At 69.4% G+C, this 55883-nt stretch carries 59 protein-coding genes, 2 tRNA genes, 2 rRNA genes and 1 pseudogene (1 of these 64 running past the window's edge); 37 read left to right on the top strand and 27 right to left on the bottom strand.

All coding sequences use genetic code 11. From position 1 onward, the window contains the following. Positions 1–42, bottom strand: partial view of a helix-turn-helix domain-containing protein gene (locus PP359_RS00320; protein ID WP_499249633.1) — the beginning only. It extends 537 nt beyond the left edge of the window; 42 of the gene's 579 nt are visible here — the first part of the coding sequence; it begins with the start codon at positions 40–42; its stop codon lies beyond the left edge, outside the window. Positions 43–119: 77 nt separating this feature from the next. Between PP359_RS00320 and PP359_RS00315 the strand changes: the two genes are divergently transcribed. Then, positions 120–1511, top strand: a complete 1392-nt coding sequence (locus PP359_RS00315; protein WP_499249632.1) for an MFS transporter — start codon at positions 120–122, stop codon at positions 1509–1511. After that, entirely contained in the window at positions 1508–1909 is a 402-nt protein-coding gene (locus PP359_RS00310) for an Ohr family peroxiredoxin (RefSeq protein ID WP_499249631.1), read from the top strand. Before PP359_RS00315 ends, PP359_RS00310 begins: the two co-directional genes overlap by 4 nt. 43 nt (positions 1910–1952) lie before the next feature. Here the strand turns inward: PP359_RS00310 and PP359_RS00305 are convergent. After that, positions 1953–2560, bottom strand: a pseudogene (locus tag PP359_RS00305) (cysteine hydrolase family protein). 72 nt (positions 2561–2632) lie between these two features. Beyond that, on the bottom strand, positions 2633–3211 hold the full coding sequence (locus tag PP359_RS00300) for a TetR family transcriptional regulator (protein WP_499249630.1): 579 nt from the start codon (positions 3209–3211) through the stop codon (positions 2633–2635). Positions 3212–3374: 163 nt separating this feature from the next. Here PP359_RS00300 and PP359_RS00295 point away from each other — a divergent pair, with 163 nt between their 5' ends. Then, complete coding sequence (locus tag PP359_RS00295) at positions 3375–4154, top strand: SDR family NAD(P)-dependent oxidoreductase (RefSeq protein ID WP_499249629.1); 780 nt, start codon at positions 3375–3377, stop codon at positions 4152–4154. A gap of 48 nt (positions 4155–4202) precedes the next feature. Next, positions 4203–4601 carry an ester cyclase gene (locus PP359_RS00290; protein WP_499249628.1) on the top strand — a complete coding sequence of 133 codons (399 nt, stop codon included), beginning with the start codon at positions 4203–4205 and terminating at the stop codon, positions 4599–4601. 121 nt (positions 4602–4722) lie between these two features. Here PP359_RS00290 and PP359_RS00285 read toward each other — a convergent pair whose 3' ends face one another. Together PP359_RS00285 and PP359_RS00280 are read right to left on the bottom strand one after the other, a co-directional pair. Then, complete coding sequence (locus PP359_RS00285) at positions 4723–5919, bottom strand: MFS transporter (protein ID WP_499249627.1); 1197 nt, start codon at positions 5917–5919, stop codon at positions 4723–4725. Positions 5920–6025: 106 nt separating this feature from the next. Continuing rightward, positions 6026–7366 (bottom strand): MFS transporter, encoded by a 1341-nt coding sequence (locus tag PP359_RS00280; RefSeq protein WP_499250804.1) that lies wholly within the window; start codon positions 7364–7366, stop codon positions 6026–6028. Positions 7367–7529: 163 nt separating this feature from the next. Between PP359_RS00280 and PP359_RS00275 the strand changes: the two genes are divergently transcribed. From PP359_RS00275 to PP359_RS00135, 29 genes are all read left to right on the top strand, one after another. Then, positions 7530–8090 carry a TetR/AcrR family transcriptional regulator gene (locus PP359_RS00275; protein ID WP_499249626.1) on the top strand — a complete coding sequence of 187 codons (561 nt, stop codon included), beginning with the start codon at positions 7530–7532 and terminating at the stop codon, positions 8088–8090. A gap of 41 nt (positions 8091–8131) precedes the next feature. After that, positions 8132–9022, top strand: a complete 891-nt coding sequence (locus tag PP359_RS00270) for a LysR family transcriptional regulator (protein ID WP_499249625.1) — start codon at positions 8132–8134, stop codon at positions 9020–9022. A 119-nt stretch (positions 9023–9141) separates the two neighbouring features. Then, positions 9142–10224: a YncE family protein gene (locus tag PP359_RS00265; protein ID WP_499249624.1), complete on the top strand. Its 1083-nt coding sequence runs from the start codon at positions 9142–9144 to the stop codon at positions 10222–10224. Then, positions 10221–11183 (top strand): acetaldehyde dehydrogenase (acetylating), encoded by a 963-nt coding sequence (locus PP359_RS00260; protein ID WP_499249623.1) that lies wholly within the window; start codon positions 10221–10223, stop codon positions 11181–11183. Before PP359_RS00265 ends, PP359_RS00260 begins: the two co-directional genes overlap by 4 nt. Next, positions 11180–12208 carry a 4-hydroxy-2-oxovalerate aldolase gene (gene dmpG, locus PP359_RS00255; protein WP_499249622.1) on the top strand — a complete coding sequence of 343 codons (1029 nt, stop codon included), beginning with the start codon at positions 11180–11182 and terminating at the stop codon, positions 12206–12208. Before PP359_RS00260 ends, dmpG begins: the two co-directional genes overlap by 4 nt. Before the next feature lie 3 nt (positions 12209–12211). Continuing rightward, a complete protein-coding gene (locus tag PP359_RS00250; protein ID WP_499249621.1) occupies positions 12212–13045 on the top strand; it encodes a 2-keto-4-pentenoate hydratase in 834 nt (277 codons plus the stop codon). Beyond that, positions 13042–13821: a 2-keto-4-pentenoate hydratase gene (locus tag PP359_RS00245; RefSeq protein ID WP_499249620.1), complete on the top strand. Its 780-nt coding sequence runs from the start codon at positions 13042–13044 to the stop codon at positions 13819–13821. The genes PP359_RS00250 and PP359_RS00245 overlap by 4 nt, the downstream gene beginning before the upstream one ends. 23 nt (positions 13822–13844) lie before the next feature. Beyond that, entirely contained in the window at positions 13845–14057 is a 213-nt protein-coding gene (locus PP359_RS00240) for a tautomerase family protein (RefSeq protein ID WP_499249619.1), read from the top strand. Between the two features lie 426 nt (positions 14058–14483). After that, positions 14484–15296 (top strand): helix-turn-helix domain-containing protein, encoded by an 813-nt coding sequence (locus PP359_RS00235; protein WP_499249618.1) that lies wholly within the window; start codon positions 14484–14486, stop codon positions 15294–15296. A 261-nt stretch (positions 15297–15557) separates the two neighbouring features. Then, a complete protein-coding gene (locus PP359_RS00230) occupies positions 15558–16622 on the top strand; it encodes an ArdC-like ssDNA-binding domain-containing protein (RefSeq protein WP_499249617.1) in 1065 nt (354 codons plus the stop codon). Then, positions 16622–17527, top strand: coding sequence for a bifunctional DNA primase/polymerase (locus PP359_RS00225; protein WP_499249616.1), 906 nt, complete (start codon positions 16622–16624; stop codon positions 17525–17527). Before PP359_RS00230 ends, PP359_RS00225 begins: the two co-directional genes overlap by 1 nt. Then, a complete protein-coding gene (locus PP359_RS00220) occupies positions 17527–18201 on the top strand; it encodes a DUF2637 domain-containing protein (protein ID WP_499250803.1) in 675 nt (224 codons plus the stop codon). The genes PP359_RS00225 and PP359_RS00220 overlap by 1 nt, the downstream gene beginning before the upstream one ends. Beyond that, the gene (locus tag PP359_RS00215; protein ID WP_499249615.1) at positions 18198–18617 is read left to right on the top strand and encodes a hypothetical protein; all 420 of its coding nucleotides are present in this window, start codon (positions 18198–18200) and stop codon (positions 18615–18617) included. Before PP359_RS00220 ends, PP359_RS00215 begins: the two co-directional genes overlap by 4 nt. Positions 18618–18698: 81 nt before the next feature. Beyond that, positions 18699–19553 (top strand): hypothetical protein, encoded by an 855-nt coding sequence (locus PP359_RS00210; RefSeq protein ID WP_499249614.1) that lies wholly within the window; start codon positions 18699–18701, stop codon positions 19551–19553. Beyond that, complete coding sequence (locus tag PP359_RS00205; RefSeq protein ID WP_499249613.1) at positions 19550–20623, top strand: ParB/RepB/Spo0J family partition protein; 1074 nt, start codon at positions 19550–19552, stop codon at positions 20621–20623. The genes PP359_RS00210 and PP359_RS00205 overlap by 4 nt, the downstream gene beginning before the upstream one ends. Positions 20624–20639: 16 nt before the next feature. Next, positions 20640–21377, top strand: coding sequence for a hypothetical protein (locus tag PP359_RS00200; RefSeq protein ID WP_499249612.1), 738 nt, complete (start codon positions 20640–20642; stop codon positions 21375–21377). A gap of 17 nt (positions 21378–21394) precedes the next feature. Further along, positions 21395–22567: a M23 family metallopeptidase gene (locus tag PP359_RS00195; protein WP_499250802.1), complete on the top strand. Its 1173-nt coding sequence runs from the start codon at positions 21395–21397 to the stop codon at positions 22565–22567. After that, complete coding sequence (locus PP359_RS00190) at positions 22567–22833, top strand: DUF6112 family protein (protein WP_499249611.1); 267 nt, start codon at positions 22567–22569, stop codon at positions 22831–22833. The genes PP359_RS00195 and PP359_RS00190 overlap by 1 nt, the downstream gene beginning before the upstream one ends. 78 nt (positions 22834–22911) lie before the next feature. After that, the gene (locus PP359_RS00185) at positions 22912–23181 is read left to right on the top strand and encodes a DUF6112 family protein (RefSeq protein ID WP_020627604.1); all 270 of its coding nucleotides are present in this window, start codon (positions 22912–22914) and stop codon (positions 23179–23181) included. Positions 23182–23221: 40 nt separating this feature from the next. Next, positions 23222–24697 (top strand): TrbL/VirB6 family protein, encoded by a 1476-nt coding sequence (locus PP359_RS00180; protein ID WP_499249610.1) that lies wholly within the window; start codon positions 23222–23224, stop codon positions 24695–24697. 3 nt (positions 24698–24700) lie between these two features. Next, complete coding sequence (locus PP359_RS00175) at positions 24701–26161, top strand: SCO6880 family protein (RefSeq protein ID WP_499249609.1); 1461 nt, start codon at positions 24701–24703, stop codon at positions 26159–26161. Positions 26162–26213: 52 nt separating this feature from the next. After that, positions 26214–27050, top strand: a complete 837-nt coding sequence (locus PP359_RS00170) for a hypothetical protein (protein ID WP_499249608.1) — start codon at positions 26214–26216, stop codon at positions 27048–27050. Continuing rightward, complete coding sequence (locus PP359_RS00165; RefSeq protein WP_499249607.1) at positions 27047–28594, top strand: putative type IV secretion/conjugal transfer ATPase; 1548 nt, start codon at positions 27047–27049, stop codon at positions 28592–28594. The genes PP359_RS00170 and PP359_RS00165 overlap by 4 nt, the downstream gene beginning before the upstream one ends. Further along, entirely contained in the window at positions 28594–29151 is a 558-nt protein-coding gene (locus PP359_RS00160) for a hypothetical protein (protein ID WP_499249606.1), read from the top strand. Before PP359_RS00165 ends, PP359_RS00160 begins: the two co-directional genes overlap by 1 nt. Next, a complete protein-coding gene (locus tag PP359_RS00155; protein WP_499249605.1) occupies positions 29148–30944 on the top strand; it encodes a type IV secretory system conjugative DNA transfer family protein in 1797 nt (598 codons plus the stop codon). The genes PP359_RS00160 and PP359_RS00155 overlap by 4 nt, the downstream gene beginning before the upstream one ends. A gap of 53 nt (positions 30945–30997) precedes the next feature. Next, a complete protein-coding gene (locus tag PP359_RS00150) occupies positions 30998–31450 on the top strand; it encodes a single-stranded DNA-binding protein (RefSeq protein ID WP_499249604.1) in 453 nt (150 codons plus the stop codon). Positions 31451–31465: 15 nt separating this feature from the next. Next, entirely contained in the window at positions 31466–32029 is a 564-nt protein-coding gene (locus PP359_RS00145) for a hypothetical protein (RefSeq protein ID WP_499249603.1), read from the top strand. Then, positions 32026–32241: a helix-turn-helix transcriptional regulator gene (locus tag PP359_RS00140; protein ID WP_499249602.1), complete on the top strand. Its 216-nt coding sequence runs from the start codon at positions 32026–32028 to the stop codon at positions 32239–32241. The genes PP359_RS00145 and PP359_RS00140 overlap by 4 nt, the downstream gene beginning before the upstream one ends. Before the next feature lie 43 nt (positions 32242–32284). Further along, positions 32285–33451: a tyrosine-type recombinase/integrase gene (locus tag PP359_RS00135; RefSeq protein ID WP_499249601.1), complete on the top strand. Its 1167-nt coding sequence runs from the start codon at positions 32285–32287 to the stop codon at positions 33449–33451. Between the two features lie 209 nt (positions 33452–33660). On the opposite strand, the gene PP359_RS00130 is transcribed toward PP359_RS00135, so the two are convergent. Together PP359_RS00130 and PP359_RS00125 are read right to left on the bottom strand one after the other, a co-directional pair. Then, positions 33661–33734, bottom strand: a tRNA-Pro gene (locus tag PP359_RS00130). Between the two features lie 21 nt (positions 33735–33755). Then, a tRNA-Pro gene (locus PP359_RS00125) sits at positions 33756–33825 on the bottom strand. Positions 33826–33917: 92 nt separating this feature from the next. Between PP359_RS00125 and PP359_RS00120 the strand changes: the two genes are divergently transcribed. Together PP359_RS00120 and PP359_RS00115 are read left to right on the top strand one after the other, a co-directional pair. Next, entirely contained in the window at positions 33918–34496 is a 579-nt protein-coding gene (locus PP359_RS00120; RefSeq protein ID WP_499249600.1) for a GNAT family N-acetyltransferase, read from the top strand. 46 nt (positions 34497–34542) lie between these two features. Further along, complete coding sequence (locus tag PP359_RS00115; protein ID WP_499249599.1) at positions 34543–34935, top strand: RNA-binding S4 domain-containing protein; 393 nt, start codon at positions 34543–34545, stop codon at positions 34933–34935. A gap of 13 nt (positions 34936–34948) precedes the next feature. On the opposite strand, the gene PP359_RS00110 is transcribed toward PP359_RS00115, so the two are convergent. Then, positions 34949–35842: an NUDIX domain-containing protein gene (locus tag PP359_RS00110; RefSeq protein WP_499249598.1), complete on the bottom strand. Its 894-nt coding sequence runs from the start codon at positions 35840–35842 to the stop codon at positions 34949–34951. Positions 35843–36008: 166 nt separating this feature from the next. Here PP359_RS00110 and PP359_RS00105 point away from each other — a divergent pair, with 166 nt between their 5' ends. Together PP359_RS00105 and PP359_RS00100 are read left to right on the top strand one after the other, a co-directional pair. Next, positions 36009–37838 (top strand): ribonucleoside triphosphate reductase, encoded by a 1830-nt coding sequence (locus PP359_RS00105; protein WP_499249597.1) that lies wholly within the window; start codon positions 36009–36011, stop codon positions 37836–37838. After that, positions 37808–38548, top strand: a complete 741-nt coding sequence (locus PP359_RS00100; protein ID WP_499249596.1) for an anaerobic ribonucleoside-triphosphate reductase activating protein — start codon at positions 37808–37810, stop codon at positions 38546–38548. Before PP359_RS00105 ends, PP359_RS00100 begins: the two co-directional genes overlap by 31 nt. A 27-nt stretch (positions 38549–38575) precedes the next feature. Here the strand turns inward: PP359_RS00100 and der are convergent, their stop codons facing one another. The 19 genes from der to PP359_RS00005 form a co-directional block, all read right to left on the bottom strand. Next, entirely contained in the window at positions 38576–40099 is a 1524-nt protein-coding gene (gene der / locus PP359_RS00095) for a ribosome biogenesis GTPase Der (RefSeq protein ID WP_476151944.1), read from the bottom strand. Next, positions 40089–40790, bottom strand: a complete 702-nt coding sequence (gene cmk / locus PP359_RS00090) for a (d)CMP kinase (protein ID WP_039416357.1) — start codon at positions 40788–40790, stop codon at positions 40089–40091. Before cmk ends, der begins: the two co-directional genes overlap by 11 nt. Further along, positions 40787–41908, bottom strand: coding sequence for a prephenate dehydrogenase (locus tag PP359_RS00085; RefSeq protein WP_039416356.1), 1122 nt, complete (start codon positions 41906–41908; stop codon positions 40787–40789). Before PP359_RS00085 ends, cmk begins: the two co-directional genes overlap by 4 nt. A gap of 11 nt (positions 41909–41919) precedes the next feature. Next, positions 41920–42690 carry a pseudouridine synthase gene (locus PP359_RS00080; RefSeq protein WP_039416355.1) on the bottom strand — a complete coding sequence of 257 codons (771 nt, stop codon included), beginning with the start codon at positions 42688–42690 and terminating at the stop codon, positions 41920–41922. Then, a complete protein-coding gene (gene scpB / locus PP359_RS00075; RefSeq protein ID WP_294947461.1) occupies positions 42687–43295 on the bottom strand; it encodes an SMC-Scp complex subunit ScpB in 609 nt (202 codons plus the stop codon). The genes PP359_RS00080 and scpB overlap by 4 nt, the downstream gene beginning before the upstream one ends. Next, positions 43285–44133, bottom strand: a complete 849-nt coding sequence (locus PP359_RS00070; protein WP_499249595.1) for a segregation and condensation protein A — start codon at positions 44131–44133, stop codon at positions 43285–43287. The genes scpB and PP359_RS00070 overlap by 11 nt, the downstream gene beginning before the upstream one ends. Further along, positions 44117–45001 (bottom strand): ParA family protein, encoded by an 885-nt coding sequence (locus tag PP359_RS00065; RefSeq protein WP_036285194.1) that lies wholly within the window; start codon positions 44999–45001, stop codon positions 44117–44119. Before PP359_RS00065 ends, PP359_RS00070 begins: the two co-directional genes overlap by 17 nt. 87 nt (positions 45002–45088) lie before the next feature. Beyond that, entirely contained in the window at positions 45089–46186 is a 1098-nt protein-coding gene (locus tag PP359_RS00060) for a hypothetical protein (RefSeq protein WP_294979205.1), read from the bottom strand. 1 nt (position 46187) lies between these two features. After that, positions 46188–47444, bottom strand: coding sequence for an aminotransferase class V-fold PLP-dependent enzyme (locus PP359_RS00055; protein WP_295778959.1), 1257 nt, complete (start codon positions 47442–47444; stop codon positions 46188–46190). A 73-nt stretch (positions 47445–47517) separates the two neighbouring features. Further along, a complete protein-coding gene (locus PP359_RS00050) occupies positions 47518–48156 on the bottom strand; it encodes a vitamin K epoxide reductase family protein (protein ID WP_135950131.1) in 639 nt (212 codons plus the stop codon). Between the two features lie 92 nt (positions 48157–48248). Further along, on the bottom strand, positions 48249–49175 hold the full coding sequence (gene xerD / locus PP359_RS00045; protein WP_135950132.1) for a site-specific tyrosine recombinase XerD: 927 nt from the start codon (positions 49173–49175) through the stop codon (positions 48249–48251). Positions 49176–49212: 37 nt separating this feature from the next. After that, positions 49213–49878, bottom strand: coding sequence for an NUDIX domain-containing protein (locus PP359_RS00040; protein WP_135950133.1), 666 nt, complete (start codon positions 49876–49878; stop codon positions 49213–49215). Then, positions 49871–51580, bottom strand: a complete 1710-nt coding sequence (pyrG, locus tag PP359_RS00035) for a CTP synthase (RefSeq protein ID WP_039416346.1) — start codon at positions 51578–51580, stop codon at positions 49871–49873. The genes PP359_RS00040 and pyrG overlap by 8 nt, the downstream gene beginning before the upstream one ends. Positions 51581–51586: 6 nt before the next feature. Next, the gene (gene recN / locus PP359_RS00030; protein ID WP_294947482.1) at positions 51587–53290 is read right to left on the bottom strand and encodes a DNA repair protein RecN; all 1704 of its coding nucleotides are present in this window, start codon (positions 53288–53290) and stop codon (positions 51587–51589) included. Then, a complete protein-coding gene (locus PP359_RS00025) occupies positions 53287–54243 on the bottom strand; it encodes an NAD kinase (RefSeq protein ID WP_499249594.1) in 957 nt (318 codons plus the stop codon). The genes recN and PP359_RS00025 overlap by 4 nt, the downstream gene beginning before the upstream one ends. Further along, complete coding sequence (locus PP359_RS00020) at positions 54240–55076, bottom strand: TlyA family RNA methyltransferase (protein WP_499249593.1); 837 nt, start codon at positions 55074–55076, stop codon at positions 54240–54242. The genes PP359_RS00025 and PP359_RS00020 overlap by 4 nt, the downstream gene beginning before the upstream one ends. Beyond that, positions 55073–55231 carry a hypothetical protein gene (locus tag PP359_RS00015; RefSeq protein ID WP_294979191.1) on the bottom strand — a complete coding sequence of 53 codons (159 nt, stop codon included), beginning with the start codon at positions 55229–55231 and terminating at the stop codon, positions 55073–55075. The genes PP359_RS00020 and PP359_RS00015 overlap by 4 nt, the downstream gene beginning before the upstream one ends. A 140-nt stretch (positions 55232–55371) precedes the next feature. After that, positions 55372–55488 (bottom strand): 5S ribosomal RNA (gene rrf, locus PP359_RS00010). 107 nt (positions 55489–55595) lie between these two features. Continuing rightward, positions 55596–55883 (bottom strand): 23S ribosomal RNA (locus PP359_RS00005); the annotation flags it as partial.

Below are 55883 nucleotides of genomic sequence, written 5' to 3'. Positions count from 1 at the left end.
CTCCAAGACGGACAGGACGTCGATCTCTCCATGTTCTCCCACGTCACCAGGAGACACCCTCATCCCAGGTTTGGCAAGAGAAAATGCTCTGGGGCACCGGTCCGGTCGATGCTACCCCCATGCCGATCTCCGCACGCGCCGCCGGGGCGCTCACGCTCGCCGTGCTCACTGCCTCCGTCGGCACCAGCGCGGCGAACGTCGCCCTTCCCGCACTCGTCACCGCCTTTACGGCGACCCCTGGCCAGGTGCAATGGGTGGTCGTCGCCTACCTGCTGGCCATGACGGCGATGAGCGTCGTCGTCGGGTCGCTCGGCGACCTGTGGGGGCGACGACGGGTGCTCGTGATGGGCATCGCCGTGTTCACCCTCGGGGCGCTGGCCGGCGGCCTCGCTCCCTCCCTGACGGGACTCATCGCGGCACGTGCCGCCCAAGGGGCGGGGGCCGCCGTCATGACGGCACTGCCGCTCGCACTCGCCCGCGACCTGTCCGCGGGCGCGCGTACCGGCCGCGTCATGGGGGCGCTTGGAACTGGTTCGGCCGTCGGCACCGCACTGGGCCCCGCCCTGGGCGGGCTGCTCGTCGGGTGGGGCGGTTGGGCCGCTGCGTTCTGGATGATGGTGTCCCTCGGCCTGCTCGCACTGCTGTCCACCCGCGCCATCCCAGCGTCGGGCGGCACGGCGCGCACGCACGAGCGCGTCGACACCGCCGGTCACGTCCTGCTCACGTCCGCCATCGCTCTCTACGCGCTCGCACTAACGGCGCCTGCACCGGACTGGCCGACCGCTCCCCTTCTGTGCGGTGCGGTCGTCCTCTTCGGCGGCTTCCTCATCGCCGAACACCGTGCGGCGCATCCCGTGCTGCCGCTGTCGATGTTGCGCCACCGCCCCCTCGCGACCGGCATGGCCACGAACGTCCTCGTCGCGACGGTCATGATGACCACCCTCGTCGTCGGGCCTTACGCGCTGCACGACGGGCTCGGCCTCCCCCTCGCGCTGGTGGGACTCGTGATGGCGATCGGACCGGTGACCTCCGCCATCAGCGGCATTCTGGCCGGACGAATCGTCGATCACGCGTCGCCGGCCAGGCTCATCACGGTGAGCCTGGCCGTCCTGACCGCGGGTGCGACAGCTCTCGCGCTCCTGCCCTCGTGGTGGGGGGTGACCGGTTACATCGTCGCCCTTCTCGTTCTCACCCCCGGGTACCAGCTCTTCCTGGCCGCCAACAACACTTACGTGCTCGATACCGCCGCCCCTGCACAGCGCGGCACGATCGCCGGAACACTCGGACTCTCTCGCAATCTCGGCCTCATCACCGGCGCGTCGGCCATGAGTGCCCTCTACGCCACGCTCACCGCCGAAAGCGGCCTGGGGACGCACGCCTCCCTCAGCGCCACGCGCTTCACCTTCCTCACCGCAGCGCTGCTGGCCGCAACGGCCGCCACCCTCTCACTCATCCCCGCCCACCTCCCTACACCCCCGCCGACGGCAACCGCACGAAAGGAAAACCCATGAACACGCTCTACACCGCCGAGGCCACCGCCAGCGGAGACGGCCGCTCGGGCCACATCAGCACCCCCGACGGCGTGCTCGACACCGATATGCGCGTTCCCGCCGAGATGGGAGGACCTGGCGGCGCACCCAACCCCGAGATCCTCTTCGCCGCCGGCTACGCCGCATGCTTCCACGGCTCGCTCCAGCTCGCCGCGCGTATGCGGAAGATCTCCCTGCATGACAGCAGCGTCACCGCCCGCGTCAATCTCGGGGCTGACGACGACGGCTCGTATCGACTCGCTGCGAGCCTCGGGCGCGCCTTCCGGGCATCCCTATCGAACAGGCTCGCGAGCTCGTCGACGCCGCGCACCAGATCTGCCCCTATTCGAACGCGACGCGCAACAACATCGAGGTCGTGATCTCGCTGAGGTGAGAGGTCTCCTCGGCCGGCATTCACAGCGATCAGGGGTGATCCTCTGCGTGTGTCGCTCCGGATCGCCCGCGCGTCGCGCTCGTGACGATGTCGGAGCCTGTGAGGGTCGTCCCCGACCGCACCGCCTCGCCCCAGGCGTCCGTGGTCACAACGGCGGCGAACCGCGCCTGCAGGACGACGAGGACCGCCTCATGCAGGTCGCGGGCGCTCACATGGCCCACGTCGTTGGCGAGCGCGAGCGTTCCGGTCGCATCGGAGAGGAACTCCACGCGGAAGCCGCGGTGCGCGGCATCCCGCGTCGTGGACTCGTCGCAGTTCTGAGTCATATAGCCGACGGTCGCGATCGTGTCGACGTCGTGCGCTCGCAACCATGTCTCGAGCGGTGTGCCCCGAAGGCCGAGGGAAGGGTCTTCTCGACGAGCAGATCACGGCGCCGCGTCGCCACGGACGGGTGGAGCTCGGCACCCGCGCTGCCGGAGGCGAAGATGGCAGATGTCGCAGGCGCCAGCTGCTGAACGACCACGACCGGGATGCCGGCATCCTCCGCGACATCCATCGCCTGACCGATACGCGCCAAGCTGTCTCGCACGGGCGGGTCGGCGATCGGCAACTCGCCGGTGACGTATTCGTTCTGCACGTCGATCACGACCAGCGCTCTCCCATCAAGCCACCCTACGCAGTCGCCGCGGTGGCTCGCCGGAGAACTGGTTCACGTTGCGGCGAGGCCGAGAGTCTTGAAGAGCATCCCCTCGAGGAGGAGCCCTCCATCGGCCAGCATCCGCTCTGCGGCGGCGTGGTCGCCGGCCGCTACGACGTCGACGGTGAGCTTGAGCCCGTCGAAGGCGCCAACGATCACTGTGGCGAGAGCCTCCGCACCAGGCTCTGCCTCACTGTAGGCGCCGGTTCGTGCCTCGCCGATGAGGTCTGCGACGAGGTCGATCCACCGCCGCGTGACCTTCGCCGCCAGGTCGCGGGTGGACGCGACCGCCGCGAGGTTCTGCGTGAGGCGTGAAATCACCCACGCGTCGGGGTCGTCTCGGTGCAGGGTGAGCATCGCGGGCAGAAGCGACCGGAGCCGAGCGCTGCCCGCTGGAGTCTCTCGGAGGAGGCGCTCGATGTCGGTAATCCATCGATCGTGGCGATCTTCGAGAACCGCTACGGCGAGCGCTTCCTTGCTGTCGAAGTGGAAATACACCGACCCCTTCGACAGTCCGCTGGCCTCGATGATGTCAGCCATCCGGGCGCGGTCGTAGCCGAGACGCGCGAACACCCCGGCGGCCGCGTCCACGATCGCGTCGCGAGATGCGGCGCCCTGCGCAGTCGGCCCGGCCGGGCGACCGACTCGACGTCGAACGGTTTGGCCGGCTTCGGCTTCGGGTTGTGGACGCGATGACATGTTCGTACTATAGTCCCTTTTTATTAGACCGACTGGTTTGTTTATTAGGAGAATCGTGCGCACCATCACCACCGGAACCACCTCCCTCATCACCGGAGCATCATCCGGGATCGGGCGTTCCTTCGCCCACCGCCTCGCCACCGCCGGCAGCGACCTCGCCCTCGTGGCTCGGCGCGCCGGCGTGCTCGAAGACATCGCCACCGACCTCCGCTCGCGGCATGGAGTGCACGTGACCGTCATCGCGCACGACCTCGACACCCCCGATGCCGCCGAGACCCTCGTCGCCCGTCTGGACGAGGAGAAGATCACGGTCGACGCGCTCATCAACAATGCGGGGCTCGGGATCCATGGCGACCTCGCCACCGCGCCGCTGCGGTCGGCGACGACGCAGATCGCCGTCAACGTGAGGAGCCTGACGGCGCTCACGGCGCTCCTGCTGCCGCCGATGCTCGCCCGCGGACGCGGCGCCATCATCAACGTCGCGAGCACCGCCGGATTCCAGCCGGTGCCGCACATGGCCGTCTACTCCGCCTCGAAGGCCTACGTGCTCACGTTCACGCGAGCACTCTGGCGTGAGACGCGCGGGACCGGCGTCGATGTGCTGGCGCTGTGCCCCGGAGCCACCGACACGGCGTTCTTCGCCACCGCAGGGGATGCCGCGTCCGTCGGCAGCCGTCGCACGCCCGAGCAGGTCGTCGACACGGCCCTGCGTGCGCTGCGGCGCGGCAGGCCGTCCGTCGTCGACGGCCGCGGCAACGCGTTCGTGTCCTGGCTCGCGCCGCGCCTGCCCGAACGACTGGCGCTGAACATCGCGGAACGCTCCGTCCGCCCCTGACCGTCCGGGCATCCGGCATCCACCACAACCGATCGAAGGAGATCACCCATGCACATCCACGACTTCGCCCGCGCCGCGACCGCCGCCGTCAATTCGCACGACCCGAACGCCGTCGTCGCGCTCTGGGCAGAACCCGCCGCCTACGATTCCCCCCTCACCGGAGCACAGGCCGGACTTGACGCCCTCCGCGCCCGCGAAGAAGCCCTCTTCGCGGGATTCAGCGACCTCACGGCCACCATCACCCCGCTCGGCCAGGACGGCGACACCGGCGCGATGCTCGTCCGCTTCGACGGCACCCACGACGGTGCATACGGCGGGTTCCCGCCGACCGGCCGCACCATCGCCCTCGAAATGATCGCCGTCGTCACCTTCGACAACGACGGACACGTCGTCGGCGAACGCGTCTTCATCGACTCCGCCAGCGTCGCCGGGCAACTCGTCGGCTGAGCTCACCCTCCTCGTCCGCGAACACGTCTGCCCCGCGCCCCGCCTATGGGGACGCGGGGCAGATTGCGTGGTCGTGACGGTCGAGGCGAGCCCCGACGGACGGATTCCGGCGCAGTGCGGTTCAGCGCCGCGGAGTGCGCGCTGAGGCAACCTCGAGGACGGCGATGGCGATGGCGAGCAGGCCTACGACTCCGGTGAACACGAGTCCCGCCTCGCGCAGCCCGGCGACGTTGGCCAGCACCCCGACGCCGATCGCGGGCACCGCGAGCATCGCGTAAAGGCCCGCGAAGAACGACGACGAGACCTCGCCGCGGTGCGCAGGCTCCACTTTCTCGACCGTCGTGGCGATACCTGCGTTGAGGCAGAGTCCCGCCGCAATGCCGAGAACGATCGCCGCCGCGATGAGAAGGGGCAGCACCAGGAACGCCAGCGCGCCCGCGAGTGCGGTCGCGGCGGAGACGATTCCGAGGCATCCGACGACAAGGCTCACGCGCGGACGCATCCTTCGCGCGATGAGTTGTCCCACCGCCATGCCTGCGAAGGCGAGGAAGACGACGAAGCCGGAGAGCGCGTGACTGTCGAGGTGGAGGTAGCGCGCGAGGAGGATCGCCGACACCGCGGTGAGCACGCCGGTGACGGCGAAACCCGCACCGGCCGCGAGTACGCCACGCACGAATGCGGGGCGGATCTCACGGGGAACGTGCAGACGGTGGGCGCGGACGCGGAGCGGTCCGCGGCGAGTCGACTGCGGTGCGCATGTCCCGAGTCCCACGAGCGCGAGAGCGCAGAGAGCTGCATGCACGACGAACGGCGTGACCAACGGAAGCGGCGCGTTCGCGGCGAGGATCCCCGCGGTCAGCGTGCCGAGTGCCAGACCGCCCGTGTTCACCGCGACGGCAAGGGTGCCTGCTGCGGCCTTCCGGCCTGGCGCGTAGAGATCGAGAATCGCCGCCGTCCCCGTCCCGCTCATGAGACCCGCGGCGAGACCGGAGACGACACGTGCGACGACGAGCAGAGGCAGCGACGGAGGAAGGAGGAACAGTACGGCGCTCAGGAGCGCGAGCGTCAGCGAGGCCATCATGACCGGACGGCGCCCGAGGTCGTCCGACAGGCGTCCGAATAGCAGCAACGCGCCGACGACGCCGACCGCGTAGACAGCGAACAGGATCGTCACCGTGAGCGACGTGAAAGAGAGCTGATCCGAGTAGATCGAGTACAGGGGGGTCGGCAGCGTGGTGCCCATCATCGCGACGAGGAACGCGAACGCCGTCGCGAGGACGGCCCGACGGCGGGCGGCGGAGGTGGAAAGGTCTGGCATGGTGTCGTGTACTCGATTCTCGAATCGTGGTGTCGGCCAGGGTTGGCGACGACATCGTGTGTGCGGGTTGGGGCGACGCGGGCGACGCCGCGATGGGTGAAGTGGTTCAGGTCCGCCGTATCGGTGCGGCGTCGGCATCGGGGATCCGCAGCGCGAGCGCGGCGCCCGTTGCGGCAAGGAACCCCGCCGCCCACAGCGCCGCATGGTAGGGCTCGGGGCTGGAGCTGGAGTCGCCGAGGGCATCGGCCGACGCGCCGAGCACGGTAGCGAGCACGGCGATACCCGCGGCACTTCCCACCTGGCGGATCATGCTGAACAGCGCGCTTGCGTGCGGGCTCTCCGAAACCGGAAGAGAGGCGAACGCGGCCGTCTGCAACGACACCTGCACGAGGCCGAAAGAGACCCCCGCGACGATCATCCCGCCCGGAAGGAGCCACTGCGGCCCGCCCGGTACCACGGTTGACAGCAGGCACGCGCCCGCGGCAATGCCCGTCATCCCCGCCAGCACCAGTCGCCGCGGCCCGAACAGCCGATAGAGGACACGGCTGGCGAGTTGGATGCCGAACAGGACACCGAGCGCCTGAGGCACGAGAGCGAGTCCGGCGGTCAGCGGCGTGAGTCCCATCGATTCCTGCAGGAAGAGCGCACTCATGAACAGCATTCCCTGCAGGCCACCGGCAGCGCACAGCACGATGAGCGCCGTCGCGCCGAAGAGCGGATTCCGAAGCAGCGCAAGATGCAACAGCGGCGACCGCGCGCGTCCCTGCTGCCAGATGAGGAACCCGAGGACGACGATGCCAGCAACCAGGGCCACAGTCGGACCGGCCGACCAGTGCTGCGCAGGCCCGGAGCCCGCGCCAGCGACGAGGAGCCCGAGCGCGGCAGCCGAGAGAAGGGCTCCCGTCGCCTCCAGACGAGGCGGAGCCTCTGCAACAGGCGTACGCGGCAGCGCCAGGCACCCGAAGATGACCGCCGCAGCACCGATCGGAAGGTTGATGAGGAAGATCGGGGTCCATCCCCCGTTCTGAACGATCGCTCCCCCAGCTACCAGCGCGACGACGGGAGCCAGGGCCGTCGGGACGCTGATGATCGCGGCCATTCGCGTGCGCTGATCCTTCGGGTAGACCCGCAAAAGCCAGCCCATACCCACCGGAGTGAGGACCCCGCCCGCAAGACCCTGAACCGCTCGCGCTGCGATCAGCTCTCCGGATTGACGTGAGAGCGCGCAGGCCAGCGACGCGAGCGCGAAGACGACCAAGGCGAGGAGAAGCACACTCCGCGCACCCCAGCGGGACGCGAGCCACCCGGACAGCGGCATCGTCGCGGCGGCACCGACGAGATAGGCCAGCACCACAAGAGTCAGCGACGTTGACGAGGCATGCAGGTCGCGAGCGATGGAGGGAAGCGCCACGTTGACGATGCTGGAGTCCATCATGACGAGAAACATGCTCACAGCCGCCGTCAGGGTGACAGCAAGGCGTGCTGACCGATCGGTCATCACCCGAGTCCGACCCATGCAACCCTCCATATCGAGACACTCTGTCTCTTATTTCAAAGAGTAGCGCCTCTATTTCGAATCAGCAAGTCTCGGAATTGGGTAGACTGGCGCCATGACAGAGATCACGCGTGGTGCTGGTCGCCCCAGAAGCGAAAGCGCCCGTCTCGCGGTGCTGCGCGCGGTGGACGACATGCTGGTCGAGCAGGGCTACGCGTCGATGACCATGAAGGGCATCGCTGAACGCGCGAAGGTCGGACGCCAGACGGTGTACCGCTGGTGGTCATCGAAAGCCGAGATCCTGCTCGAGGCAAGCGCCGGCGACGCCGCCCGAGAACTCGAGGTTCCTGCGCATCATGATCCCGTGGTCGAGGTCACGGCCTTCCTCACCGCACTCGCCGCCTTCCTCACGACATCGGATGCCGGGCTCGCCTATCGCGCACTCTTGGGCGAAGCCCAGCACGACCCTGCAGTCGCCGAACTGCTCCAGAGTGCGGACATCCTGGGGGCAGCCGCGCGAGGCATCGTGGCACGGACGGCGGTGGACATGTCCGGCGCGGAAAGCCCAGGCCGTACCGCAGAGCTCGTCGGACCCCTGCTTTACGCCATCCTCGTCGAAGGACGCACTCTCACACCCTCAGCCCTGCGAGGGATGGCCGACCGCTTCCTTCGCTGATCGGGGCGCCTTCCCAGGCATCGCGCGATAGCCTTCCCCCCGTGGACCTGAATCTCCTACGCCCGTTGCAGGCACTTCTGGAGGAGACCAGTGTCACAAAAGCCGCGGAGCGACTGCGCACATCATCCGCTGCCATGAGTCGGACGCTGGCGCGGCTGAGGATCGAGCTCGATGATCCACTCCTCGTGAGGGCCGGCCGAACGCTCGTGCCAACACCGTTCGCGCTTCAGTTGCGCGCAGAGGTGGACGAGATCGTCCGGCGCACCGACAGCCTCTCCCGCACGGATTCGACGTTCGACCCCGCGACGACCGAGCGCGTGTTCACGGTGCAGATCGCCGACCTGTTCCTCGCCGGAGTCGCCGCGCGCCTTCTCGCCTTGCTGCGAGCGGAAGCGCCCGGCGTGGGGATCATCTTCCGGCCAGAGACCATCGAAGGCGGGCAAGGACTCCGGGACGGCTCGGTCGACGTCGAGATCGGCGTTCTCGACCACATCGATGTCGAGGTGATGACACTCAGCATGGCGACGGTGCCCCTTGCTGGTATCGCACGGGCTTCTCATCCGCTCTTCGATCGAACCATCGATGCCGAGACCTTCGCCGACGCCTCGCACATCAGCGTTTCAAGACGCGGCAAGCGACGCGGACCCATCGACGACGCACTCGCGGCCCGCGGGCTACGCAGGCGCGTCGCATCCGTCATCCCCAGCCACACAGGCGCAATGCTGACCGCAGCGGCGAGTGACCTCGTGAGCATCGTGCCCGCAGGATGGCTCGAGGACGTGGCAGCAAGCCTCGCTCTTCGCACCTTCGAGATACCTCTCGACCTACCGCCACTCGATATCGGAATGGCATGGCATCCGCGAATGAGCGCCGACGCCGGCCATCGGTGGTTGCGCTCACATTTGCGCGATGTGTTCGCCCACCACGCCTGACACCGTCATTCAGACGCATATCAGATCTGATAACTATAAGTTGCAAACCATTGCATTGACGGCAATGTGCGCTTCGTCGAGCCTGGATGAAGTCATCCACTCGACGAAGAGGAGCCCTGATGCCCGCCCCGTTCGCGTACCCCGCGAGAGACATACTCGCCGTCGTCAGTCAGAGCGGCCCAACGGTCTCTTTCCTGGACGCCTTCACCCTCGAAAGCACCGGTCAGCTTGCCCTGCCCGCCGAACCGCACGAACTCTGCTTCGATGAAAGTACTCGCATGCTCTGGTGCACGAGCACCTATTTCGGCGGGTACTACCACGCCAACGCGGGGCGGCGAACGCAGCTCACGGCGATCGATCCCGACTCCCAGACAGTTGTCGAAGTCGTCGACCTCGATGGGCACCTCGGCCCCCATGGACTCGCCCTCGATGCCGACCACCAGCGTCTCTACGTCAGCGTCGAGGGCGATGATGCGCGCACCGGCGGCGTCGTCGTCGTCGACACGCGCTCACGCAAGGTCCTGAAGCGCATCAATACGGGGGCGTTCGGACCGCATTGGTTCATCACCGACCCCGACGGACGCTACGGCTACGCCACGAACAAGGAAGCGCCCTTCGTGTCGGTCGTCGACCTCGCGACTGACGCTCTGATCGATCGGATCGCGGTTCCCGGAAGCGAGGGGCTGGCCGTCTCCGCCGACGGACGCGAGCTCTATGTTGCCGCACCGTACGGCTCTTTCGCGCCCAGCACAGCTGCCGAGCGCCCTGAGCGCGGCGTCCGCGTGATCGACACCGCATCACGCGAGGTCGTCTGCGTTCTGCCAACCGAGAACATCGTGTTCCCGGTACATCTGACATCAAAGGGGTCGCTCCTCGCCGGCGAGCTGCGGATGTCCCCCGACGCCAGCTCGAAGCTCGGCGCGCATGCCGCAGCCCGCATCAGCGTCTTCGACCCCCAGACGCGTTCGTTGCGTGGCGAAGTGGAGATCGAGGGGCGGTTCCCGCTCACCATGTCTTCCTCACCTGATGGATCTCGCGCCTACGTCTCGTGCGTCACCTCATCCACGGTCGAGATGATCGATGTCGAGGCGCTACAACGTACGGCAATTGCCGAGATCCCGAAGCTCGGGGAGCCTGGCGCGCACGGACTCGCCTACATCCCCTCAGCCAACGCGCCCGACACCGATCGGCAGCCGAAGTGACCAGGACAAAGGTCGCGATCATCGGATCCGGCAACATCGGCACTGACCTCATGTTCAAAGTGATCCGGCTGAGCAGGATCCTGGAGATGGCGGTGATGGTCGGCATCGATCCCGAGTCAGACGGACTCGCGCGCGCCTCACGTCTCGGGGTCGAGGTCACCTCAGACGGGGTGGACGGGCTGGTTCGCAGCAGACAGTTCGACGACATCGGCATCGTGTTCGACGCGACGAGCGCTGGCGCGCATATCGAAAACTCCGCGCGACTGGCCCCTTACCGTAAGCGCATCGTCGACCTCACGCCCGCGGCCCTCGGACCGTTCGTCGTACCGGCAGTGAACGCCGCTGAGCACGAGCGAGCCGACAACGTGAACATGGTGACCTGCGGCGGTCAGGCGACGATTCCCATCGTCGCCGCGATCTCCGCGGTCACTCCTGTCCACTACGCGGAGATCATCGCGTCGATCGCAGCGAACTCGGCCGGTCCGGGCACGCGCGCGAACATCGACGAGTTCACCGAGACGACCGCGACAGCACTGGAAAAGGTCGGAGGCGCCGCCCGGGGAAAGGCGATCATCATCCTCAACCCCGCTGACCCTCCGATGATCATGCGGGACACTGTCGAGGTACTCACCGATCGCCTCGACGACGCGGCACGAGCCTCCGTCGCCGAGGCTGTCCGCGGGCGCGCGGCGGCGGTGGCGGAGTACGTACCGGGCTACGGCTTGACCCGACCGGTCCAGTTCACCGATGTGGGTACAGAGTGCAGCCCTCTCTTGTCGCCGACGGAGGGCAGCGAGGGATCGGCGCGGTACACCCGCATCACGGTCTTCCTCCAGGTGAAGGGCGCGGCGATGTATCTGCCGGAGTACGCCGGGAACCTGGACATCATGACCTCCGCCGCCCTCCGCGCGGCGGAGCACCTCGCCGTCGCCGGCCCGGTGGAAGGAGCGCCGCAGTGAACGACACGGCGGGTAGGGACCTTTACCTTCAGGACGTCACGCTTCGCGATGGTATGCACGCCGTGCGACACCGTCTGGATCCGGCGAACGTGGTAGCGATAGCGAAAGCGCTCGACAACGCAGGCGTGGATGCGATCGAGGTCTGTCATGGTGACGGGTTGGGTGGGTCCACGCTGACATACGGAGCGGGCTCCCACACCGACCTCGAGTGGATCGAAGCTGTGGCATCCGCAGTGACGCGCGCGACAGTGACCGTTCTGCTGATCCCGGGTATCGGGACCGTACGTGACCTCAACAGTGCACACGCCCATGGCGCGCGGTCGGTGCGTGTCGCGACGCATTGCACCGAGGCCGATGTCGCGGCGCAGCACATCGCGTCGGCCCGAGCCCTGGGTATGGACGTCTCGGGGTTTCTCATGATGTCGCACCTTGCCAGCCCCGAGACGCTCGCCCGGCAAGCACAACTGATGGAGTCGTACGGCGCGCACTGCGTGTACGTCACCGACTCCGCGGGACACCTGACGCCGTCCGGAATTCATGAGCGAGTGAGCGCCGTTCGCGCCGCGCTCCAGCCGGAGACGCAGATCGGGATCCACGCGCACGAGAACCTCTCCCTCTCGGTCGCAAACTCGATGGCGGCCGTCGAAGCCGGCGCCGACCGCGTCGACGCCTCGCTGGCCGGCCAGGGCGCCGGCGCGGGCAACACACCGATCGAGGCGTTCGTCGCTGCTGCACTTGTCGAAGGCTGGTCGCTCGACGCTGACCTCTTTGCCCTGCAGGATGCCGCAGACCACCTCGTACGTCCCCTTCAGGACCGTCCCGTTCGCGTCGACAGGCAGACGCTGTCCCTCGGATTCAGCGGCGCATACTCGAGCATCCTGAGGCACGCGGAAACCGCCGCCGAGCGATACGGACTCGACGCAAGGGACATTCTCGTCGAGGTAGGCCGACGAGGACTGATCGGCGGCCAAGAGGACCTGATCGTCGACATCGCACTGGAGCTGCTCTCGAGAGGAGCGAGGTGACGTATGAACGCTGATCCGAGGACTCCCCTTGATCACATCGATGACCGGACGCGCGCGGCTCGAATGCTGCTGTCAGCCGCACAGAGCGGTCCCATCCCACCGCTCTCAGCGACATACCCCGACTTCGACCTCGATGACGCGTACGCGGTGCAGCGAATCACAGTTGAACACTGGCTCGGACACGGCCGGCGAGTCAGCGGACATAAGGTAGGTCTGACTTCGCTGGCCGTGCAGCAACAGCTGGGAGTCACCCAGCCCGACTTCGGGCACCTCTTCGACGACTCCTTCTTCGAAACCGGCGACGACCTGCCTGAGGGGAAGCTCTGGCAGCCGCGAGCGGAGCCCGAGATCGCCTTCGTCCTTGGACGTGACCTCGTTGGACCTGGGATTACCACAGCGCAGGTTGCGCGGTCAGTAGACCATGTTGTCGCAGCGCTCGAGATTGTCGACTCCCGCATTCGCGACTGGGAGATCACCCTCGTGGACACTGTGGCCGACAACGCCTCCTGCGGTGGAGTGGTCCTCGGAACTCGTCCAACACTTCTGGACGCCAGCGACCTGCGCCTCACCGGGACGGTGCTCTACCGGAACGGGGAGATCACCCATTCCGGCGCAGGAGCGGCCGTCATGGGATCTCCCCTATCCGCTGTCGCGTGGCTCGCCAACACCCTCGGCACGCGTGGAGTCACGCTGACAGCAGGCTCCGTGATCCTTCCCGGTGCGATGACACCGATGGTGCAGCTGAAGCCGGGGGACGTCGTCACCGCCTCATTCGGAGGACTCGGCACGGTCTCGACCCGGCTGCCTTCCGATCCAGACCAGGGGAATGCCTCATGAATACCGACGAAATCGCCCACATGTCAGGGGCACTGCTGGAGGCCGAAGCGCGGCTCCGCCCACGAGGGCGCCTCACCGCTGAGTGGACCGAGCTCGATGTCGAATCCGCATACCGAGTACAGGCTGAAGGCATACGCACAAAGCTGGAGCAGGGAGACGGCATTGTAGGCACCAAGCTCGGCCTCACGAGCCGAGCGAAGCAAGTGCGAATGGGAATCTCGTCACCGCTGACCGGGACTCTTCTCAGGAGTCACGTCCTCCCTGCCGACTCGCCTGTGCCCTTAGCAAGACTCATCCATCCGCGAGTCGAACCTGAGATCGTCTTCGTCCTCGGACGTGACCTTCGTGGACCGAACGTGACCTCCGCGCTGGCATTTGGCGCTGTGGAACGCGTCTATGCCGGCCTTGAGATCATCGACAGCCGATTCAACGACTACGACTTCGGTCTCGCGGACGTGGTGGCCGACAATGCATCCAGCGCATTCTTCTGCCTCGGCCCGATCAGCGCCAGCACCAACCGTCTCGATCTCCTCCATGAAGCGGTCGTCCTCAGCATCAATGGCTCGGTCGTCGCCACAGCCACGGGCGCCGCCGTACAAGGCCACCCCGCGGAGGCGTTGGCCCTTGCCGCCAACGAGCTCGCCGCCCGCGGACGATTCCTCGCCGCCGGCGACCTGGTACTGACCGGAGGGATGACCGACGCCATCCCCTTAAGGCTCGGCGACCATGTATCCGCTGAGTTCTCCACCCTTGGTTCCGTATTCGTGCGCGGCTAGACAGCGCGCCGGCAAAGGAGAAGATGATGCCATTTGTCCACATCACCCTGGTGGAAGGGCGCGAGCCAGCGAGCATCGGGGCTGCAATGCGCGGCGTCGCGCATGCCGTGGCTGACGCGCTCTCTACGCCCATTGAAACTGTGCGCGTCGTCGTGACGGAGGTCCCGGCGACCAACTGGATGTCCGGGGCTCAGACAATCGCTGAACGGCGGGTCGCTTCGGAGTCGAGCACGTGACCCTGGAGTCGCGACGTGTCAACCAAGCGAGTCCACGGGCGGAGCGATGTGTTGAGACTCATTCATCGGGATACGTCGTTGGCGCACCAGACCTTCAGGTCGCCGGTCACCACCCGGAACCAGCGCCTCGGGCCTTTGCGGTCGCGATCGGCCGAGATTCCCAGGGTTTCACACTATCTCGCCGTGGTGACTCCCGTCACGACTCGGAACACGGGACCGAGCATCGCCCCGCCCACCATCGCGGTCGTGTAGCTCGCTGCCAACTTCCTTCAGAACAAACCCGCCCCACGCACCCCACTTCAGACAGTCCCTCTGCTACGGCAGGCTTCGGTGCTGCCGTCGCGCACGGAGAATGATGCGCATCCACCTCTCGGAGCGTGGTCGCGCACGCATCGGACGCCATGGTGTGAGCCTGCGCGGCGCCGGGTGAGGTTCGTTCTGATCCGGAGCGGTTCGATCGTCTACGACGATTGTCATCATGTCTGCGCGGGCGATGTCGTCGTAGTGGCGCCCGATGCTCAGTGCCGTTTCGAACCAGAGGGCATGACGACAGTGACGACCATCGAGGCCGACATGGACCTCGTCGCCGATCTGGTTCGGTGGCGTTTCGCGGCGCGGCTTGCCGCGCGTGCGGATGCTGCCGACATGCTGACATGCCGCTACCCGGACCCGGTGTTCGCTGTCCGCATGGGCGAAGAGCGGATGGGCATGATCTCGTCCCAGCTGGACGAGCTTGTGTCGTTGACGATCGATGGGCACTTCGGGAGTCGGTTCTATCGATTCGTCTCGGACCTCACCGCCGTGCTCGACACGATCCTCCCCTCCCTTGTGTCGTTGGCACGAGGCGATCCAGCGGAAGCACGGGTAGGGCCTGCATTTGCGGGGCGCACGTGTGCCAGCAACGAGCCTCAACGTCACGAAGCAAGAACCATCGCGCTCGCCTTCCGGAAGAACCTCGCCAGACGATGGCCGTTGGCCGAACTCGCGGAGCTTGTGCATCTGTCACCTTCTCAGGTCCGCCGTGTGATGATCGCCTCCTACGGGCAAACACCGCTTGCGTACTTAAACAGGCTCAGAGCGGAAGAACTCGCGCGGCTTCTTCGGCAAACGGATATCGCCCTCGTGAGCGCGTACCGTGAGGTCGGCTGGATGAGCCGCAGCTACGCAGGCCGCGTGTTCACCGAGGTTGTCGGACTTAGGCCGTCCGAGTATGCGCGGCGGCACCGACGAAACAAGTAGGTGAAGCGCACGCCGGCCAACTCGACACGCGCACCGATCGCGCCATCGGTGTCATCGATCTGGTCGTTTTCGCGACCTGATCGGGCACGTCGTCGTTCGGAACGAGTACCTGGTAGGTGATCGTCGGGTTCACTGCTGCACCTGTCGGTCGTCGCGGTACCCAGCCGCGGTGATTGTCTCATCCTGCTCTGTGGTGTTCCTGACGTACCTGCCCTTCGGCATCCGCCGGTCCCGGGCCGGCGTGACGAAGGGGATGCGGCCATGGCGACCGAGACCAGCAGAGACGACAGAGACGCGAAGCTTGACGCGCTCCATGAGCGCCTGGCCGCTGCCGTCGCGCAGTTGGTATCCGGAGATGACTGGCGGCGGGCGCTGGTTTTCGCGGCGCGGTTTCGCTCGCGGTCGTTCGGGAACACGCTGCTGATCTGGTCTCAGCACCTGGACGCGTTCGAGAAGGGTCGGGTGCCGGACCCGGAGCCGTCGTATGTCGCCGGATACAAGCAGTGGCAGTCGCTCGGCCGCCAGGTCGCGAAGGGGCAGCCGGGTTACATGATCTTCGCCCCGGTGATGGGCCGGTTCGCGTCGACGACGCCGCAGGACGCCGGGTCGTGGCGGCAGCTCGGGAGGTTCGAGAAGCCCAAGCCTGGTGAGGCGGTGCGCTCCCAGATGATCTCCGCCCGCCCCGCCTACGTCTGGGATGTCTCCCAGACCACGGGTAATCCGATTCCGGAGCGTCCGGCACCGCGGCTGCTGGAGGGCGACGCGCCCGCAGGGCTGTGGGATGGGCTGGCGGCGCTGGTGGAGGCGGATGGCTACCGGGTGCTGCGGGTGGAGCACGAGGGCATGATCGGCGGGGCGAACGGCCTGACCGACTACCGGGCGCGGACAGTCGCGGTCAGGACGAACATGGACCCGGCCGCGCAGGCGAAGACCCTCGCGCACGAGCTCGGCCACGTCCGCCTGCACGGCCCCGACAACCCGGATTGGGCGAGGCACCGCGGGATCGGCGAGGTGGAGGCGGAGTCAGTGGCCTTGATGATCGGCGCCGCGCACGGCATGGACACCACCGCCTACACGATCCCGTACGTCTCCGGCTGGGCCGGCACGGTCACGGACAAGGACCCCGCCGAGGTGGTGCAGGTCACCGGGGAACGGGTGCGGAAGACCGTCGCCGTGATCCTCGACGCTCTCGACACGGTGCAACTCGGCGGCGGTGATCCGCCCGGTTTGACCCGCGAGGCGACGCCGCCGCGCGCCGAGCGGACACCGCCAGCCACTATCGAACCGGCGCGTCCGGTGCCGGGTGTCGCGGTGAGGAGCCTGTGATGGACGTCGCGCGCCTGTTCGGCGCGGTCGCGGGGATGTCGCTGCCGGATGCCGCGTCGCGGATCGCGATGACGGGGGTGCCGGTGTTCCCGTGTGTGCCGGGCGGGAAGCGGCCCCTGGTGGAGCATGGATTCCATGAGGCGACCACGGATGCCGGTCAGGTCGGGTCGTGGTGGCGGCGGTGGCCTGCCGCGAACATCGGCGTGCCGACGGGAGCCGCGTCGGGTCTGGATGTCGTCGACGTGGATCGGAAGGCTGCCGGGTCGGGGTTCGCGGCGTTCGACCGAGCCCGGCAGGCGGGGCTCGTGAGTGGGTGGGTGGCGTTGGTGCGCACGCCTTCGGGCGGGATGCACGCCTACTTCCCGGCCGATCCCGAGCGGCCAAAGTCGTCGTGGCAGGCCACAGGCGCGCGGGTGGATTTCCGCGGCACCGGCGGGTACATCATCGTCCCACCCTCAACCGTCATGACATCGGAGGGTCGTCCGTGCCGGTACGAGCTGATCAGCGGAGCACAGTCAGCCCCTGGGCCGGTGGATGCCGTCGCGCTGCGGGAGTTCCTTGATCCTCGCCCCGGACCGTCGGTCCGGGCGGGTGGGGTGTCGCGGGATCAGGATGCGCGGCGGCTGGCCGGGTGGGTCGCCGCTCTCGGGGAGGGCGAACGCAACCGTGGCCTGTTCTGGGCCGCGTGCCGACTCGCAGAAGCCGGCGCACCGCCGAACGCCGCGTTGGATGTGCTGGGGCCTGCGGCGGAGTATGCGGGACTGCCGTCGCGCGAGGTGTTCGCCACGATCCGCTCCGCGTACCGCGCCGTCGGCGCCGGTGCGGCCCCGACCGGCGCTGATGCGAGATCGCGCGACGATTCGGGGCGTCGAGCGATGGGGTCTCGAAGCCGGGTGCTGTCGTGATGGCCGAGGTGGGGGCGCGGGGCGGGCGGCTGGCGGTGGTGACGGCGGTCGCGGGGACGGTGTTCATCGCGGCGGGAGCGTTCTGGTTGTCGTTCACCGCTCTGGCTGATCTCGCCCATCGTTCCGGGGTCGCGGCGGGGCAGGCGTGGGCGTGGCCGGTGATCGTGGATGGTCTGATCGTCGTGGCGACGGTCGCGGTCGTTGCTCTCGCGGGGCAGCGCGCGGCGTGGTATCCGTGGGTGCTGTTGGCCGGTGGGGCGCTGATCTCGGTCACCGCGAACGCCCTGCATGCGATCGTCGCCGCTGACGCCGACGTGCCAGCCGTCCTCGCGGCATCCGTCGCCGCCGTGCCGCCGCTGGTGCTGCTTGCCTCCACACACCTCACCGTCGTGCTCGTCCGCTCACGAACCACCGAGCCCGCTCCCGCGACCGCAACCGCCACGGACGTCCTGTCGGGGCTCGATCCGGCCCCGGCCGCATCGGCTGACGTGTCGGCGTCAGTGCCGGTGCGGGTGGGGCGGCGGTTGGTGGCGGTGCGGTTGCGGGAGGAGGGGTGGTCGAACAAGGCGATCGCCCGGCACCTTCAGGTGGCGCCATCGACGGTGGGGCGCTGGTTCGCGGCGGCACCGGTCGCACCTGATGCGCAGGAGAGTCCGAAGGAGCTGACCGTATGACCGAGCCGACCATCACCCCGCGTTCCATGCTCCGCACCCCGGACACCCACCCGCACCGCGCTGTTGCGTTTGAGACGGCGGAGGTATCGGAACTGGCGCGGCACCGGGACCCGTCGCTGACCGCCACACGAACGGCGGCGCGACGAAGGTCCGGCGTGGAGTGGGTGCGTCCCAGCGAGCTGCTGGTGTCGCGATCGGCCCGGATCGCCGGGCGCGGAATCGACTTCCAGGCCGAGCTCGCCCGCCGCACCCGCTCTCTGCCGGTGCACGCCGCGGGAGCGACTCGTCGCGGCGTCCAGCGTCTCGGGGTGGGGGCTGGGGATCGTGCGCGGCGGTTGCCGCCGGTTGCCGCGTTCGGCCAGGGCGGTGGGGATCGGTTCTCGTGGGTGTCGCGTTCCGGGATCGGGCTGGGGTAACCGATGTATGCCCCCGGCGGGAGAGCGCGGAGCGCGCCGGCTGGGGAGTGTGTGCGCACCTCCTGGTCAGGAGGTGCCGGAATGCCCACAACAAGGACCCGCCCGGTGCGGGATCGTTTCGAGGACTCGGAGGCGCTACGCGCCCTGCTGAACCGACTGCACGACGCAGGCCGCGGCGCGTGGCGCACCGACCCGGAGGCGGCCGCGCTGATGCGCCACGCGGCGCAGAAGTACGCGGCGTTGGCGAAGAAACACGGCCTGGACCCGTGGGAAGCCGCCAGCGCGGCGTTCGAGGCGATGCGAGGCGCCGCCACACGACGCGCGGATGACCCGTGGGCGGTGGTAACCCGCGCGGTGAAGGTCACCTGCATCGGCGAGGAGCGCGGCAACGGGCTGCTGTGCTCCGTGCACCAGGCCCGCCGCCCCCGCTACTCGGTGTTCCATGACGCGGAGCGGTTCAGTGACCGGGAGAACCCGCTGACCGACTACCACCCCGCCTTCCACGTCGCCCCCTTCACCGACACCGACGAGGAAGACGCGGGGCCGGGGTCGGTGGTGGATGCGGGTTCGGCGGTCGAGGACACGATCGCGTTGCTCGGCCTGCTCGGCTGGCGGCCAGAGACGGCGCGCGCGGCGGTCGAGTATGTGACGGCCCGCCTCGCGCTGGCGCCGTCGCGGGCGTCGGCGTTCGAGGTGCTGCGCCGGGACCGGCAGGCTCGCGCCCTCCTCGACCTGCCCACCGCGTCCTGGATGGGGCTGCTGCGGGTCGTCCTCGGTGCCCCTGACCCGCAACTCGCGCACACGAACGCGGGCCGTGGTGTGCTGCTGCGGCTACTGATCGGCGAACCGCTGCGTGCGCTCCTGGCAGACGATGATCTCGTTCTGGCTGCGAGTCTCGCTGCCCCTGGGTTCGATCCGGGACCGGAGGGGCGATGAGCGCGCCGGCTGGGCACATCGAGCTGGAGCGCACCGTCGAGTCCATCGTCGTCGGGCTCCGGCACCGCCACGACCTCGGGGACCTTTCCCCGCTGGTCGAGTCGATCCGCCGCAGCGGGCTCTTGCAGCCGATCACCGTCACCCCGACCGGGCACCTGATCTGCGGCGCCCGGCGTCTGGCCGCGCTCCGGGTCCTCGGCATCAAGACCGTGAACGTGTGGGTCCGCAGCGGCGTCTCGGACCGGCTCGGACAACTCCTGGCGGAGCAGGACGACAACCTCCTCCACAAGCCCCTGACCCAGCTGGAGGCCGCCGGCCTGTACCGGGAGCTCAAGGCTCTGCTGGCAGAGGACGCCACCCGCCGCCAGGAAGCCACCCGCTTCCGTACCGCCGACGACGCCGAGGAGGACGGTGGTGGCAAGTTGCCACCACCGCAGTTCGCGCACGGCAAGTCCCGCTCGCAGGCGGCGATCATGGTGACCGGCCGGGACTCGCACACGTCGCTGGAACGTATCGGCCGGATCGAAGACCTCGCCGCCGACGAGTCCCAACCGGCGGCGGTGCGCCGTCAGGCCGCGGAGGAGCTCGCACGCCTCCACGCCGGCGGGAGCGTGCACCCTTCGCACCTGCGGATGAACGCGGAACTGTCCCTCGCCGAGCTTGACCGCCTCGCGGCCGACCCGGCCCAGCCCGAGGAAGTGCGCGGGCAGGCTCGCGCGGAGGCCGCGACGATCCGGGATGCCGAGCGGGCGGCGAAGGCCGCGGAGCTGGACGCGCTGGCGACGGCCGCGCTCGCCCGCGTCAAGGCAGCGAAAGCCACCGCCCGTAAAGGCAAACGGCCGGTATTGACGGCGGTCGAGGCGAGCGCGCCGGTGCCGTTCCCGCTGACCGTGTTCACGGCCACCTGGGACGACATGGGCTCCTGGTGGACCCACTACGACCCCACCGTGATCGGCACAGCGCTCACGGATGAGCAATGGGCCCGGTTCGAACAGACCCTCGCCGGCACGATCGCGTTTGCCGACGCCGCCCGCACCGCCAGGCAGGCCCAGGCCGAACGGACCGCCTGAACCGACGACGGTGCGGGTGCACCTTCCCAGCGACACCAACCCCGTTGCCTGGATGGGAGACCCGCGCATGGACCCTGCTGCCGACCGTCGCCGTCGTCGTCTGCTGATCGCCGTAACTGCCGGGGGTCTTGCCCTGCTGATCCTTGTCGGCCTCGGCATCTACGGACTCCTCCGCGGCCCCGCCACACCCGACCCCGAGACCACGGGCCGCCTGTCCCCGTCCGCAACCGCGATCCCGGGCCGACCGGACGCTCCTGCACCTGGGCCAGTGTCACATTTCGGTGACGCGGTGGTGTTCGCCCGCAATGCGGCGACCGCGCTGTTCACCTGGGATACCGCTTCTGGGTACAATCCTGCCGACTACGCGCAGGTGCTCGCTGATGTCGCGCACGGCTCGGAGGCGGATGCGTTGATCGCCGACGTGCGCGCCTACCTCCCCACCGCGGAGGCGTGGGCGCAGCTGCGGCAGTACCAGACCCGCCAGTGGATCACCATCGACGACGCGTTCGTCCCCGAGACGTGGGAGACCGCTCTGACGCAGGCCGCGCCCGGGCAGATCCCTGACGGGGCCACCGCGATCACGGTCACCGGCACGAGGCACCGCGACGGCATCTGGGACACCACCCCCCTCGAGGCATCCCGACCTGTGGCGTTCACGGTGTTCATGATCTGCACACCCCCGACCCCGGGTCACAGTGGGAGCGGGGCGTGTGAGCTGCTGCGGCTGTCCGAGCTCGACAACCCCCTCCGCTGAGAACCGGTGTCGTCGTGATGCGGAAGCTGGGTGTCCTGCTCGTCGCGCTGCTGTTCTTCGCCCCCGCGACAGTGCTCATCGGCGTCGCCACGCTCCTGAACCCCGCCGCGACCGCGACCTGCCTGCCCGGGTCGCTGCGGGTCGGACCGATCCCCGACTCGCTGGCCGCCACCACTCGCGACGGCGCCACGGTGACGCTGAACCGCACCCAGCTCACCCATGCCGCCACCATCATCACCACCGGTTCGCAGACCTCCGGGGTCGGCCGGCCCGGCGTGGTCATCGCGCTCACGGCCGCGCTCACCGAATCGCGTCTGCGGATGCTCGCCAACACCGGCGCGTATCCCGAGTCGGCGGACTACCCCCACGACGGTGACGGCACCGATCACGACAGTCTCGGGCTGTTCCAGATGCGACCCGCGTCCGGGTGGGGCACCGTCGCGGAACTCATGGACGCGGGCTACCAGGCCCGCGCGTTCTACGGCGGCCCGACCGGCCCGAACTACCCATCCCCTCGGGGCCTGCTCGACATCCCCGGCTGGCAGCAACTCGACCCGGGCGACGCGGCGCAGGCGGTCGAGGTGTCGGAATACCCGGGTCGGTACCAGAACTACCAGCCCGTCGCCGAGGCGATCCTCACCGCCCTCACCCGCCCCACCGGCACTGGGAACGGGTCAGGTGAGGTGCCGGTCGTGCCGGAGACCACCCGGCTGGTGTTCCCGCTGCCGGAGGGGACCTGGGTGCGCACCAGCGGGTTCGGGTGGCGTGAGGACCCGATGACCGGGGAACAGGCGTTCCACGCAGGGTCCGACTTCGCCGCCGCGGACGGCACACCGATCCTCGCCGTCGCCGACGGCCTCGTGGTGCACGCCGAGTACACCGGCAACTACGGCGGCCTCGTCATCATCGAACACACCGTGAACGGGGAACGAGTCGCGTCGTACTACGCCCACATGTGGGAGACCAGCATCCACGTCACCGAGGGGCAGACGGTCACTGCGGGACAGCACATCGGCGATGTCGGATCCTCGGGTAAGTCCACCGGCCCGCACCTGCACCTGGAAATCCACCCTGGCGGGAGGGGGCACGACCCCGTCGACGCGGACGCCTGGCTCACCGACCACGCCGCCGAAGGCATCACCGCAGGCGACACGACCCTCGCCACCTGCACGACGCACGGGGGTGCCTGATGGGCGTGTTCCCCGACTTCGACGGCGTCGGCGCCGCGGCCGAGCTGCAGTCCATCGTCGGCGCACTGCTGATGTTCGTGCTCATCACCGCCGTCCTGATGTTGCTCGTCTGCGCCATCGTCTGGGCCGTCGCCTCATCCAGCGGCAACTATCAAGCGGCGACCAAGGCCCGCACCGGCCTGTGGGTATCGGTCGGCGCCGCAGCCCTCGCCGGAGCCGGAGTCGCCTGGGTCAACTTCCTCCTTGACCTCGGCACCCAGCTGTAGGCCGACGGTTCGCCGCAGGGGCGGCGGTGTGCACCTGCTAGGCGAGAACCCCGTCTCGACCAGCCAAGGAGCCCAACCATGATCGACATCGACCCCAACAGCTCAGGTCTTCCCGGCATCGAGCAGCTGCGCATCATCGTCGGCGCCGTCATGACGGTGGGCCTGATCCTCTCCGTCCTCGCCCTGATCGTCTCCGCGATCGTCTGGGGTCTCGGATCGAACAGCAGCAACCCCCACCTCGCCAGCCGCGGCAAGGTCGGCGTCCTCGTCTCCTGCGGGGCGGCGATCATCTGCGGCGCCGCGGTCACGCTGGTGAACTTCTTCTGGGGCGTCGGGCAGGCCGTCTGATGGCCCCGGCCACGACAGCCCGCCTTCGGGGGTGGGCGCGGTGAGCGTCTGCGACGTCCCGGTCATCTCCTCCGTTTGCGACGCCGTCGGCGAAGGCACAGCCTCGCTGATCGCGGCCCCGTTCGACTGGCTCGCCCAGGCGATGGCCGGGGCCGCGGCGTGGCTGTTCGAGGCCGTCTGGTGGGTGTTCGACACCACGACCCTCGTCGACGTCACGAGCCCCGAGTACGTCGGCGTCTACAACGTCCTCTTCGGGGTCGCCGTGTTCGTGATGCTGATCTTCTTCTGCCTCCAGCTCATCACCGGCCTGATCCACCGCGACCCCACCTCCCTGTCCCGTGCCGCGCTCGGCCTCGCCAAGTCCGTCCTCGGCTCGTTTCTCGTCATCACGCTGACGGCGCTGCTGCTGGAGGTGACCGATCAGCTCGCGGTCGGGATCGTGCAGGCGACCGGCAACACGATGGAAGGGATGGGGACCCAGATCGGGCTCCTCGCCGTCGGCCTTGCCGCGATCAATCTGACTGCCCCTGGCACGGGGGCGATCATCACGATCTTCCTTGCCGGGCTTGCCATCTCGGCGGCGGCGATCGTGTGGTTCTCCCTGCTGATCCGCAAGGCGCTGCTGCTGGTGGCGGTCGTGTTCGGTCCGGTCGCCCTGGCCGGGGTGACGTGGGATGCGACGAAGGGCTGGTTCGCCAAGTGGGCGGCGTTCGTGATCGCCCTGATCTTCTCCAAGCTCGTCCTCGTCGTGATCTTCCTCGTCGCGATCGGGCAGGTCTCGGCCCCGATCGAGGCCGACCTGGCTTCCATCTCCGACCCGATCGCGGGCGTCGTGCTGATGTTCATTGCCGCGTTCGCGCCCTACATCACCTACAAGTTCCTGTCGTTCGTGGGCTTCGACATGTACCACGCGATGTCGTCCGAGCAGGAGGCGAAGTCCGCGCTGAACCGGCCCGTGCCGGTGCCGTCCGCCCCGCAGGCCGACACGGCCAGGAAGGTCCTGGACAGCGGCGCCGACCCCGGCAGCAAGCCGCCGAGCGGTGGAGGCGGCGCGGGCGCAGGCTCGACACCGCCTCCGCCTCCTCCCGGTCCGTCGGCTGCGGCCCCTGCCAGCGCGGGAGCCGGCACGGCAGGTACCGGCGCCGCTACATCCGGAGCCGGAGCCGGAGCCGGGGCTGGAGCGGGCGCCGGAGCTGCCGGCGCTGGCGCGGCTGGTGCCGGTGCGGCCGCGGGGCCGGTCGGTGCCGCGGCGGTCGTCGGAGCCGCCGTGGTCAAGGCCGCAGCGACCGCTGGCCCGAAGGCAGGCAAAGCGGTAGGCGGCGCGGCGGACAGCCAGGCCGGCGCGGCGGCGGAACAGGCATCCCCGCCTCCGTCGCCGGGCACACCGCCGCGTCCCGCACCGTCGGCACCGCCTCCGGCCACGCCGCCGTCTCCCGGGCCTGCAGAGTCCTCGCCTGCGCCTCGGCGCCGGCAGGACCCGCCACCGCCGTCGTCCACGCCGGCCGGGAAGGAGTAACCGATGGTCACGGACCCGACCAGCGACTACCCGCTGGCGCCGGTGCAGTTCTCCCGGCTCGCCAAGCGCGGCATCATGCTCGGCCTGTCCCTTCCGCAGCTCATCGTCCTCGGCATCGCGGTGCTCACGGTCGTCTTCTCCCTCTACGCCGCCGGCGGGATGGGCTTCGCCTGGACCGCACCCGTCTGGGGCACCTGCGCCCTGCTCGCGGCGATCCCTGCCGGGGGCCGGAAGGTTATCGAGTGGGTGCCGATCCTCGCCCGCTGGGCCGCCCGCACCTATCTCGGACAGCTCGTCTACCGGCGCCGCGTCATCAAGCTCCGCCCCGCCGGAACGCTCGCGCTCCCCGGGGATGCGGCGAGCCTGCGGGAGTGGGAAGACCCCGAGACCGGCGCGGCGATGATCCACGACCCGCACGCGCAGACCCTCACCGCGATCCTCGGTATCTCTCACCCTGCGTTCGTGCTCCTCGACCCGGGCGAGCAGCAGCGCCGCGTCTCCGGGTGGGGCCGCGTGCTGGCCGCCGCGTGCCGTTCCGGACGGATCGCGCGGATTCAGGTGTCCGAGCGGACTCTGCCGGACTCGGGCACGGGGCTGGCGGAGTGGTGGCGCACGCACGGCACTGATGACGGCTCCTGGTCCGCGACCACCTACGCCGAGCTCATCGACCGCGCCGGCCCCGCCGGAGAACGCCACGCGACGACCATCTCGCTCGCGCTCGACATGAAGGCCGCCGCCCGGCAGATCAGGACCAGCGGTGGCGGGATACGGGGTGCGGCCGCGGTGCTGCGGCAGGAGATGAGCACGCTGACGACGGCGTTGCGCGCGGCGGAGCTCAGTAGCACCGGATGGCTGACGCCGGGCGAGGTCGCCGTCGTCCTGCGCTCGGCCTACGACCCCGCCGCCGCCCCCGCGCTGGAGCGCCACGGGGACCTGGGCCGTGACCTGGCGGCCGCAGGCCCGGTCGCGGTTACCGAGACCTGGGACCGGCTGCGGTCGGACTCCGCGCACCATGCGGTGCTGTGGATCACCGAGTGGCCTCGCTCGCAGGTGTATCCCGGCTTCCTCGCGCCGCTCGTGCTGTCCAACGGCATCCTGCGTACCCTCGCCCTGCACTACACCCCGGTTCGCGCCGACCAGGCCGCCAGGGACCTGCGGAAGAAGAAGACCGAGCTCATCTCCGATGCCGCCCAGCGGCGCAAGATCGGGCAGATCGACGACGCGGCCAGCAGCGCCGAGCTGGACGACGTGCTCCAGCAGGAGGCGGACCTGACTGCCGGGCACGGCGTCCTGCGCGTCTCCGGCCTCGTCTCCGTCTCTGCGCCGACCGTGGACGAGCTCGACGCGGCGGTGGCCGCGGTCGAGCAGGCGGCGATCCAAGCGTCCTGCGAGAGCAGGCGGCTCGTCGGTCAGCAGGCGCAGGCATTCACCGCTGCCGCGCTGCCGTTGTGCCGGCCGGTCTGACCCGGCGCACCTGCTCACCAACCGTCACGCCTTCCTGTGAGGAGCCCCGATCATGCCGACCTTCGATGCCCCGCTCGCGGACGCCGCCGAGGCGTCCGCCGCGCTGCGGGGCGTGGCCCACGCGACCCGCACGTTCGAGAGCCCCGCCGACACCTACCCGGTGATCGGAGAGCTGCTCGCCGGCGTCAGGTCGCTGCGGCAAGTGCTTGACCAGCTCGCCGCCGCCCACATCAACGCCCGCGTCAGGGCGCACGACGACGCCGGGAACCAGGCCGCCGGCGCAACCTCGGCCCTCGCGGCTGCCGACGAACTGCACCAGGCCGGCACCCTGCTGGACACCGTGGAGTGGCGCATGGACGCCGCCTCCCAGCACTCCGGCCGCATCGCCTGGCACCCCGCACCTGCCGTCGAGGACGGCCCGGCGAGGCGGTGGGTCAGCGTCGTGTTCCTGGAAGGCTCCGAGGCCGACGAGCTGCTGGAGCTGCTCGACCGCGACGGGACGGACGCCGCGATCGAGCACCTGGCCGGGCACGACTACGGAGCGGAGACCACCCAGGCCGCGCTCGAGAACGGATACATCTACGACGAGCCCCCGACAGGTGTGCTCGACAAGGTGGCGACCCACGACGTCTACACGCTCACCTACAACCCCTTCCTCGGGCACGTCTCGCTCCTGCGCGAGCACGACACCGTGCCCGACCCTGCACTCCTCGGCATCGACACCCCGGCCTCCGCACCCGCATCGGAGTCGAGGCGGGAAGCGGAACGCGCCGCGCACAAGTCCACGCGTACAGTCGGCCCCACTGTCAGCCGGGCGCGAGACCGGGCCGACTGGTTCACCCGCCGCCCCGGGGCCGCCTCCGCACACGGCCGGGGGCTGGCGCTGTGACCGGGCAGGACGACAGCCGCCTGCACACCGCCGTGCTCGTCGGACCCGAAGGCGAGCGGCGCCGGGCACGCAAGGCCCGCCGTCAGGCGGCGACGAAGCTCGAGATCGATGCCCGCCAGCATCGCAAGGCACAAGCTCGGGCGAAGTGGGAGGCGGAGCAGGCTGAACGCCGCAACACGAGCTACCTGCCCGCCGCAGGCGAGGCGGGGCCTGCGGCGTTGCGGACGCCGGGCCGGTTCCGGCTCCCCAAGCACCAAGACACCTCCGCGACGCTCGCCGGCCAGTACCCCTTCCTGGCCGAGGCCGGCCTCGGCAGCCAGGGCGTCTTCGTGGGCCAAGACCTCTACAGCGGCGGATCGTTCGTCTACGACCCCTGGGTGCTCTATCAGCGGGGCCTCATCACCGCACCGAACGTGGTGCTCGCCGGGATCGTCGGCTCCGGCAAGTCATCCCTGGCGAAGTCGCTGTACACGCGCAGCCTGCCGTTCGGACGCAGGGTCTACGTCCCCGGCGACCCCAAGGGTGAACACACGGCGGTCGCGGAGGCGGTCGGCGGGCGGGCGATCATCCTCGGCCACGGCCTGCGCAATCGTCTGAACCCGCTCGATGAGGGCCACCGGCCATCTGCCGTGTCGGATACGGAGTGGGCGATGCAGGTCGCCTCCCGCCGCCGCGACCTCATCGGCGCCCTCGCAGAGACCGTGCTGGACCGTCCGTTGTCGCCGTTGGAGCACACCGCGATCGACCTCGCCCTCCGAGACGCCGTCCGCAGCGCCCAGGTGCCTATCCTGCCGATGGTCGTCTACCGCATCCTCAGCCCCAACACGGCGGACGACGAGGACGGTCGGCTCGCGGAAGACGGCCGTCTCGTCGGCCACGCGCTCCGTCGGCTCGTCGCCGGAGACCTCCAAGGCCTGTTCGATGGCCCCTCCACGGTCAGGTTCGACCCCTCACTGCCGATGGTGTCGCTGGATCTATCCCGGGTCGCGGAGAACAGCACGCTGATCTCGGTGCTGATGACCTGCTCATCCGCATGGATGGAGTCCGCCCTGTCCGACCCGGCGGGCGGACAGCGATGGGTAATCTACGACGAAGCGTGGCGGCTCATGCAGTACCCGGCGCTGCTTCGCCGCATGGATGCCCAGTGGAGGCTGGCGCGGCACTTCGGGATCGCGAACATGCTGATCTTCCACAAGCTCTCCGACCTGGACAACGTCGGCGATGCCGGGACCGCGATGCGCGCCCTCGCCTCGTCACTGCTGGCGAATGCGGAGACGCGGATCGTGTACCGGCAGGAGCCGGACCAGCTCGGCTCCACCGCCCTCGCGCTCGGGCTCACCGGCACCGAGCAGAAGCTGCTCCCCGGCCTCGGCACCGGGCAGGGGCTGTGGCGGATCAAGGACCGCAGCTTCGTCGTCCAGCATCAGCTTCATCCGGCCGAGCTCGCCGCGTTCGACACCACCGGCCGCATGACGAGCGACTCTCGCGAGTTCAAGAATCTCGACGTGCCTTCAGGAATCCCGAACGATCGGCAGGATTCGTGATGCCCCGGCCCCGCTACAAGCGATCCTGGGGCGAACCCGCATCCCGAGACGGGAGTGCCGAGGCGGTGCCGGTCGTGCTTCCGCTCGTCGCCATCGCCATCGCCGAGGACGGCCGCATGACCGTCACCGTCGACGGCGAGGCGTTCGAGCCGGAGCCGTTCGCGCCGCCGTGGCGGCGGGAGGACTTTGCCCGCGTCCTCGACCAGCTCACCGAGCTGCGCCGCTCGCCGGTGCGGGTCGAGGTGCGCGAAGCGGACGGAACCGTGTTCACCGACATCATCACCCCGAGCAGACGACGCCGCACCGAACCCGATCCAGAACAGGCATCGGAGGCGCCGGCTCGCCGACCGGCGGCGGAACTCGTCACGCTGCACGGGGAGGGGTTCGTGCCGGGCGAGGACGTGGCGATCGCCGTCATCATCGCCCACGGCGACGCCGCCCCGGACGGCACCATGCGCGGCCTCGTCGAATCCCGCCAGCTTGCCGGGAGCCCGACCCGCGAGGTCATCCTGCTCGGCCGGGTCTCCGGCACCCTCACGATCGGACACCCCGAATGAGCACGCCCCCGCCCACGGGGGCGCTCGGGGACGAGCTGAGCAACCTCGGCATCGGCCTGCTTATCGGCACCGCGGTCCTCGCCGCCATCCTCCGCGGCGCCGGGTCCGTCACCGCCTGGATCACCGGGACCGGTCAGCCCACCGGCGGGATCGAGGCGGGCCTGGGTGTGCTGCTGCACCCCGGCGACCCCGCTGCCGCGCTCGACGCTCCCGGCCTGAACGTCGTCGCGTACTGGATCACGGCCGGTCTGCTGGTCGTCGGCTCCGCGACGGCCGCCTGGTGGGCGTGGCGGTTCTTCCGCGAGCACGGCCGCCACGTCAAGACGGACCCATACCGCATCGCCGGAATCGCCACCCGATCCGAAGTCGCGAAAGCCGCGTCCGAGGCGGCGCTGCTGCGCCGGGCCGGGCACCTGCGGCCCTCCCTCAACAAGCCGCGTCCGCAGGATGTCGGCTACCGGATCGGCACTTCACGGGGCACGAGCGTGTGGGCGTCCGTCGAAGACAGCATCCTGCTGATCGGCCCGCCCCGCTCCGGGAAGGGCGCCCACATCGTCATCAACGCCATCTTGGACGCCCCTGGCGCGGTCGTCACCACATCGACGCGGCCGGACAACCTGACTGCGACGCTCCGTGCCCGGCAGCGGCTCGGCCCTGTCGCAGTGTTCGACCCCCAGCACCTCGCCGAAGGGGTCCCCACAGGCCTGCGGTGGTCGCCGATCCGCGGGTGTGAGGACCCGCTGACCGCGATGATCCGGGCGACCGGCCTTGCCGCCGGTACCGGTCTCTCGACCGGCGGGGTCGAGGGCGGCGGGTTCTGGGAGGGCAAGACGAGGACTGCGCTCCAAGCGCTGCTCCATGCTGCTGCCCTCGACCACCGGCCGCCCTCGGAGCTGTTCCGGTGGACCCTCGACCCCTCTGCCGCCGCGGACGCGGTGGCGATCCTCACCGCGAACCCGCGAGCGGCGACTGGGTGGGCGGACTCGTTGCAGGCGATGGTCGACTCCGACCCCCGCACGCGCGACTCCATCTGGCAAGGCGTCTCGCTCGCTCTTGCCGCGCTGGCAGACCCGCGCGTGCTCGACGCAGTATCGCCGCGCGAAGACGAGCACTTCAACCCCGAGGCGTTCCTCCGCGACCGAGGAACCCTCTACCTGCTCGCCACCGGAGCCGGCGCCAACAACAGTGCCGCGTTGGTGGCGGCGTTCGTGGAAGACGTCGCGGAAGCTGCCCGACGCCTCGCCGCCACGAGCCCCGGCGCCCGCCTCGATCCGCCACTGCTGCTCGCGCTCGATGAGGTCGGCAACCTCGCCCCGCTGCCGTCTCTGCCGACGCTCATGGCCGAAGGCGGCGGAACCGGGATCACGACGATGCCCGTCCTCCAAAGCCTCGCCCAGGCGCGGGAGAAGTGGTCGGACAACGCGGCCGGCGCGATCTGGGACGCCTCCATCGTCAAGATCGTCCTGGGCGGAGCGTCGAACTCCAAGGACCTGCACGACCTGACCACCCTCATCGGGGAGCGCGACGAGGTGACCGACTCCACCACGGTCGGAGACCACGGCTCCCGATCCGCGCAACGCTCCATCCGCCGCGTGCCGATCATGCCGCCCGACACGATCCGCACCCTCCAGTTCGGGACTGCACTGGTGCTGCTGCGCTCCGCGCCGCCCATCGTCACGAGGATGCGGACCTGGACCGACAGGCCCGACGCGAGAGAGCTGCGCGCGGGCCGGACAGACATCGAGGCGACGTTGCAGCACCGCTCGGAGGAGCCGCCAGGCGCACCTGCCTGACAGAGCGGCCCCATCGTGGGGTCGCCACCGATGTCAGAAAGAGGGGCAGTCCAATGGCTCTCCACACGCAGGAATCCGTCTCGGGGTTCATCGCCTCCGATCCGCAGCTCACCTACACGGAGCGGGGCGATGCCCGGTTCTACGCCAAGATCGGGCAGGAGCACTATCGCAAGGAGCCGGACGGGTCTTTCACGCAGACCGAGACGACCTTCCACGACCTCGTGGCGTTCAAGAAGACCGCCGAGCGCGCTCACGACCGGCTCGCAAAGGGAGACAAGTTCGTCGCCGAGGGCTACACCCGCGAGTACGACCGCGCCACGCCGGAAGGCGAGGTGGTCAAGGCCGAGGAGTTCGTCGCGAAGAAGCTCGGCCACGACCTCGCCCGCACGAGCTACGAGGTCGACCGCACCCGCCGCCAGCCCGCCACGTCGCAGGAGCTTGTGGGACAGGCGGCCGGCGCAGCTCGTCGCGAGAGCTCGGGCGCCGCCCCGGCGCTCGGGCTCTGAACGGCGGTGACCGTGATGAACGAGCACGAGACCGCCCCCGAGACCGACGAGCCGGACCTGGACGAGGAGTTCGACGGGCCGCTGATCCCGGAGCCTCCGCACCCGATCAACTGGAACCTCCTGACCAGCGAGGAGGCGGAGGCCGAGTGGCTGGAGTTGAACCGCTGGGTCGACTGGCTGCGCCGCACCTACGGGCTGCCTGCTTCGGTGGTTCCGCCGTTCTGGCACCGCCACCCGGAGCTGTTGTGGGAGCTGAGCGCGCTGCACCTGCATTGGCTGTCCGCCTACGACCCGGAGCAGAACGGCTCCGCGCCGCTGGGCTGGCATCGCGACTTCGCCGACGCCCGCCAGCGGCTCCGCGACTGGGTCGCCGCTTCCGGAACTCGTCTCGACCGAGACCGCCCGACCCGGCAGACCACCTGGCCCGGCGAGGACCCGGCAGGCCCGGTCGAGGACACGATCATCGCTCACCGGGATCAGGACTTCGTGCAGTTCGTCCTCGACGATGTCGTCGCGCGCCGCCAGGCTGAGGACGACTTCTATGCCGGGCTCAACCCGAACACCGGAGAAGTCGCATGAGCGATACCGGCGGCACGATCGTGGTCTCGCCTCTCATGGACAGTCGCGAGATCGCCGCCTATCTCAAGGTGTCCGAGTCGACCTTGTCGAGGTGGCGTTCCGCCGGTCAGGGGCCGCCGTTCCTGCGGCTGGGCGGGATCGCCCGGTACCGGATCGATGCGGTCGACGCCTGGCTGGCAGGCCTGGAGCACGGCCATGCCCCGGAAGGCTGAGCCACTCCCGCAAGCGCAGCCGAAGCCGGTGCCTCCGGTCGGCGTGAGGATCTCCACCGACCTGGAACGTCGCTCCTACGGCATCCGCGCCCGTGCCCGCTGGACGGACCCGATCAGCAGACGCCGCATCATCCGCTCCGAGATCGTCGCCGACGAGGCGGCAGCGCACGAGTTCTTCGACTCGCTGCGGCAGTCATCGGCCAAGGGCATGGACGTGTCCATGACACTCACCGAGTTCGTCACCACGATCGGCGACCGATGGGCGCGCGGCCTCGACCCCACCTCCACCGGGGAGACCTACGGGTACGGGCTCAAGCTCCGCGTGCTGCCTGCTCTCGGGCACCTGCCCGTCACGCAGATCACCGCCGGGATCATCGACCGCACCATCGACGCCTGGGAGAAGCGGCATGGGGCGTCAACGATCAAGAACTCCATCGCCCCGCTCGTGCGGGTCCTCGATGAAGCAGTGCGCGACGGGCTCATCCCGATCAACCCCGCGAAGAACCGTGCCAAGCGCAGCCTGAACCGCAATGCCTTCCGTCTCCAGTCTGCGGAGATTGCTTCCCCGCGCGCGCATGCGATCCCCGACATGGGAACGCTGACGAAGCTCGCTGAAGCCTGCGGGAAGGTCCACCAGTCGTACTCCGACTTCGTCATGCTCGCCGCCCTCCTCGCCGCGCGTTCTTCCGAGGTCTCGGGCCTTCAGGCCGGTGACGTCCGGTTCGACAAGAACATCGTGGTGATCGCCCGGCAGACCTACCCCGGCAAAGGCGGGCTCATCACGAAACAGACCAAAGGCCGGAGAGAGCGCCGCGTCCCGATCCTCGACCCGCTCCGACCGGTTCTTGAGCGGCTCACGGAGGGGAAGGAGCCCGAGGATCGGCTGCTGGTCGGCCCGAAGCGCGGCGCTCTCACGACCGCGACCGTGCGGGACGCGACGAACTGGGACCAGATCGTCAGCGATCTCGGCCTTCCCGACCTCACCCGGCACGGCCTCCGGCACACCGGCGCGACCTGGATGGCAGACGCCGGCATCCCGCTGCACGTCCTCCAGGACATCCTCGGCCACGCCTCCGTCGAGACCACCCGCGGATACCTGCACCCCGACGACCGCCACCTCGCCTCCGCTGCGGAGCAGGCCAACGCCTTCCTCGCTCGATCCGCCAAGGCCAGCAGACCGAGCCGGCGCGAGGCCTCGAGGTCACTGTGACGGGGAGCCGGGAGCCACGACCGGGGGCTCTGGTCCCCTTTTGGTCCCCTTATCCACAGGCGGCGTCTTCCAGAGAGCCAGATATGCCCTCCGACGTCTGTGATCCGGCATCGATGCCTGGGCGCGGGGACCAGAGGGGGACCAACAAAAACCCGTCGCCAGACATGACGAAGCCCCGATGAAAATGGCTTCTCATCGGGGCTTTTCTGTCGGGCTGACAGGATTTGAACCTGCGACCCCCTGACCCCCAGTCAGGTGCGCTACCAAGCTGCGCCACAGCCCGTGGCATCGATTTTCAGTTATCTCGGGCCGACCGGAGAGGGTGAACCCCTTGACCCCCAGTCAAGTGCGCTACCAAGCTGCGCCACATCCCGGTCTGCTGTCCGCTCGCGGACAACTCCCCTATCCTACCGGTTTCGTGGAGCGCTCGCGAACGCGTGTCGCAAGTCCGGAGTATGGTCTGGTCATGAGCCCGATCGAGATCCTGCCGGCATCGGCCGATCGCTTCGCCGATGCCGAGCACGCGCTCACCGGCGGAGGCGACGGCGCCTCGTGCTGGTGCCAGTGGTGGATGCTGCGCAACAAAGACTTCCAGGCCGCGACGACTGACGAGCGTCGCGAGCTGCTGCGCGGAGACCTCGCGGCCACCCCGGCATCCGCGCTCATCGCCTACGTCGACGGCATCGCCGCCGGTTGGGTGAAAGTCTCACCGCGACCCGACCAGCCTCGGCTGGCCGCCACCCGCGCCTTCCAGCAGTCACCCGAGCCGTTCGACGACGAATCCGTCTGGGCGATCACCTGCTTCGTCGTCCGCAAGGAGTTCCGCGGTCATGGGCTCGCCCGGCGCCTGCTCGACGCCGCCGTCGAGCACGCCCGCTCCCACGGCGCACGGGTCATCGAGGGCTACCCCGTCGACACCGACGCGGGAAAGACGTCGTCGAACGACCTCTACCATGGCGCGCTATCGAGCTTCGAGGATGCCGGATTCATCGAAGTCGCTCGTCCGGGCGCCCGGCGCCCGATCGTCTCCCTCACCGTGGCCTGATCTCCCGCTCACCACACCGAAGAATCCGACAGGGCAGAATCGAGGGATGAGCGAGCCGTCCGTCCGCATCGATGCGTGGCTCTGGGCGGTGCGCGTCTACAAGACCCGCTCCGCCGCGACCGCGGCGTGCCGCGCCGGGCATGTGCGCGTCGGCGGCGAGAAAGCGAAAGCCGCCCAGGCGGTGCGCATCGGCGACGAGATCCGCGTGCGCATCGCCGGGTTCGACCGCATCCTCGTCGTCCGCCAGCTGCTCACCAAACGCGTCGGCGCACCGGTCGCCGCCCTCGCCGCGGAGGACCGCACACCGCCGCGCGAGCCGGTCGCCCAACTCGCCGTCCGTGACCGCGGCGCCGGCCGGCCCACCAAGCGCGAGCGCCGCGACATCGACCGCCTGCGCGGACGCGACGCTGTCACCGGCTACGCGACCGACGACGACTGACCGCCGAGCGATCTCAGTCGAGGTCGAGCCACGACGGCCCGTGCGCCACGGCACCGAGCGCACCCACACGCGCCCGCAGTTCCCGGTCACTCGTCACCACGACCACACTCCGGCCCGCAGCAGCAAGCGCGGCGACCTCCGCGACGATCGCGTCGTCACCCTCGGCGTCGGCGCGCACCACCGTGAGTCCCGGAACCTCCTCGACCGCCCGCGCCTGGCCCTCGACCACGACACGCAGCTCGGGGAACCACACGTCCGCGGCAAGCCCCAGCCGCCCGGCATCCATTCCCTGCATCGACAGTGCGCGCAGCCGTTCCAGCAGCCGCGCGGTCGCGCCGGCCCGATCCTTCCACCAGCCGTCCGGCACCGATCCGACCACGTTCGCCGCGTCGACCACCACGGCGGGCCGCACCTCCAGCAGCGACCGCAGCAGCGGCCATGACGCGGCGAACCCCGGATGCAGCGGGAAGGAGTCGACGGCATCCACCGACACCCACGCGAGCTCACGGCTCTCAGGGTCGCTGATCACCGGCTCGAACGGCACGACGACATCCGCGACGACCGTCGCGTACGTCCACACGCCCACGTCGTACACACTGATCAGGCGCGGCTGCACGGCGGATGCCGGCACTCCCGCCTCTTCCGCCGACTCGCGCAACGCCCCCTCGCATGCGGACTCGTCCTGATGGCGCGCACCACCCGGCAACCCCCACGTGTCGCCGAAGTGGCTCCAGGCCACGCGGTGCTGCAAGAGCACGCCGCGCTGCGAATCGACGGCGAGCAGGCCCGCGGCACCGAAGCGCCCCCAGTAGCGCGTGCCATCGTCGGCCACGACCCACGCGTCACCCGGATCACGCGGCCCGTCGGGGCGGCGCGGCTCGCCGGGGGCGGGAGGCACGATCGTCACCCGCCCAGCCTGTCACACCGCTCGGGCAGCGACCGCCCTGCGGCGAAGTTTTTGCACGGCGCATGACTCCCCGACACGCCCACATCTGGACGCGACAGCGACTCGCACCCCCACATATTGTGGTCAGACCAAGCTCGCCTCCCTAGATATCGAAGGCAGGATCATCATGACCTCCCCCCGCACCGTCCCCGTCGCCGGAACCATCGACGAGTACCTCGCCCGCGCCGACTGGCGGGTCAACGCGAACGCGAACCAGGGGTACTCGCTGGGCGGCATGATCCTGAACGCGGCGGGAAAGCTCATCGCCAACTACTGGCTCGACGAGGTCTACGCACCCGAGGCGGGCACCGCACACCGCGAGGGCGACCTCCACATCCACGACCTCGACGTCTTCGCCGGCTACTGCGCCGGGTGGTCGCTGCGGATGGTGCTCGAACAGGGCTTCAACGGCGTGCCCGGGAAGATCGCCTCGGCACCTCCCCGCCACTTCTCCAGCGCCCTCGGCCAACTGGTCAACTTCCTCGGGACGCTGCAGAACGAGTGGGCCGGTGCGCAGGCGTTCAGCTCGTTCGACACGTATCTGGCCCCCTACGTGCGCATCGACGACCTGAGCTACAACGAAGTGCGCCAGGCGATGCAGGAGTTCATCTTCAACCTCAACGTGCCGTCCCGCTGGGGCACGCAGACACCGTTCACCAACCTGACCTTCGACTGGGTCTGCCCCGACGATCTCGCCGATCAGCATCCCCTCGTCGGCGGCCAGGTGCAGGCCTTCGCCTACGGCGACCTGTCCGAGGAGATGGCCGTCATCAACCGCGCCTTCATCGATGTGATGACCGAGGGCGACCAGGACGGCCGCGCGTTCACGTTCCCGATCCCGACGTACAACATCACGAAGGACTTCGACTGGCACGGCCCCAACACCGACGCCCTCTTCGCGATGACGGCCAAGTACGGCCTGCCCTACTTCCAGAACTTCGTGACCTCCGACCTCGACCCGCACATGATCCGCTCGATGTGCTGCCGGCTGCAACTCGACCTCACCGAGCTGCTCAAGCGCGGAAACGGACTGTTCGGCTCGGCGGAGCAGACCGGCTCGATCGGCGTCGTGACCATCAACTGCGCGCGCCTCGGGTTCGTGCACTCGGGCGACGAGGATGCCGCCATCGCCCGCCTCGACGAACTGCTCGAGATCGCCCGCGACAGCCTCGTCGCCAAGCGCGCCGTCATCGCCCGCCACCTCGACGGCGGCCTCTTCCCCTACACGCAGCGCTACCTCGGCACGCTCGACAACCACTTCTCCACGATCGGCGTCAACGGTCTCAACGAGTACGTCCGCAACTTCACGCGCGATGCCGACGACATCACCACCGCACGCGGCATGAGCCTGGCGACACGCGTGCTCGACCACGTCCGCGCGCGCATGGTCGAGTTCCAAGAGCAGACCGGGCACATGTTCAACCTCGAGGCCACGCCCGCCGAAGGAACGACCTACCGGTTCGCGAAGGAAGACATCGCGCGCCTTCCCGGCATCCGCCATGCGGGCACCGTCGACAACCCCTACTACACGAACTCGTCGCAGCTGCCCGTCGGCTACACGAGCGACCCCTTCCTGGCCATGCAGATGCAGGAGGCGCTGCAGGCGAAGTACACCGGCGGAACGGTGCTGCACCTCTACATGGGAGAAGCGATGCCGTCGGCCGAGGCCTGCCGCGAACTCGTCCGCCGGTCGCTGTCGCGCTTCCGACTGCCGTACATCACGGTGACACCCACCTTCTCGATCTGTCCCCGTCACGGCTACCGGTCCGGCCACCACGAGCAGTGCCCCGACTGCGGCGCCGCGTGCGAGGTGTGGACGCGCGTGATGGGTTACTTCCGGCCGATCGCCAGCTTCAACATCGGGAAGAAGGGCGAAGCTGAGGAGCGGGAGTACTTCTCCGCTGCCCTTCCCGCCGAGGAGGCGACATGGTCCGCACCGCTGCAGCCAGTGAACTGAACATCGCGGGGGTCACGGCGTTCTCGACCGTGGACTGGCCCGACATGATGACCGCGACGGTCTTCCTGCAGGGCTGCCCGTGGAACTGCTTCTATTGCCACAACCCGGCGCTCATCGATCCGCGGGCGGAGGGCGCCGTCACGTGGGCCGACGTCACCGACCTGCTCTGCGAACGGATGGGACTGCTCGACGGCGTCGTCTTCTCCGGCGGCGAGCCCACCCTGCAGCACGCGCTGGTTCCCGCAATGCAGATGGTGCGCACGCTCGGCTTCCGCGTGGGCCTGCACACCGCGGGGGCCTACCCGGGACTGCTCGCCCGCGCGCTCCCCTACGTCGATTGGGTGGGGCTGGACATCAAAGCCGCTCCCGACGACTACGCGACCGTCACCGGACGCGCCCCGAGCGGCGGACACGCGTGGCGTTCGCTCGAACTCGTGCTCGGCAACCGTCTGCTGCGTGCCGGATCGGATCACCCGCTCGACTACGAGGTGCGCACCACCGTGCACCCGGCGGCGATCGACGACGCGGGACTGCGCGAACTCGGATGCCGCCTCGCCGACGCGGGCGTCGACACCTGGGCCGTGCAGCGGTTCCGCGAGACGGGGGCGCGCCAGCCGCTGCCCCGTGTGAGCACGGCGGATGCCGAGGCTGCTCCCCTGCGCTTGGACGACCTGCCAGTCGAGCGGTTCCGCTCGCTGGTCATCCGCTGAGGGCGGGGCAGGAGCGCAGACGCGCGCTCAGCGCTGGCGACGCTCGCGCACCCGCATGTTGACGACGATCGGCGTGCCCTCGAAGCCGAAGATCTCGCGCAGACGCCGCTGGATGAACCGGCGGTAGCCCGGGTCGAGGAACCCGGTGGTGAACAGCACGAACGTGGGCGGGCGGGTGCCCGCCTGCGTGCCGAACAGGATGCGGGGCTGCTTGCCGCCACGCAGCGGATGCGGGTGCTCCGCGATGAGCTCGGCGAGGAACGCGTTGAACTTGCCGGTCGGAATGCGCTGATCCCATGACTCGAGAGCCGTCTCCAGCGCCGGAACGAGCTTGTCGAGGTGGCGACCCGTGCGCGCGGAGATGTTCACGCGCGGAGCCCACGCGACGTGCGCGAGGTCCTGTTCGATCTCGCGCTCCAGGTACCGGCGCCGGTCGGCGTTCTCCATGTCGTCGTCGTTGAGGCGATCCCACTTGTTGAACGCCAGCACGAGCGCGCGCCCCGACTCGAGCACGAGGTCGATGATGTTCAGATCCTGCACGCTGATCGACTGCGAGACGTCGAGCACGACGACGGCCACTTCGGCCTTCTCGAGCGCGGCCGAGGTGCGCAGCGACGCGTAGAAGTCGGCGCCCTGCTGCAGGTGCACCCGACGGCGGATGCCGGCGGTGTCGACGAAGCGCCAGAGCTTGCCGCCGAGTTCGACGACCTCGTCCACCGGGTCGCGCGTGGTGCCGGCGAGCTCGTTGACGACGACGCGCTCCTCACCTGCGGCCTTGTTCAGCAGCGAGGACTTGCCGACGTTGGGGCGGCCGAGGATCGCGACGCGACGCGGTCCGCCGAGCTCGCCCTTGGCGACCGCCGAGACCTCCGGCAGCACCTTCATGACCTCGTCGAGCAGGTCGGCGACCCCGCGACCGTGGATGGCCGACACGGGGTGCGGCTCACCGAGGCCCAGGTTCCACAGCGCCGCGGCCTCGGGCTCCTGGCGGGCGTCGTCGATCTTGTTCGCGACGAGGAATACCGGCTTCTTCGTCGTGCGCAGCAGCTTCACGACGGCCTCGTCGGTCGCGGTGGCGCCAACCATGGCGTCGACGACGAACAGCACGACATCGCACAGGTCGATGGCAACCTCTGCCTGCGCGGCGACCGAGCGGTCGATGCCACGCGCGTCGGGCTCCCAACCGCCGGTGTCGACGAGTGAGAAGCGACGGTCCATCCACTCGGCCTTGTACGTGACGCGGTCGCGCGTGACGCCGGGCGTGTCCTCGACGACCGCCTCGCGCCGGCCGAGGATGCGGTTCACGAGCGCCGACTTGCCGACGTTCGGACGGCCGACGATCGCGACGACCGGCAGCGCGGGCAGCATCTCGACGACCTCGCCGCCGGCGGTGAAGCCGGCGAGCAGGTCGTCGTCCTCCTCGTCCAGGTCGTAGTCGGCGAGCGACGCGCGCAGCGCGGCGGCCCGCTGTTCGGCGAGCTCCTCGTCGAGGTTCGCGAGCTTCTCTTCGATCTGGTCGGGACCGGCCTCGTACTCGTCTTCAGCGGCCATCGTGGTTCTCCTGTGGGGTGGGGACAGTCGCAGAGATCACGTCGAGGACGGCCTCCACGGTCTGAGCGAAATCGAGATCGGTCGAATCGACGACCGTCACGCCGTCGGCGGCGGTGAGGAAGTCGACGACGGCGCTGTCGGCCGCATCCCGGCGGTGCAGCGCCGCAGCGACGGCGCCGGCGTCTTCGCCGGACAGCTCCGCGCTGCGCCGGGCGGCGCGCACGTCGGGTGCAGCGGTGAGGAGGATCCGCACCGGCGCGTCGGGGGCGACGACGGTGGTGATGTCGCGGCCTTCGACAACGACACCGGGACGGCCCGACTCGCGGACGAGCCGGCGGAACAGCTCGTTGACCTGCGCGCGCACGGCGGGAACGCGCGCGACGCCGCTGACGGCGGCGGTCACCCGCGGCTCACGGATCGCGGCGGTGACGTCGGTCTCTCCCACCCGCACCCAGTAGTCGTCGGGGTCGAGCGAGATGGCATAGGGGAAGTCGGATGCCGCAGCCACCACGACGGCTTCGTCCGCCGTGTCGGAGGCAGCGCCCGTCCCCCGCGCCAGCACGTGCCATGCGAGGGCACGGTAGGCGGCGCCGGTGTCGAGGTAGCCGTAGCCGCGTGCGCGCGCGACCTGTTTGGACACGCTGGACTTGCCCGAACCGGCGGGCCCGTCGATGGCGATGGTGAGGGTCATGAGGGCAGGCTCGCGATCTTCCAGCCGCGTGCGAGAAGGCCCTCCTCGGCGTGACGGACGATGGTCGGGTCGACACTGATCTCGGCCAGACCGAACTGCGCTCCGGGCGAATGCTCCAGGCGCAGGTCTTCGACGTTGACCCCGAGCTCGCCGAGCTCGCCGAACAGGCGTCCGAGCTGCCCCGGCGTGTCGTCGACCATGACGACGAGACTCTCGTATCGCCGGTTCTGCCCGTGCTTGCCGGGAAGACGCTCCACCCCGTCATTGCCGCGACGGATGGTGTCGGCGACGGCGCGACGTGCGCCGGGGGCGTCGGGGGCGCGGAGGGCGTCGGCCACGGCGCGCAGGTCATCGGAGAGTGCGTCGAGCACGTCGACGACCGGGGCGGAGTTGGCACCCAGGATCTGCACCCACAGCTCGGGCGCCGAGGCCGCGATACGCGTGGTGTCGCGCACGCCCTGCCCGGCCAGACGCAGCGAGCCGTCGGGGGCGTCGACGAACCGCCCGGCCAGCAGCGATGCCACCAGCTGCGGCACGTGCGACACGAGCGCGACGGCGCGGTCGTGCTCTTCCGGCGTCATCTCGATGGGAGTCGCGCCGAGGTCGAGGGCGAGTCCCTCGACGAGGGCCAGATCGGATGCCGGCGTCTCGGCATCGCGGCAGACGACCCACGGACGGCCCACGAAGATGTCCGCGCGCGCCGAGATGGCCCCGCCGCGTTCACGACCCGCCATCGGGTGCGAGCCGATGTAGTGCGTGAGGTCGACGCCGCGCTCCCGGAGCTCGTGCAGAGGGTCGAGCTTGACGCTAGCGACATCGGTCACGACGGCATCCGGGAATGCGGCCAGCTCGTCGGCGACGACGTCGGCCGTCACGTCCGGCGGAACGGCGACGACGACCAGCAGCGGGCGGTCGTCGTCACGTGCCGCACGACCGGCACCGTAGTCGATTGCGAGCCGCAACTGCGCGGGCGACGCGTCGGCGAGGGCGACGTCGACGCCGAGCGCGCGCAACGCATGGCCGATGCTGGCACCGAGCAGCCCGGCACCGACGATCCGGACCGTGCCGGAGGTGCGGGCCGCGCGGGTGCGCAGATCGGCAACGGCCTGTTCGGTCACTGTTCTCCGCCTCAGCTGTCCCCGGGCGGCGTGGGCGCCGCCTGGCGCGCCACGGTGAGCAGCGCGCCGCGTTCCACTGTAGTCAACTCGCGGGCACGCCCCGCCGGGAGGGTTCCCAGGTGGAGCGGCCCGAACTGACGCCGTACGAGGTCGAGCACGGGGTGACCGACGGCGGCCATCATGCGCCGGACGATGCGGTTGCGTCCGGAGTGCAGCGTGAGCTCGACCAGGGAAGTGCCCCCGGACGTGTCGAGCAGGCGCGCCTTGTCGGCGGCGATCGGACCGTCCTCCAGGTCGACGCCCGCGGTCAGCTGTGCGATCGTCTGGGCGGTCACGCGACCTGTGACCTTGGCGATGTAGACCTTCGTGACCCCGAAGGAGGGGTGGGCCAGCACATGGGCGAGCTCGCCGTCGTTGGTCAGCACGAGCAGTCCCGAGGTCTCGGCATCCAGCCGGCCGACGTTGTAGAGCCGCTCGTCCCAGTCCTTCGTGAAACGGCGGAGGTCGGGGCGGCCCTGCTCGTCCTTCATCGACGAGACGACGCCGGTCGGCTTGTTGAGCATGACGTAGCGCTTGGTGGTGTCGAGCTGGATCGCGGTGCCGTCCACATCGACGAGGTCGGATGCCGGGTCGATGCGGCGTCCGAGCTCGGTGACGACCTCTCCGTTCACGCGGATCCGGCCCTCCACGATGTACTGCTCGCAGACCCGACGCGAGGCGACTCCGGCATTGGCGAGCACCTTCTGCAGGCGCACGCCCTCGGCATCCGCTGTGTTCGTCATCGCAGCACCTCCGCGTCGAAACCGTCCGAGCCGTCGTCGAGCAGCGGCGAGATGTGCGGTAGCTCGTCGAGGGAGTTGATGCCCAGGTTCACCAGTAGCGCGTCGGTCGTGCCGTAGTTGATCGCGCCGGTCTCGGGGTCGGTGAACAGCTCGGTGATGAGGCCTCGCGCCAGCAGCGTACGCACCACCGAGTCGACGTTGACGGCGCGGATCGAGGCGACTTGGCTGCGCGTGACGGGCTGCTTGTACGCGATGACGGCGAGCGTCTCCAGCGCCGCCTGCGACAGGCGCGACGGGGCCTGGCCGCCGACGTACTCGGCGATGAGGTCGTCGTGCTCATCTCGCACGTACAGCCGCCAGCCGCCACCCACTTCGCGAAGCTCGAAACCACGGCGAGGGCCGCCCGTCTCGCCGTCGTAGTCGGCGACGAGCGTTTCGACGGCCTGACGAACGGTCGGCACGGGGGCACCGACGGCGGCGGCGAGGGCGACGAGGCTCTGCGGCTCGTCGACGATCAGCAGGATGGCCTCGATGCGGCGCGCGACGTCAGCGGGCTCCTGTGAGCGCACCGGCGGGGCGGTGTCGTTGTCGGTCTCAGTGGTCATAGTCGGCTCCCAGGGTGGCGAGGTTCTCTTCGGACCACCGCTCGGCGGTCCAGCGCAGGGTCAGCTCGCCGAGTGGCTCGAGCTGCTCGAACGAGAGGGCGGCGTGACGGTAGAGCTCGAGCACCGCGAGGAAGCGCGCGACGACGACACCGGTCTGCGCGACCCCGGCGACGAGCTCTCGGAAGTTGAGGGTTCCGGCGTCACGCAGCAGCGTCACGACGATCGCGGCCTGCTCGCGGATGGATACGAGCGGCGCGTGCAGGTGGTCGAGCCCGACGTGCGGAATCTCCTTGGGGGCGAAGGCGAGCATCGCGAGGGCGGCGAAGTCCTCTTTCGACAGCGTCCAGACGAGCTCGGGAACGGCGCGACGGTACTTCTCGTCGAGGCGCACCGCGCGCACGTGCCGCCGGTCTTCGCGGCGGAGGCTCCGTTCGAACCAGGCCGACACCTCCTTGAACGCGCGGTACTGCAGCAGCCGCGCGAACAGCAGGTCGCGCGCTTCGAGCAGGGCGACGGACTCGGCATCCACGAGCTCGCCCTGCGGCAGCAGGCCCGCGACCTTCATGTCGAGCAGCGTCGCCGCCACGACGAGGAACTCGGAGGCCTGATCCAGTTCGTCGTCGGACTCGAGACCCTTCAGATACGCGATGAACTCGTCGGTGACCCGGCTGAGGGAGATCTCGGTGATGTCGAGCTCATGCTTGCCGAGCAGCGTCAGCAGAAGGTCGAACGGGCCGTCGAAGTTGGCGAGGGAGACCCGGAACCCGGTCGACTCGCTCTCCGGGGCGGTCGAACTCTCCGCGGTGACGACCTCGGGGTCGTCAGGCGACGGCGCCACGAGCCACCAGCTCCCGCGCGAGGCGCAGGTAGGCCTGGGCGGCGGCGTGCTCCGGGGCGAACGTCGTGATGGGAACGCCCGACACCGACGCGTCCGGGAACTTCACCGTGCGCCCGATCACCGTCTCGAGGACGTCGTCGCCGAACGCCTCCACGACGCGCTCGAGCACCTCGCGCGAGTGGAGCGTGCGCGGGTCGTACATCGTCGCGAGCACGCCGTCCAGCTCGATCGCCGGGTTGAGCCGGTCGCGCACCTTGTCGATCGTCTCGATGAGCAGGGCGACCCCGCGCAGGGCGAAGAACTCGCACTCCAGCGGGATGAGCACGCCGTGGCTCGCCGTGAGCGCGTTGACCGTCAGCAGACCCAGGGAGGGCTGGCAGTCGATGAGGATGACGTCGTACTCCCCCGCGACCTTGCGCAGCACGCGGGCGAGGATCGTCTCACGGGCGACCTCGTTGACGAGGTGCACCTCCGCCGCCGACAGGTCGATGTTCGCCGGAATGACGTCGAGGCCTTCGACCGAGGTGTGCACGATCGTCTCGTGCGGATCGCGCTTCGTGTCCAGCAGCAGGTCGTAGATCGTCGGGATGTCGTGGGTCTGGATGCCCAGGCCCGCCGACAGCGCACCCTGGGGGTCGAAATCGATGGCGAGCACGCGACGCCCGTACTGGGCGAGCGAGGCGGCCAGGTTGATCGTGGTCGTCGTCTTGCCGACGCCGCCCTTCTGGTTGCAGAGGGCGATGATGCGCGCGGGGCCGTGCGCCGACAGCGGCGGCGGTGTCGGGAAGCCCTGGTACGGCCGACCGGTGGGACCGATGGGCACGTCCTCCGAGAGGGCCTTCTTCGTCCCCCGCGTCTTATCCGCCACCGACACTCCTGCTTCCTGATGCCCTTCCCAGGGCCGGACGGACCTGCGCCGCCGTGTCCCTCGATTCTCGCACAGGGTGGCGGCGGCTCAGCCGAGGCCCCGCAGGGTGTCGACGTCGACGAGCCCGGCGTGAAGCCCTCCACCGGCGATCAGCGACGGGATCGATACGGTCCGGATCTCGTTCTCGACGACGTCGCGTGCGTGCTGGAGGGATGCCGCGACCTCCGGCGATCCGGTGAGGGCGACGATCCGCGCGACATCGTCCGCGGTGTAGCCGTCGTCGGTCAGCCACTGCTGCAGTCGCTGGGTCGCGTCGGCGGCGCTCGCGGCGTTCATCCATTCCTGGGTCGTGGTGCCGTCGGACGCCTGCGTCGTGAACAGCTGCTCGAGGATGTACCAGTCCCCGGTCTGTGCGGCAGCGGCGTTCGACGCGCCCGCGGCCGCGCGTTCGGCCTCGAACGCGCGGGTCGCGGCGAGATAGGTGGCGACCAGCTGCGAGTTGGCGAACTTGTCACCGAAGCCGCCGCGGATCGGATACGCGAGGTAGGTCACGTTGTGTGTGCCGTCGAAGCCGGCGTCGCGCATGTTGCGGAACAACTGCGCGCAGTAGCGGCATCCGGGATCGAGAACCTCCAGCGCCGTGGGACGCCCGGCGGTGTACCCGCCGAGATAGGTGGCGTCGGCGGAGGCGAAGTCCGCGGCATCCCAGGTGCGCAGTCGACTCGGGATCGTCGCGATCGTGTCGCCCACCGACGCGAACTCGCGTCCGAAAGCGCCGAAGACGTCGCCCTCTCCGATCGACTCCCAGAAGCCGGGCTGGCCGGCGTCGATCGAGCACGCCTGTGCGGCCAGCGAGCAGGCCTGCGCGTTCTGCTTGTCGCAGGTGCCGTAGACGAAGAGGTTCAGGCCGCTGCGCCCGACGAGATAGAGGCTGACGACGAGGCTCAGCACCATGAGCCACGCGACCACCTCGATCGCGATGCTGGCCGGACGCACCAGTCGCGGCGCCCGCAGCGCCAGAGGCGCCAGCAGCGAGTTCTTGACGTCGTCGCGGAACGTCGTGTCGCACGGACGCATGGTCACCCGACGCCACGCGCAGCTCCACGCCGTGCCGAGAAGCCTGCGGTATTTCGCCGATACCGCCGAGAGCACCAGCACGACGATGAACGCGACGATGCAGACCATGTCACAGTCCCTTCATCATCGCGGTCATGACCTCGAGCGTGCGGTCGATGTCCGCGTCGGTGTTGTGGGCGCCGACGCTGAAGCGCACGAGCGGCCCGAGGGCGCGGCGCTCGAGAATCCAGTAGTGCGCGCAGAACGCGCCGCTGCGGACGGCGATGCCGGCGCGCGCGAGGAAGGCGGCGAGCCGGTGCCCGTCGACGCGCTCGGGCAGCACCGAGATCACCGGCGACGCCGCACCGATCATCTGCAGACGCGGCAGCGCGGCGAGGCCGTCGTGAAGTCGCGCGCCCAGTCGGGCTTCGTACGCGGACAGTGTCTCGCCGCCGGCGCCGCGGACGTCGCCGAGCCAGTCCAATGCAGCGCCGAACCCGATGATCTCCGCCCATGCCTGCAGACCCGGTTCGAGCCGCGTGTGGGGGTCGGGCAGCAGGGCGAAGTCGTCGGCCGTGACGGCACTGACCTGGCCGCCGCCCACCAGGACGGGATCGAGTGAGAGCAGCAGCTCACGGGTGGCGACGACCACACCGAGCGAGGGGCCGTACATCTTGTGCGCCGAGAAGCAGATCGCGTCGGCGTCGAGACCGCGAAGAGCGTCCAACGCGTGACCCGCCGCCTGAGCCGCGTCGACGATCACGATGCCGCCCCCGCGGTGCACGCTCGCGATGAGCTCGCGAAGGTCCGGCGTCACGGCGCCGATCACGTTGTCCATCGCCGACACGACCACGACGGCGTCCCGCACCGCCTCGGGATCGACGAGCACGCGGGCGTCGTCGTCTCGCTCCACGACGACGCGCGGGATGCCGGCGCGCCGCGCGGCCGCGATCGTCGAGAGGAACACGGCGTTGTGCTCGGTGACGGTCGTGACGATGCGCGCGAAGCGCCCGGGCGGCAGTGCCGACAGCAGCAGGTTGAGTCCGTACGTCGTGTTCAGTGTGAAGGCGCACGAGTAGTGGCGAGGAGACACCCCCAGGGTGGCCAGGACCCGCTCTCGGACCCGTGCCACCTCGGCATCCACCCGGCGCCCCGCGTCGTAGCGCACACGCCCTCCGCAGGCGTAGAGGCGCTGGTAGTAGTCCTGGACGGCGTCGATCACCGGCTGCGGTCGCAGCGTCTGGCAGGCGGAGTCGAGGTAGACCTCGTCGGCGCTCAGATACTCGAAGCCCGGTCGGCCGCCCGCTGCGGCCGTCGGCGCGCCGGACGCGCGGTCGGCATGCCGGCCGAACAGCCCTCGTCGGGTCGGTCGGCGCGCGGCATCCATTCCGCCATTGTGGTCGGACCTCTCGGGTCCGCGTCGGGGCTCCGGCCGTGAAAGATCCGGACGCCGCCGAGGTTCAGATGAGACTGCCGATGACGTCCAGTCGCACCTGGGCCGCCACCGCGATCACGAGGTAGTCCAGCACGACGACGAGGGGAAGCCACGACAGCACGGCGACGCCGATGCGCCGCACGCCGGCCGCACTGCCCCAGACGCCGTCGGCCAGGGTCCACCCCAGCACCGTCCAGAACAGCGGGATCGTCACGAGCCAGATGACCATGCACCAGGGGCACAGCGAGCCGTACTCGAAGACACTGCGGTAGGCGAGCACGTGCACGAACACGAACGCGCCGGCGACGAAGATCGCGTACACGCGCCAGAACCACGTACGCAGCCCTCCGGGCGCGGCGAGGGCCGAGACACCGGCGTAGACCGGCCCGAAGAACAGCATGATGCCGATGATCGCGTTGCTGAATCCCAGCAGGTTGCCACCCGGCGACAGCAGGTTCGGCCCGCACGTCACGATCGGGCTGATGCTGCAGCTGATCAGCGGCGTGCCACCGGTCAGCTGGCCGATGTACTCCAGGTACAGCAGAAACGCGACGATGCCGCCGAGCGCCCCGGCGACGATCCACCAGATCGCAAGACCGCGCCCCGGAAGGTGAAGGCGAGGCGTCGCGGCGGTGGTCGCGGGGGCGGAAGGCGCAACGATCATGGCGCCATCGTCTCTCGCCGTCGGTCGTCGCGTCGTCTCGATGCGCCGTATTTATACCGCCGCGGCGGCGGGAGCCGACATCCGCGCGCGGCTCAGCGTGCCCGCGGGTGCGACGTGAGGTACACGTCGCGCAGGGCGTCGACGGTCACGTGCGTGTAGATCTGCGTCGTCGCCACCGATGCGTGACCGAGCAGTTCCTGCACGACGCGCACGTCGGCCCCGCCCTGCAGGAGGTGCGTCGCGAAGGAGTGCCGGAAGGTGTGCGGCGACACGTGCGCGCGCAGGCCCGCCCGCTCGGCCGCCGCCTGAATGATCAGCCACGCACTCTGGCGCGACAGAGGCGCCCCACGCGCGCCGAGGAACAATCGCGGGGTCGCGTGCCCGCGACGTGAAAGTTCCGGGCGCGAGCGCGCCAGATAGGCGTCGACGGCGGCCCGAGCGTACGAGCCGACCGGCACGATGCGCTCCTTCTGTCCCTTTCCGCGTACGCGAAGCAGATCGGCGTCGCCGGCGATGTCATCGACGTCGAGCTGCATCACTTCCGAGACGCGCGCGCCGGTGGCGTAGAGCAGTTCGAGCAGGGCGCGGTCGCGAAGTCGGATCACATCGGTCTCGGTCGCGGCGCCGGGTGCGGGGCCCGCGGCATCCAGGAGCGCGCCGATCTGATCGATCGTCAACGCCTTCGGCAGGCGCTGGGGGGTCTTCGGCGGGGTCAGGCGATCGCTCGCGTCCGACGTCTCGATGCCCTCCCGCACGAGGAAGCGGTGCAGGCCGCGCACCGATGACTGCAACCGCGCCAGAGACGTCGCCGCGGGCGGCGGATCAGCAGCGGCGCGATCGGCGGCGAACTGCGCGACGAGCGCCGGAGTGATCGCCGACGTGTCCTCGACGCCTGCTACCGCAAGCCACTCGCGATAGCCTTCGAGGTCACGGCGGTAGGCCGCGATCGTGTGCTCGGAGAGCCCGCGCTCGATCGTGATGTGACGCAGGTACGCGTCGACCGCACGCTCGAGCCTCACCGCGTCACCGGCCGCGGGGAACGCTCACCGACACGCGTCATCGCGCGAAGCCGGATCCGTCCTCGCCGATGCGCCGCGACCGCCGCGGCCAGGGAGCGTCGCCCGGAGCCAGCGTCACCCAGTCCCGCGCACGCGACGCGTGGGCGGCGAGCGTGCCGACGACCAGAGACGGATTCTGCACGCGGCGCGCGAGCACGGCGTCGACGACCTCGTCCAGAGGCACCCACCGCACCTCGATGTCGGCTTCCTCCGCCTCCCGCGCGAACGTCTCGTCCGCCGCACGCAGGTCGCGCGCGAGGTAGATGCGGATGGTCTCGTCGCTGCCGCCGGGCGAGGTCATGAACTCCCCCAGCACGTGCCAGGATGCTGCGACCAGGTCCGCCTCCTCGGCGAGCTCACGCTGGGCCGCCACGAGCGGCGACTCCCCTCCGATGTCGAGCAGCCCCGCCGGGATCTCCCAGTCGCGCAGTCGCACGGGGTGACGGTACTGCTTGATGAGCAGCACCCGATCGTTCTCGTCGAGCGCGAACACCGCCACCGCGCCGGTGTGATCCATGTACTCGCGAACGATGGACGTCCCGTTGTAGGCGAGTTCGTCGCGACGGATGTTCCATACCCGACCGACGAACGGCGTCTCACTGCGGACGACCTCGACGTCCACTGCCTCGTCGGCCAGCGGCTCCGCACCGCTCGGATCAGTCACCCTCCACCTCGAAGAGCTCGCTCGAGCGGTGCCGCTCCAGTGCCGCCGCGATGAGACCGCGGAACAGCGGGTTCGCCTCGGTCGGCCGCGAACGCAGTTCGGGGTGGGCCTGCGTGGCGATGTAGTACGGGTGCACCTCGCGCGGCAGCTCGACGTACTCGACGAGCCCATGGTCGGGCGACAGCCCCGAGAACCACATGCCGGCGTCGGCGATCTGATCGCGGTAGCGGTTGTTGACCTCGTAGCGGTGGCGGTGACGCTCGCTGGCACGCTCGGCGCCATACACCTCCGCCGCCAGCGACCCCTCGGCCAGCTCGGCCTCGTAGAGCCCGAGCCGCATCGTGCCGCCCATGTCGCCGTGGTCGATGATGTCGACCTGCTCGGCCATCGTCGCGATCACCGGGTGGGTGGTGTCGGGATCGAACTCACTGGACGACGCCCCCTCGATGCCGGCGACGTTGCGCGCGTACTCGATGACCATGCACTGCAGTCCCAGGCAGATGCCGAGCGTGGGAATGCCCTGCTCGCGGGCGAAGCGCAGCGCGCCGAGCTTGCCCTCGATACCGCGGATGCCGAAGCCACCGGGAACGACGATGCCGTCGAGCGCGCCGAGCGCCTTCTCGGCACCCTCGGGCGTCTCGCAGAGGTCGGAGGCGATCCACTGCACCTGGACCTTCGTCTCCTGCGCGAATCCTCCGGCTTTGAGGGCCTCGGTGACCGACAGGTACGCGTCCGGAAGATCGATGTACTTGCCGACGAGCCCGATCGTCACCTCGTGCTTGGGGTTGTGGACCGCGTTGAGCACCTTGCTCCAGCGCGTCCAATCGACCTCGGCGGCCTTGTTCGTAAGGCCCAGCGCGTCGACGATGTAGCCGTCGAGGCCCTGCTCGTTGAGCATGGTCGGAATGTCGTAGATCGACGGCACGTCCACCGCGTTGACCACGGCATCCTCGTCCACGTCGCACATCAGCGCGATCTTGCGCTTGTTCGATTCGGTGACGGGGCGGTCGCTGCGCAGCACGAGGGCGTCAGGCTGGATGCCGATGGAGCGCAGGGCCGCAACGGAGTGCTGCGTGGGCTTGGTCTTCTGCTCGCCGGACGCGCCCATGAACGGCACGAGCGAGACGTGCACGAAGAAGACGTTCTTGCGTCCGAGCTCATGGCGGATCTGACGCGCCGACTCGATGAACGGCTGCGACTCGATGTCGCCGACGGTGCCGCCGATCTCGGTGATGATGACATCGGGCTTGGGCGTCTCGTCGGCCTGCAGGCGCATGCGGCGCTTGATCTCGTCGGTGATGTGCGGGATGACCTGCACCGTGTCGCCGAGGTACTCGCCGCGGCGCTCGCGGGCGATCACCTGGGAGTAGATCTGCCCCGTGGTCACGTTGGCGGCCTGACTCAGCTCGATGTCGAGGAAGCGCTCGTAGTGGCCGATGTCGAGGTCGGTCTCCGCGCCGTCGTCGGTGACGAACACCTCGCCGTGCTGGAACGGGTTCATCGTGCCCGGGTCGACGTTCAGGTACGGGTCGAGCTTCTGCATCACCACGCGCAGTCCGCGCGCTGTCAGCAGATTACCCAAAGACGCGGCGGTCAGACCCTTCCCCAAAGACGAAACGACACCGCCCGTCACGAAGATGTGCTTGGTGGTGTCGCTTGAAGTCTTGCCCGCCGTCTTACCTGCTGAATGAGTGTCCGTCACGGGCTTTCATCCTATCAGTCCGGAGTGGCCGAGGCTCAGAAGCTCCCGGGCGTGCTCGAGCGCGGTCGTCGAATCGGCCAGGCCGGACAGCAGCCGCGCCATCTCGGCCTCGCGGTCGGCGCCGGTGAGCGCGCGCACGCTCGAGGCGGTGACCGAGCCGTCGCCGGCCTTGACGACGCTGAGATGGTTCGAGGCGAAAGCGGCGACCTGGGCGAGGTGCGTGACCACGATGACCTGGCTCGTCTCGGCGAGGCGGGCGAGGCGGCGCCCCACCTCGATCGCCGCGGCACCGCCGATCCCGGCATCCACCTCGTCGAACACGAACGTGGGCACCCCGCCGGTGCCCGCGATGACGACCTCGATCGCGAGCATGACGCGGCTGAGCTCACCGCCGGACGCGCTCTTGGCGACCGGGCGGGGCTCGGCGCCGGGATGCGGCGCCAGCAGAATCGTGACCTCGTCCCGACCGGATGCCGAGGCGACTGCCTCCTCGACGGCGACGACCACCCGCGCGTCGGGCAGCGCCAGGGCGTGCAGCTCCTCGGTCACGGCGGCAGCCAGACGCTCCGCCGCCGCACGCCGGGCGGCGGTGAGCCGCGCTGCGGCCGCGTCCAGCGCGGCCGCAGCGTCGCGCTCGTCGCCCTGCAGACGCGCGATCCGCTCGCCGTCGTCATCGAGCTCGGCCAGTCGGAACGCGCCCGAGCGGGCCAGTTCGAGTGCGGCCTCCAGGCTGCCGTGGGCTCGCACGATGCTCGTCACGGCGGCGCGGCGCTCTTCGACCGCGGCGAGTTCGTGGGGGCCGGCATCGTCCAGATCGGCGAGGTACGCGCTCAGCTCGGTGGCGAGATCGGCGACCCGATATGAGATGTCGTCGAGGGTCGCGGCGTGGGCGGCCAGCACGGTGTCGGCGCGCACCACCCGTTCCAGAGCACGACGCGCCTCGGCGATGAGCAGGCCCACGTCGGGCACGTCACCGCCGCCCGACAGTGCGTCGTGCGCAATGGCTGCCGCCTGACGCAGCGCCTCGACGTTCGCCAGTCTCTCGGCGCGGTGCGCGAGCTCGACGTCTTCGCCCGGTTGGGGATCGACCTGCTCGATCTCGGCGAGGGCGATGCGCAGCTGCTCGGCTTCGGCCGCGCGCGCCTGCGCGTTGCCGGTGATCTCCGCGATGTGAGCGGCGAGCTCACGCTGCGCAGCGTAGGCCTGGCGGTACTCCTCCGCGACGGGCGCGATCTCGGCGGCGCCGAAGCGGTCCAGCGCATCACGCTGGGCCGCACTCGAACGCAACCGCAGTTGATCGGACTGGCCGTGGACGACCACGAGCTGCTCAGCGAGATCGGCGAGCACGCCCGCGGGCGCGGCGCGGCCACCAACGCTCGCACGACTGCGCCCCTCGGCGGTGACCGTGCGACCCAGATAGAGCTCGGCACGTCCCCCGCCGATCGGCTCGACCTCTCCCCCGGCATCCGTCACGCGATCGGCCACCGGGCCCGACTCGGGAACCAGCCAGACGCCCTCGACGGCGGCCTGGGCCGCGCCCGCGCGGACGACGCCCGAGTCCGCGCGCGCTCCGAGCAGAAGACCGAGACCGGTGACGACCATCGTCTTGCCGGCGCCGGTCTCTCCGGTGATGGCGGTGAAGCCGGCACCCATCGGGAGGGTCGCGTCAGCGATGACACCGAGGTCGCGGAGCGTCATCTGCTCGATCACGCCCGGCCCTCCGCACTCGTCGGTCGCGTCGCGGAGGTCTCATCGGGACCCCGCCACCCGGTGACGGGCAGCTGGAACTTCCGGACGAGCCGGTCGGTGAAGGGTGCCGGATGCAGGCGAGCGAGGCGTACGGGGCGCGCGGACTTGCCCACGACGACGCGGGCGCCGGGCGGCAGGTCGTGCGAGCGTCGCCCGTCGCACCACATGATCCCGGTGCCGTCCGTGCGCGCCAGCACCTCGATCGCGACCGTCGCCTCCGGCCCCACCACGAGAGGGCGCGCGAACAGTGCGTGGGCCGACAGCGGAACCACGGCGATCGCTTCGACGGTCGGCCAGATCACCGGCCCGCCGGCGGAGAAGTTGTACGCCGTGGAGCCTGTCGGTGTGGCGATGACGACACCGTCGCAGCCGAAGCTCGAGAGAGGACGGCGGTCGATCTCCATGACGACCTCCATCATCCGCTCGCGCGCCGCCTTCTCGACCGTCGCCTCGTTGAGCGCCCACGTCTCGTAGATGACGTCGCCGCCGGCGTCTTTGACACGCACCGAAAGCGTCATCCGTTCCTCGACCTGGTAGTCGCAGGCGATGATCCGACGCATCGCGTCATCGATGTCGTCCGGATCGATCTCGGCGAGGAAGCCGACATGTCCCATATTGATACCGAGGATCGGGGCGGCGCCGTCGCGCACGAGTTCGGCGGCGCGCAGAATCGTGCCGTCGCCGCCCAGCACCACCGCCAGCTCGATGTCGGTGACGGGCACGTCCGTTCCGAGGGCGGCGAGCGGGCCGAGATCCGACAGTGCGTCAACGAGCTCCGGGTCGTCGACGGCGAGAACGGGACGCGCATCGGCGGCGATGAGCGCAGCGATCACACGCCGAGCCGCTGCCACCGTGTCGTCGCGGCGCGCGTGCGCCACGACGAGGATGGAGCGCGGCACCGTCGAATCTGTCATACCGTTCCCGTCGCTTCGTCGATCGTCCTCAGCCATTCTGTCGGATTGCCGCTGGCGGCCGGACCGTCACCGTGGCCGAGTGGAGGCTGATCGCGCCGACGCAGGTGGACCAGGTATTCGTGGTTGCCGTGCGTGCCGGCGAGGGGTGAGGCGATGAATCCCGCCGTCGCCAGCCCCGCGTCCCACGCGGCCCACAGCACGCCGGCGGCAGCGTCGGAACGGGCCGCGGCATCCGTGACCAGTCCCTCACGAACGCCGGTCCGCCCCACCTCGAACTGCGGCTTGATCAGCAGAACGATGTCGCTCTCCGTCCTCGCCACGGCTGCGACAGCCGGCACCACGAGAGTGAGCGAGATGAACGACAGATCAGCGACGATCACCTCGGGATCGACCGCGAACCCGGCAGCCTCCGACAGCGACGCCCCCGTCATGTAGCGGACGTTGAACCCCTCGACGACGGTGACGTGCGCGTCGGCACGGATCACGGGCGCCAGCTGATCGTGGCCGACGTCCACGGCCACCACCCGGCGCGCACCGCGTTCGCGGAGAACCTGGGTGAACCCGCCCGTCGAGGCGCCGAGGTCGAGCGCTTCGCGTCCGGCCACCTCCACGTCAAAAGCATCCAGCGCAGCCACGAGCTTGTGGGCCGCTCGGCTCACGTAGTGGTCGGCACCGTCGACGACGAGAACCGCATCGTCCGACACCGGGGTCGACGGCTTGACGACATAGACGCCGTCGACGCTGACCAGACCCGCCTCGATGTCACGCACCGCCTGCGTGCGGGACCGCGAGAGGCCCCGAGACGCCAGCGCCGCGTCCAGTCGAGCCGTCACTGCGCGCCGTCGCGCGGGCCGGACTCCAGCCGGCGCGCCAGATCATCGTGCAGCGCGGCATAGGCGGCCGCCCGCTCGGCGAGCGGCTGCTCCTCGATCACCTCGAGCGCGGACAGCAGGTCCTCGCGGCGGGCGTGCGAGTCGTCGGCGTTCATGGACATACCTTCCACGATAGTCGCCGATGCCGACACGACCACGGCGCCGCCGCCGGTCCCGCCATCGGCGGGGCCGGCGCGTGGAGTCGTGTTAACGGGAAATGGCCACCCAGCGTTGGGTGGCCATTTCCTGAAAAGAAGTCCGGCGGTGTCCTACTCTCCCACAGGGTCCCCCCTGCAGTACCATCGGCGCTGTGAGGCTTAGCTTCCGGGTTCGGAATGTGACCGGGCGTTTCCCTCACGCTATGGCCGCCGAAACACTATTGATGTTTCATCAAGCACACAACGATCAAAAATGATGTTTGTGTGTGTTCTCGACCGTACATCGAGAACCACTCAGTGGACGCAAGCACCAAAACGGTGTGTTATCAAGTCATCGGCTTATTAGTACCGGTCAGCTTCACGTGTTGCCACGCTTCCACATCCGGCCTATCAACCCAGTAGTCTGGCTGGGAGCCTCTCACCCGAAGGTATGGAAATCTCATCTTGAGGCCGGCTTCCCGCTTAGATGCTTTCAGCGGTTATCCATCCCGAACGTAGCTAACCAGCGGTGCTCCTTGCGGAACAACTGGCACACCAGAGGTTCGTCCAACCCGGTCCTCTCGTACTAGGGTCAGATCCTCTCAAATTTCCTACGCGCGCAGCGGATAGG

This window comes from Sphingomonas sp. BLCC-B65, assembly GCF_028550675.1.
GTDB lineage: Bacteria > Actinomycetota > Actinomycetes > Actinomycetales > Microbacteriaceae > Microbacterium.
Note: the sequence above shows the minus strand (reverse complement) of the source record. Positions and strands in the feature narration are given on the sequence as shown.

What these genes read in the sequence shown, in the direction of transcription:
- PP359_RS00315 (WP_499249632.1), top strand. Translation starts at nt 120, where the DNA reads ATGCCGATCTCCGCACGCGCCGCCGGGGCGCTCACGCTCGCCGTGCTC.
- PP359_RS00080 (WP_039416355.1), bottom strand. Translation starts at nt 42,690, where the DNA reads ATGACGAACACAGCGGATGCCGAGGGCGTGCGCCTGCAGAAGGTGCTC.
- PP359_RS00050 (WP_135950131.1), bottom strand. Translation starts at nt 48,156, where the DNA reads ATGATCGTTGCGCCTTCCGCCCCCGCGACCACCGCCGCGACGCCTCGC.
- PP359_RS00155 (WP_499249605.1), top strand. Translation starts at nt 29,148, where the DNA reads ATGAGCACGCCCCCGCCCACGGGGGCGCTCGGGGACGAGCTGAGCAAC.
- PP359_RS00145 (WP_499249603.1), top strand. Translation starts at nt 31,466, where the DNA reads ATGAACGAGCACGAGACCGCCCCCGAGACCGACGAGCCGGACCTGGAC.
- PP359_RS00310 (WP_499249631.1), top strand. Translation starts at nt 1,508, where the DNA reads ATGAACACGCTCTACACCGCCGAGGCCACCGCCAGCGGAGACGGCCGC.
- PP359_RS00245 (WP_499249620.1), top strand. Translation starts at nt 13,042, where the DNA reads ATGAATACCGACGAAATCGCCCACATGTCAGGGGCACTGCTGGAGGCC.
- PP359_RS00275 (WP_499249626.1), top strand. Translation starts at nt 7,530, where the DNA reads ATGACAGAGATCACGCGTGGTGCTGGTCGCCCCAGAAGCGAAAGCGCC.
- PP359_RS00150 (WP_499249604.1), top strand. Translation starts at nt 30,998, where the DNA reads ATGGCTCTCCACACGCAGGAATCCGTCTCGGGGTTCATCGCCTCCGAT.
- PP359_RS00250 (WP_499249621.1), top strand. Translation starts at nt 12,212, where the DNA reads ATGAACGCTGATCCGAGGACTCCCCTTGATCACATCGATGACCGGACG.
- PP359_RS00265 (WP_499249624.1), top strand. Translation starts at nt 9,142, where the DNA reads ATGCCCGCCCCGTTCGCGTACCCCGCGAGAGACATACTCGCCGTCGTC.
- PP359_RS00240 (WP_499249619.1), top strand. Translation starts at nt 13,845, where the DNA reads ATGATGCCATTTGTCCACATCACCCTGGTGGAAGGGCGCGAGCCAGCG.
- scpB (WP_294947461.1), bottom strand. Translation starts at nt 43,295, where the DNA reads ATGACCACTGAGACCGACAACGACACCGCCCCGCCGGTGCGCTCACAG.
- PP359_RS00185 (WP_020627604.1), top strand. Translation starts at nt 22,912, where the DNA reads ATGATCGACATCGACCCCAACAGCTCAGGTCTTCCCGGCATCGAGCAG.
- PP359_RS00225 (WP_499249616.1), top strand. Translation starts at nt 16,622, where the DNA reads ATGGACGTCGCGCGCCTGTTCGGCGCGGTCGCGGGGATGTCGCTGCCG.
- PP359_RS00195 (WP_499250802.1), top strand. Translation starts at nt 21,395, where the DNA reads ATGCGGAAGCTGGGTGTCCTGCTCGTCGCGCTGCTGTTCTTCGCCCCC.
- PP359_RS00160 (WP_499249606.1), top strand. Translation starts at nt 28,594, where the DNA reads ATGCCCCGGCCCCGCTACAAGCGATCCTGGGGCGAACCCGCATCCCGA.
- PP359_RS00230 (WP_499249617.1), top strand. Translation starts at nt 15,558, where the DNA reads ATGGCGACCGAGACCAGCAGAGACGACAGAGACGCGAAGCTTGACGCG.
- PP359_RS00190 (WP_499249611.1), top strand. Translation starts at nt 22,567, where the DNA reads ATGGGCGTGTTCCCCGACTTCGACGGCGTCGGCGCCGCGGCCGAGCTG.
- PP359_RS00055 (WP_295778959.1), bottom strand. Translation starts at nt 47,444, where the DNA reads ATGGATGCCGCGCGCCGACCGACCCGACGAGGGCTGTTCGGCCGGCAT.
- cmk (WP_039416357.1), bottom strand. Translation starts at nt 40,790, where the DNA reads ATGACCCTCACCATCGCCATCGACGGGCCCGCCGGTTCGGGCAAGTCC.
- PP359_RS00115 (WP_499249599.1), top strand. Translation starts at nt 34,543, where the DNA reads ATGAGCGAGCCGTCCGTCCGCATCGATGCGTGGCTCTGGGCGGTGCGC.
- PP359_RS00205 (WP_499249613.1), top strand. Translation starts at nt 19,550, where the DNA reads ATGAGCGCGCCGGCTGGGCACATCGAGCTGGAGCGCACCGTCGAGTCC.
- PP359_RS00290 (WP_499249628.1), top strand. Translation starts at nt 4,203, where the DNA reads ATGCACATCCACGACTTCGCCCGCGCCGCGACCGCCGCCGTCAATTCG.
- PP359_RS00120 (WP_499249600.1), top strand. Translation starts at nt 33,918, where the DNA reads ATGAGCCCGATCGAGATCCTGCCGGCATCGGCCGATCGCTTCGCCGAT.
- PP359_RS00170 (WP_499249608.1), top strand. Translation starts at nt 26,214, where the DNA reads ATGCCGACCTTCGATGCCCCGCTCGCGGACGCCGCCGAGGCGTCCGCC.
- der (WP_476151944.1), bottom strand. Translation starts at nt 40,099, where the DNA reads ATGGCCGCTGAAGACGAGTACGAGGCCGGTCCCGACCAGATCGAAGAG.
- PP359_RS00220 (WP_499250803.1), top strand. Translation starts at nt 17,527, where the DNA reads ATGGCCGAGGTGGGGGCGCGGGGCGGGCGGCTGGCGGTGGTGACGGCG.
- PP359_RS00215 (WP_499249615.1), top strand. Translation starts at nt 18,198, where the DNA reads ATGACCGAGCCGACCATCACCCCGCGTTCCATGCTCCGCACCCCGGAC.
- PP359_RS00285 (WP_499249627.1), bottom strand. Translation starts at nt 5,919, where the DNA reads ATGCCAGACCTTTCCACCTCCGCCGCCCGCCGTCGGGCCGTCCTCGCG.
- PP359_RS00210 (WP_499249614.1), top strand. Translation starts at nt 18,699, where the DNA reads ATGCCCACAACAAGGACCCGCCCGGTGCGGGATCGTTTCGAGGACTCG.
- PP359_RS00060 (WP_294979205.1), bottom strand. Translation starts at nt 46,186, where the DNA reads ATGGTCTGCATCGTCGCGTTCATCGTCGTGCTGGTGCTCTCGGCGGTA.
- PP359_RS00280 (WP_499250804.1), bottom strand. Translation starts at nt 7,366, where the DNA reads ATGTTTCTCGTCATGATGGACTCCAGCATCGTCAACGTGGCGCTTCCC.
- PP359_RS00025 (WP_499249594.1), bottom strand. Translation starts at nt 54,243, where the DNA reads ATGACAGATTCGACGGTGCCGCGCTCCATCCTCGTCGTGGCGCACGCG.
- PP359_RS00015 (WP_294979191.1), bottom strand. Translation starts at nt 55,231, where the DNA reads ATGAACGCCGACGACTCGCACGCCCGCCGCGAGGACCTGCTGTCCGCG.
- PP359_RS00105 (WP_499249597.1), top strand. Translation starts at nt 36,009, where the DNA reads ATGACCTCCCCCCGCACCGTCCCCGTCGCCGGAACCATCGACGAGTAC.
- PP359_RS00140 (WP_499249602.1), top strand. Translation starts at nt 32,026, where the DNA reads ATGAGCGATACCGGCGGCACGATCGTGGTCTCGCCTCTCATGGACAGT.
- PP359_RS00100 (WP_499249596.1), top strand. Translation starts at nt 37,808, where the DNA reads ATGGTCCGCACCGCTGCAGCCAGTGAACTGAACATCGCGGGGGTCACG.
- PP359_RS00175 (WP_499249609.1), top strand. Translation starts at nt 24,701, where the DNA reads ATGGTCACGGACCCGACCAGCGACTACCCGCTGGCGCCGGTGCAGTTC.